The organism is Morganella sp. B601 (assembly GCF_051172335.1).
GTDB lineage: Bacteria > Pseudomonadota > Gammaproteobacteria > Enterobacterales > Enterobacteriaceae > Morganella > Morganella morganii.
On the sequence record NZ_JBPIZE010000002.1, the window covers coordinates 229,322 to 286,992 of the forward strand.

Here is a 57,671-nt window from a genome sequence, read left to right on the forward strand (position 1 = left end):
AACAGGCCGAGCGGCACCAGTTTGGCGAACGTTGCCAGCTTATTGATACCGGCAGCGGTTTGTACTCCGCGCAGTACCAGACAATGCACAAACCACAGCAGAACGGATTCACCAATCAGGGCCTGCCAGGTATTTCCGTCGCCGAAAACAATATTGTCCGGGGTATCCGTAAAAAAACTGAATGCTGCAAACACAATCACCAGATAGGAGACGTTGGCGATCACCGCACATAACCAGTATCCCCAGGCGGAGCAGAAACCAATCAGTTCGCCGAAACCGTCTTTGGCATAGGTAAAGATGCCGCCGTCGAGATCCGGACGCAGCCGGGAAAGCAGCAGCAGGGCGAAAGCCAGAAAGAGGATACCGACACCGGTAATTGACCAGCCGATAATAAGTGCAGCCGGACTGGCAACCTCGGCCATATTCTGCGGAAGACTAAATACACCGGCACCAACCATAGAACTGAGCACTAATGCGGTGAGCGCGGTTAAACTGAGTTTCTTATCCAAAAGACCTTCCCGGTAAATCTGATACGGTAAGCAGGGTATTCATGCAGTCAATCTGACTGAATACGCAAAAATTGGCGCTGATTGTACGGATACCCGGCGGGATATGCAATGTTTAATCATGCATTAATTGCATTATATTATGCATATTTACTGTTTATCAGAACGACAGCAGAAGAATGTAGTGAAAGTGTTAATACCCCGGACAAAAGCCATAAAAAAAGCGTATCAGAGATACGCTTTTTCCGGTGAACTGTCAGGCGGTGATTATTTAAATAAATCGGCGCTGATAGTCACGTTACCGCCGCTGGACTGCCACTGACGGGTGATATGATAATACTTCGCCCCTTTGGCTGCCGCACGTTTGGCGACCTGATAAGAGACTTCCGGTGACGTGGTGTAGTAACCGGTAAAGGTTACGCTGTCAAACGGAGCCATAACAGCGGCTGACGCCTTGTTCAGTTCCTGAACCTGGGTGCCGTCCGGCAGTGTCACGGTATAACGGCCGCTGCGGGAGGACTGGGTTTCAAAGAAACGACCGACATTGTTACCGGCCGTATCAGTGGAAGAGGCCACACCAGGGATTTCGACCTGTTTGGCGGCTTCACCACCGGCAGCCAGTGCGGCACGACCGGCATCAGAATCCGCAGGGATCAGCGCTTCTTCTGTCTGCAGTACACGTTTTGGTGCATCCGCTTTATAGACATATGCAGTGACCAGCTGGTTACCGCCATCGTTGGTGAAAATATTACGGACGATAAAGAAAGAGGCCGCATCTTTTTTCACTGCTTCTTTGGCGATAGCATCGTTCAGATCAGGACTGTTGGCAAAAAAGCCGCTGACAGTGACGGTATCAAACGGCTGAAGGCCGATAGCATCTTTCTCAGGTAATTCATTAACGCCACGGAACTGGCGGTAGCCTTTTTCCTCGGCCGGTGGTGCATCGCGGTGGTAAACATCCGCAACAACACGCATATTGCCGTTATTGTTCAGATCATCGAGGCTCTGGATATAGAAAGCATCGGCACCCATTTTGTCTGCTTTACGCGAAACGGCAGCTGCGGCTTCATAAATAGCATTAAAACGCCCTGTAACTGCAATCCGCTCGAAAGGCTGGTACTGAGCGGCCTGTTCCGGTGTTAATTCCTGTGCCGCCTGAGCGGGGAGCAGACTGGTAAATGAAAAAAACATCGCAGATGCGATGACCGTTGTTTTCAGCTTCATACAAAATCCTTCCGCCTTGCGCAATTAATATTCATAACGTGCTGAACCTGTAAATTTTATATCCTGGCCGCACAATTATGACATGTATTTGTGCTTGTTGTCGCTTTAATTTATCGTGCAATCTAACGACTGTTAATCATACAGCTATTTTTACCATAAATTTATGCAATCATAGTCATTTATCGGCAAAAAAAATTTCCGCCCGGATAAATACCGTTTTAATTTCATTCGGCAAACAAATTAGATGGATCGATATCACATTTTTCAGTAGCTTATTAGGACATATCGGATAAAAGGGTGCTTTTGATCTGGATTTGTGCAGTTGGTTGTTTTTTTACGCACATGTCCGACCAATCATCCGTAAAACACTTGAGCTTATATAAGGGAACATTATGCGTATTGGTGTACCAAAAGAGCGACAGTCCAGTGAAACCCGGGTCGCCGCCACGCCGGCAACAGTAATACAACTGAAAAAACTCGGATTTGATGTGGCTGTTGAAACAGGAGCCGGTCATCTTGCCAGTTTTGATGACAACGCTTACCGTGAAGCCGGTGCTGATATTGTCAGCACACAGGAAGCCTGGCAGTCTGACCTTATTTTTAAAGTGAATGCCCCTCAGGATGATGAAATTCCGCTGATGAAGGCGGGCAGCTCACTGGTCAGCTTTATCTGGCCTGCCCAGAACCCGCAGCTGCTGGAAAAACTGTCAGCACAGGGTGTTAACGTCTTCGCGATGGATTCTGTACCGCGTATCTCACGCGCCCAGTCGCTGGATGCACTGAGTTCGATGGCCAATATCGCCGGTTACCGTGCGATTGTGGAAGCCGCCAACGCCTTCGGCCGTTTCTTCACCGGGCAGATCACCGCTGCCGGTAAAGTACCGCCTGCCAAAGTGCTGGTTATCGGTGCCGGTGTTGCCGGTCTGGCCGCTATCGGTGCGGCAGGCAGCCTGGGGGCCATTGTCCGTGCCTTTGATACCCGTCCTGAGGTAAAAGATCAGGTTAAAAGTATGGGTGCCGAATTCCTCGAACTTGATTTCGAAGAAACTGCGGGCAGCGGTGACGGTTACGCGAAAGTCATGTCGGAAGCCTTTATTAAAGCTGAGATGGCGCTGTTCGCGGATCAGGCGAAAGAAGTGGATATTATTGTCACCACCGCACTGATTCCGGGTAAACCGGCACCGAAACTCATCACCAGAGAAATGGTTGAGTCGATGAAATCAGGCAGCGTGATTGTTGACCTGGCGGCTCAGAACGGCGGTAACTGTGAACTGACCGTTCCGGGGGAAATCCATACCACGGAAAACGGCGTGAAAATCATCGGTTACACCGACCTGGCGGCGCGTCTTGCCACGCAGTCATCCCAGCTTTACGGCACCAACCTGGTGAACCTGATGAAGCTGATGTGCAAAGAGAAAGACGGACAGATCAACATTGATTTTGATGATGTGGTGATCCGCGGTCTGACGGTAGTGAAAGCCGGTGAAATCACCTGGCCTGCGCCGCCGATTCAGGTATCTGCACAGCCGCAGGCAAAACCGGCCGCTGTGAAAGCAGAGAAAAAACCGGAAAAACCGATGTCACCGTGGCTGAAATACGGCCTGATGGCACTGGCATTTATCCTGTTCTCCTGGCTGGCCAACGTGGCTCCGCCGGAGTTTTTATCCCACTTTACCGTGTTCGCACTCTCCTGTGTGGTCGGCTATTACGTGGTCTGGAATGTCAGTCATGCGCTGCATACCCCGCTGATGGCGGTGACCAACGCAATTTCGGGGATTATCGTTGTCGGCGCACTGCTGCAAATCGGCAGCGGCGGCTGGGTGACATTCTTCTCCTTTATTGCGGTACTGATTGCCAGTATCAATATTTTCGGCGGATTCACCGTCACACAGCGTATGCTTAAAATGTTTCGTAAGGGGTAATGAATATGTCGGGCGGAGTCGTTACAGCGGCATATATTGTTGCCGCAATCTTATTTATTTTCAGTCTGGCCGGGTTATCCCGCCATGAAACCTCACAACGGGGTAACCTGCTGGGTATTACCGGTATGGCTATCGCGCTGGTTGCCACCATCTTCGGGCCTTATTCCGCCAATATCGGCTGGATTATTGTTGCTATGGTGATTGGTGCGGTAATCGGTATTCGTCTGGCACGTAAAGTCGAAATGACCGAAATGCCGGAGCTGGTTGCTGTTCTGCACAGCTTTGTGGGCCTGGCGGCGGTACTGGTCGGTTTCAACAGCTATATGGATCACAACCAGGCACTGACCTCGGCAGTGATGAACAATATTCACCTGACAGAAGTGTTCCTCGGCATCTTCATCGGTGCGGTGACCTTCACCGGTTCTATTGTTGCTTACGGCAAATTATGCGGGAAATTATCCTCCAAACCGCTGATGCTGCCTAACCGCCACAAACTGAACCTGGCAGCACTGGTGGTATCCTTCCTGCTGTTATGGACCTTTGTCAAAACTGACAGCACCGGCTTACAGGTCTTCACCCTGATCCTGATGACCGTGATTGCACTGGCCTTCGGCTGGCATCTCGTCGCTTCTATCGGCGGGGCGGACATGCCGGTAGTGGTTTCCATGCTGAACTCCTATTCCGGATGGGCGGCGGCGGCGGCGGGCTTTATGCTCAGCAACGACCTGCTGATTGTCACTGGTGCGCTGGTCGGTTCTTCCGGTGCGATCCTGTCTTACATTATGTGTAAGGCGATGAACCGCTCCTTTATCAGTGTGATTGCCGGCGGTTTCGGTACTGACGGTACGGCATCATCCGGCGATGAAGAGCAGGGCGAACACCGTGAAATCAGTGCGGAAGATGTGGCGGAAATGCTCAAAGGGGCAAGTTCCGTTATTATCACCCCGGGCTACGGTATGGCGGTTGCCCAGGCTCAGTATCCGGTTCACGATATCACTCAGAAACTGCGTGATAAGGGCATTGAAGTCCGTTTTGGTATCCATCCTGTTGCCGGTCGTCTGCCGGGACACATGAACGTCCTGCTGGCTGAAGCAAAAGTGCCTTACGATATCGTGCTGGAAATGGATGAAATCAATGATGATTTCAAAGACACCGACGTGGTGCTGGTGATCGGCGCGAACGACACCGTTAACCCTGCGGCACTGGAAGATCCGAACAGCCCGATTGCCGGGATGCCGGTTCTGGAAGTGTGGAAAGCGCAGAACGTGATTGTCTTCAAACGTTCGATGAATACCGGTTATGCCGGGGTTCAGAACCCGCTGTTCTTCAAAGAAAACACCCAGATGCTGTTTGGCGATGCCAAAGCGAGCTGTGACGCTATTCTGCGCGCACTGTAATCCGGGTAAAAAAGCATAAAATGCACAAGGCGGGTAAATGCGTTACCCGCCTTTTTTTCACTCAGAGGGCTCAGATTAATGAAAAAAATGATGGCCGTTTCACTCTTTCTCTTTTCTGCCTCCGCATTAGCCATTCCGAATATCTGGACATCCGGTTTCGGCCAGGGGTTTATCGAGTACGGGATCAGTAATGACACCGGCGTGACCGTTGTCGTTGCCTGTAACGTCGGGGCGGACCCGGAGGATTATGAAAATTCAATCGATCACAGTATTGATATTTCGGCCGGTGATCATGAAGTGGAAGGGCAGATTGAATTTCTGATTGACGACGAAGCATATTTTGTACCGGACAGCACCAAGAACCGCGCCGGTGCTGCGGCCTGGACCAATCTGACTGAAGCGCTCAGTAAAGCTGCTGAATTTAAGGTTTATTCCGATAATAAAGTAGTCGGTGAATTTAAACCGAATAAGAAGAACGTGAAGAAAGTGCTCGGTGACGGGATGTGTGCGCCATTGTTCTGATTATCGCAGAACGCGCAGAAAATTCCCGCAGAAGCCGTGGCCTCTGCGGGAGACAGGATTAATCATCATCACTGGTATCGATCGGACAAACAAAGCCGTCCGGTTTCACCGCCAGCAAATCACACTTCAGATGGTCGATAACATGTTCTGCGGTATTACCGAGGAACGCGGCAGAAATACCGGTCCGGCCGATAATACCCAGCACCACCACCCCGGCATTCAGTTCACCGCACACTTCCGGGATCACTTTCTCCGGTAATCCCTCATAAACGTGGGTGTACTCCTCACCGATGGAGAATTGCTGGCGCAGCTCTTTCATGGCGATGAGATGCTGGCCGCGCAGCGCGTTATTATAAGTATTCGGGTCAAAATCCGGTAATTCGATAGCGATATTGATAGGCGCTACCGGATAAGCACTGACCAGATGGATTGCCGGGTCTTTCACAATCCGTTTTGCGAGATCCTGTGTCAGCGACACCAGCTTGAGATTCAGCGCATCATGGTAGGATTCTTCATTGGACAGGTTCACACCGACCACCACAGAACCCTGTTCCGGCCAGACTTTATCCTTAACCATCCAGACCGGACACGGACATTTGCGCAGGAGCTGCCAGTCCAGCGGGGTGAAAATCAGAGACTCAAACTTATCATTCTGATGCGCCATTTTCAGCAGCAGATCATGACCACCGCTGACAACTTCCCTGATAATCGCCTCATAAGGCCGGTTATGCCATACCACTTTTACTTCGATATCGATGCCGGCTTCCAGATAATAACGCGCCTGCTGTTTGATCCATGCGCAACGCTGGGCAATCACGCCTTTACGCATGGCATCCCGTTCTTCGGGGGACAACAGGGTGGTCATATCGTATGACAGATCATAGATAGGTAAGAAAGCTTTGATGCGTCCGCCATTGCGTTGCACGATATATACCGCACGCCGTAATGCCGGCTGATCATCCTGATTGGGGTCTATTGCAACTAAGAGGTTCTGATATTCAGACATTCATCTCTCCTCGCGGGGCTGGGCTGGATACGTATCTATAAAGATAAACCAAACGGAAGCAGGAATGTAGGAAATATTCGCATCAGACCGAAATAAACCGGTCTGATGCGTTTTACGGCAGCCAAAAATGTTGCCGGGGAAGGAATTACTAATCCTGTGGCAGTGCAGGTACTTTACCGGCCAGTGCCGCCAGCTGTTCCATATCTTCGATGGTGATATATTTACCTTTTACCGCCAGCATTCCGCTTTTCTGGAAACGGCCCAGCAGACGGCTGATGGTTTCGACCGTCAGACCCAGATAGTTACCGATGTCGCCACGGGTCATGGTCAGGCGGAATTCGCGCGGGGAGAAACCGCGCTGGGCAAAACGGCGGGACAGGTTATAAATAAAGGCCGCGAGGCGCTCTTCCGCATTCTTTTTGGAGAGCAGCAGGATCATTTCCTGGTCGCCTTTGATTTCGCCGCTCATCAGGCGCATCATTTGCTGGCGCAGGTTAGGCATTTTGCCGGACAGGTCATCCAGGGTTTCATACGGAATCTCACAGACCATAGACGTTTCCAGCGCCTGGGCGAAACTCGGATGCTCGGTATTGATAATGGCATCAAAGCCGACGAGGTCACCGGCAAGATGGAAACCTGTGATCTGCTCATCACCTTCTTCGGTGATGGTGTAGCTCTTGATGGTCCCGGAGCGGATTGCATACAGTGATTTCAGCTCATCTCCGGCTTTAAAGAGTGCCTGGCCTTTCTGGATAGGCTTTTTGCGCTCGATGATATTATCGAGCTGATCCAGCTCATGCTCATTGAGCGTGAACGGGATGCAAAGCTGGCTGATGCTGCAATCCTGGCAGTGGATCGCGCAGCCACCTGATTGAATTCTACGTACTACACGTTTTTCCGGGATCATAGGCTTGCTCTTGAAATAATATTGATTTGAATCAATTTTATCACAGACTACCAAAAGTGGTAAGTGGTCTGAGTTTAAATATCGTCATACCGGGCTGAAAACAGGGGCATAATATTGACATATTATGCTTTTTTCGTGATGTCATAATGTGAATTATTTGATTAAACTCTCAATAATCCGGTTTAAAATAACAGAGGGAGGGAATGCAGGTCAATTTCCTGCTCATCAGTATGTTAATAAATGGATTAAATATGAATAATGCGTTCTTTTCACGTTATAAAGTGGTGTGATACATTAAAAAACATCACAAATAAATAACGAAAAGAAACACGGTCCGGCACAGATAAAAATATAAAAAAGCAGGAGCCGGACATAATACACCGTCATAAACCCGCAGTGCTATCTTTGATATGCTGCATTATGCTGAAACCGTAATTTGCCTGACTCGTCATAAAACGACAGGTATTACAAAACCGGGACTGTTTAAGGAAAAGTAATGATGTCATATGCATTACCTGAATCGATGATGGCAATTGATATAACCCGGCACGGTGGCCCGGATGTATTACAGGCGATTGAGATGCCGTTGCCGAAGGTACAGGGAGAATACCTGCTGGTTAAAGTCGCCGCCGCCGGTGTCAACCGGCCTGACGTCTTCCAGCGTCAGGGCAGTTACCCGCCGCCGCCGGATGCTTCCCCGATTCCGGGACTGGAAATCGCGGGTGACGTTGTGGCTGTCGGGGAAGACTGCAAACGCCGTCAGGTCGGTGATAAAGTGTGTGCGCTGGTTGCGGGCGGAGGATATGCGGAATATTGCCTGGTTCATGACAGTATCGCGCTGCCGCTGGAAAACCTGAGTTACACGGAAGCGGCGGCCATTCCGGAAAATTTTTTCACCGTGTGGGCGAACGTCTTTCAGACCGGCAAACTGCAGAGTGAAGAGAGTGTGCTTATCCACGGCGGCACCTCCGGTATCGGCAGTGTGGCGATCATGCTGGCGAAAGCCTTTGGTGCCACGGTTTACACCACCGTCGGCAGCAGTGAAAAAGCAGAACTTGCCCGGCAACTGGGAGCCGATCACGTCATTAATTACCGTGAAGAGGATTTTGCACAGGTCATTCCGGAACTGACCGGCGGTCAGGGTGTAAATATGGTTGTTGACCTTATCGGTGGTGATTATGTCAGCAAAAACTATGAGGTTGCGGCTAAAGGCGGGCGGATTATCCAGATCGGCCTGATGCGAGGTAACCCGCAGAACCTGAATCTGATGCCGCTGATGGTAAAACGCCTGCTGCATACCGGCTCGACACTGCGCGCGCGGACACCGGAAGAGAAGGCTGTGATTGCCCGGGATCTTGCCCATAAAGTCTGGCCGCTGCTGCGGTCAGGAAAGGTCAAGCCACTGGTCAATTATACCTTTAACCTCTCGGATGCGGCACAGGCCCACCAGCTGATGGAGTCCGGCGATTTAACCGGAAAAATTGTTCTGATTAATCCTGACTTCTGATTTTCTTCCTTTATACCTGCACTGTCAGTGTGTTTCGCACCATTTGCTGATAGTGCAGGTCACTTCCTGCTATGCCATGCTGTGATAGTGATAATCATTCCCGTTAAAAGATAAAAAGTGCTATTTTAGATATATCTAATTTGATCTTTTTATTCCGGGAGACTATAGTAGTTCCTGAAGGCAAAACAGATATATCTAAACTCTGATTTTGCTGATTATCATTATTTATCACAAAAGGAATTTATTATGTTTCTTCATGCTTTACGCCACCGCGCCTGTGATTCACAGGAAGGGCGTCAGCGCCGCGGGGGTCATGGCGGCCGTCACGGGGAACACCACGGACAAGACGGGCACCGTTGCCACGGCGAACATCACGGTCACGACGAACACCGCAGCCATTGCTGTCATGGTGATCATCACGGACATGACGGACAACACGAACATGGTTGCCACGGCGATCATCATGAGCACCACGAAGGCCACGGTTGTCACGAAGGGCGCGAACATGGTCGTCACCGCGGTCGCGGAAAAGGGCTTCGCCGTCTGCTTGATCATGGTGATCTGCGTATTATGATGCTGGCCAATCTTAACCAGAAACCGAGTCACGGTTATGAGTTAATCAAATCTATCGGTCAGCTGACTTCCGGCCTCTATACACCGAGTCCGGGCGTGATTTACCCGACACTGACCCTGCTTGAAGATCAGCAGCTGATTGTCGCGGAAAACACCGGTAACGGCCGTAAAAGCTACAGCCTGACACCGGAAGGCAAAATGCATCTGGAAGAGAACACCAATGTTCTGGAACAGATTGCACAGCGCCTGCAGGAGACCAAATCTTTCCGCCGTGGTTCTCTGTTATCGGATGAAATCGAGCAGGCTCTGGGGAATTTACGGGCACTGCTGCGCCATAAACTGGTCACCAGTGAACTGGATGAAACCAAGCTCGGGCAGATTGCCGATATTCTTAATGATGCAGTACGGAAAATAGAAGCGGTTAACGACGCTCTGAGTAAAGAAGGGGAATAACATGGCGGAAAACACCACCTCCGGAAAAATCCCGCCGGAAAAGCCGGTTCAGGATGAAAAACAGGAAGCGGTGAACACCGGCAGACCCGCAGATAAGTCGTGTCCCAGCTTACCGTTTTCCTATTTACGCCGCGCCTTGCGCAATAAGGTCGGCAAACACGAATAACCGGGGCGCAGAGAATGCGCCCGGGTTGTGCAAAAAAATCAGCGTGATTTCAGCGCGTGAATTAATTTATCCATGCCTGCGGCGAGTTTATCACGCGGGCATCCGGCATTGAGACGCAAAAATCCGCGTCCTTCCTCTCCGTAGGTATATCCCGGCATGATCGCCACTTTTTCCTGTGTTATCAGAGCATGTTGCAGGGCATTATCATCAACATTCAGCGGGTTCAGATCTATCCACGCCAGATAGGTAGATTCCGGCACCTGCCAGTTCAGCTGCGGAAATTCAGCATCCAGCCGCTGCTTTATATAATCCAGATTAGCAAAGAGATAATCACGCAGCTCATCCAGCCACGGCGCACCTTCGCGGTAGGCGGCGATATGGGCGATAACCGCCAGTACCGCAGGTGAAGAGAGCCCGTCACAGGCTTTCAGCTGATGAAAATAGGCTTCGCGGGAGGCAGTATCTGAAATCAGCCCGTAAGCGCCGGTCAGTGCCGGGATATTGAAGGATTTGGACGCTGAGGTGAATAACGCCCACTCCCCGCGTCCGGTTTCAGACCACGGCGTGTGCTGATGTGGCGCCCGGCACAGATCCATATGAATTTCATCACTGATCACCCGCACATTATGCCGTTCGCACAATTCTGCCATGGTGGTCAGTTCTTCACGGGTCCAGACTTTCCCGGTCGGGTTATGCGGGCTGCACAGCAGCAGAATCCGCGTCTTCGGTTTCGCAAGCAGGGATCCCAGCGCATCCATATCGCACCACCAGCCCTCTGCCGTTCTTTGCAGCGGGCAGGGAACGACGGTGCGCTGATTACCGGTGATCGTCTTATAAAATGCATCATACGCCGGGGTATGCACCACCACACCGTCACCGGGCTGTGACCACAGACGGATCATCTGGCTGACCATATAAATCACCGACGGCCCGTACACCAGCGCCTGAGTATTAATCTGCGCCTGGAAACGGGATGAAAACCAGTGTGCAACAGCGCTGAGAAAATCATTGTGCTGCCAGCGGCTGTAGCCGAATACGCCGTGTGCTGTGCGTTCTGAAATGGCTTTCAGGATCACCGGTGCGGTGACGAAGTCCATATCTGAGATAGTAAAAGGCAGTAAGTCCGCCTGACCAAAGCGATCCTGCACAAAATCCCATTGCGTGCAGTAAGTGCCGTGGCGGTCAACCGGGACAGAAAAGAGAGAGGACATAGTTTCTCCGGAAAGAAAAACCGCACTGCCAGGCAGTGCGGTGTTGGTTATCAGGCGTTTTGCGGTTCCGGCTGAGCGGAATCAGGCGCAGATTTCATCAGCTTTTCCAGTTCATCTTTGACAGACTGAACCTGCGGGCCGATAACCACCTGTAAGTTATGCTCATTCAGATGGACAACTCCGATCGCCCGTAATGCCTTGAGCTGCGTGTCATCCACTTTGCTCATATCCTGCACGGACATCCGCAGACGGGTGATACAATTATCCAGTGAGATAATGTTCTCTTTACCGCCCAGCGCTGCCAGAATGGCCGGAACATCATAGCCGGATTTTCCTGCGGAACTGCCGGTTGCCGGTGCGCTTTCTTTGGTGTCCGTATCGCGGCCCGGGGTTTTGATATTGAAGCGGGTAATGGCGAAACGGAAAATCGCATAGTAAGAAGCGAACCAGATAAAGGCTACCACCGGCACCATATACCACTTGGTCTGGATACCGTGGAGGATCCCGAAGACCACAAAGTCAATCAGGTTACCGTCGGTGTTACCGATAGTGACACCGGTAATCGCCATTACGGTAAAGCCCAGTCCGGTCAGAATTGCGTGGATCAGATACAGGAACGGCGCGACAAACAGGAACAGGAATTCCAGCGGCTCAGTTGTGCCGCCGATAACACAGGCAACCACCCCGGAAATCAGTAATCCCTTAATTTTATGACGATTTTCGGGGTGAGCACAGTGATACATCGCTAATGCCGCACCCGGCAGGCCGCCGAGGAACGCCGGCATTTTACCCTGAGACAGGAACTGTGTGGCGCTGGCCGTAAAGCCCTGGGTTTCCGGGCAGGAGAGCTGCGCCTGGAAAATGGTCAGTGCGCCGTTAACGGTATTACCGCACACTTCCATGGTGCCGCCCGCTTCAGTAAAGCGGATCAGCGCCACCAGTATGTGATGCAGACCAAACGGCAGTAACAGCCGTTCACCGGAGCCGAAAATCATCGGACCGAATGCGCCTGCGCTCTGAATCAGCTTGCCCAATCCGTTGATCCCCATAGCAAACCACGGCCAGATCAGCGGAACCAGCAGGCCGCACAGGCCGAGTACCAGGGTGGTGATAATCGGCACAAAACGGGTACCACCGAAGAACGCCAGGGCATCCGGCAGACGGATGGTATTGAAGCGTTCATGCAGCATATACACAATAATACCGACAATAACCGCACCGAGGATCCCGCTGTCGATTGACTGAATACCCAGCACATCACGGATGTTATGGGCTTTCAGAATAGCAGGGTCGGTAGTCGGTAAAATATCAGCGGCAGTGAGGTAGAAGTTAGTGGCGAGGTTAAATACCGCAAAGCCGACAAACCCGGCAAATGCAGCCACGCCCTTGTTTTCACGCGCCAGCCCCAGCGGAATGGCGATAGCAAACATCACCGGCAGGAAACTGAAGGCAAATGAGCCGATTTTGCTCATCCAGGTGAACAGTAACTGGAAGACGGTGTGATCCAGAAACGGCAGCAGTGTCAGTACATCCCGGCTGCTGAGGGAACTGCCGATGCCGAGGATGATCCCGCAGAACGAGAGCAGCGCGACAGGCAGCATAAAGGTTTTGCCAAGTCCCTGGAAAAACTCCCAGAGCGTGACTTTTTGTTTTGGTTGGCTACTCATACGGTATCCTGTAAATGTCAGTGTGGTGTTGTGAAGGTAAAATAAGATAAAACGTTTTACCAAATTATAATAGTTGTCCGATCACAAAAAATAAACATGACCTGACAACCATATTTCGGAAATAGATAAAACGTTTTATCGAATTTTGTGTAAAATCCCGTGCAGTATCCTGAGCATAAGGAAGTATCCGGCGTTATGAATCTCAGAAAAGTCACGATAGTCGATGTGGCGCAGCAGGCAGGTGTCTCCGTAACCACGGTGTCACTGGTGCTCAGCGGAAAAGGGCGGATCTCGCGGAAAACCGCGGATAAAGTCAACGCGGCGATTGAAGAACTGGGGTATGTCCGCAATCAGCAGGCTGCCACATTGCGGGACAATATCTCTAATGTAATCGGCCTGATTGTCAAAGATATTACTGAACCGTTTTATGCGGAAGTCGCCGCCGGTGTCAGTGAATATGCGGAAACACAGGGCAAACAGGTCTTTCTGACTCAGTGCGGCAATTCTTCTGCCGGATTTGCCCGCTCGCTGGACAGTCTGATCCGTTACGGCGTGGACGGAGTGATTGTCGGCGGTGGTAAATTTCTCACCAATGACGTGGTTGAGCGGATAAATCATTACCAGATCCCGATGGTGTGTGCGGCCCGGGCCAGTGAGTTCTCCGGTATTGATGTTGTCCGCCCGGACAATGCCTCTGCCGCCAGAATGGCAACGGAATACCTGATCAAAAACGGTCACCGCCAGATTGCCTATTTCGGCGGTGAAAGTGACTCTCTCACCCGCGCTGAGCGGGTCGGCGGTTATTGCTCGACACTGGTGCAGTACGGGTTGCCGTTCCGTACCGAATGGATAGTGGAAACAGATAACAAACAGCAAAATATCATCCGCCGGGTATCTGAATTTATGTATCAGTATCCCAAAGTCAGTGCGATTGTCTGCCACAACACCGGTACGGCGCTGGGCGCGTATTTTGCTGCACTAAGCACCGGTAATACGGTCAGACAGGGGGATAACGAAAGTTATTTCACTCAGGAAATCGCCCTGGTGGGGTTTGATGATATCGGCAGTGAAGCACTGTATGACATCCCGGTGGCCTTTATCACCCAGCCGTCGCGGGATGTGGGACGCAGCGCTGCGACACGTCTGCTGCGGCGTATTGGCGGTGATAACTCTCCGCCTGCAAGCGTGACACTGTCACCCGGATTTTCACAGCTTAACGGATAATGTTCATGCAAAAGATACTCTCCGGACTGCTGTTCCTGACGCTGCCTGCGTTTTCCGTGCCGGCGGAAGATTTGGATCTGCTGCTGGTTCAGGATCGCAGTCAATTATTTGCGGACGCGGGGAACCATACCGGTGTTGCCCGTAAAACCAGAGACGTACTCGCCCGTCCGGCGGTGCCCGGTGAAATCGTAGTAACCCTTATCCGGGGTGAAGGGGAAGAAACCCGTTCAAAACCGGCAGAAGCCGGGGATTGGGTGGTACAGAACATCTGTGACGCTACCGGCAATGAAGAAATTCTGGTGAAAAAAACGACGTTTACCCGCCGTTACGGCAGTGCACTGACACCACCTGACAGCGGGAACCGGCAGCGTTTCCGGCCGCAGGGAGAGCCGATGGATTATCTGGTGATAACGCAGGAAAAACCGTTTGTGATTATTGCGCCGTGGGGTGAAAAACAGCGGGTTATGAAAGGGGATGTGCTGCTCCGCTCACGACAGGATCCGCAGGACAGTTACCGTATTCAGAAAGCAGCATTTGACTGCACTTATCAGGTGATTACACCTGCCGGGGGCTAACATATAACCCGGGCAAAACGTAGTGCGTTTTATGCGCTGCGGCAGATAAAATGTAAAAACGCGATCAGCGATACAAAACCGGCGTTGCTGCTCGCGTAACCCGTTGTTCCTGTTATGATGCGGGAATACGTTTCTTGCCGGATTTCCGCTGATGTTCGCAATTCTGATGACATTATGGCCGCTGTTTGCGCTGATTTTGCTCGGCTGCATTCTGAAGCGGCGGCCGGTTTTTGATGCCGGGTTCTGGAACGGCGCGGAAAAGCTGAACTACTATATCTTATTTCCGGCGCTGCTTATCAACAGCCTCGCCGTTGCTCCGCTGGATAACCCGCAACTGCCGAAACTGGCAATCGCACTGGTAATTATGCTCGGGCTGGCCACTGCGGCATTTGCGGTGGTAAAGCGTCTGCGCGGAATACCAACGGCGGAATTCGGCGTACTGCTGCAGGGCGCGATCCGCTTTAATACTTATCTCGGGCTATCCATCGTCAATGATTTTTACGGCCCGTCCGGTGTGGCGGTAGCGGCGGTGATCCTCGCGGTGCTGGTTCCGCTGTGTAATATCATTTCGGTGGTTGCATTATCCGAATTTCAGCAGTTATCGCTGCGCCGCCTGTTGTTGCCCATTCTGACAAACCCGCTGATTATCTCCTGTATTATCGGGATGCTCCTGAATGTCACCGGTACTGGGCTGCCGTATAACACCGGTCAGTTTGCCAGACTGCTGGCCGGTGCCAGTCTGCCGCTGGGACTGCTCTGTGTCGGGGCGGCATTGCAGGTGGCGACCATCCGCTATTCCGCACTGAAAATCAGCCTTAACAGCCTTGTCCGCCTGTGTGTTATGCCATTGCTGGCGATTGCGGTAGCGACCGTGATGGGATTAACCCAACTGGAATATCAGCTGTTTGTGATCTTTTTTGCTATTCCGACCGCACCGACCGCCTATATTTTGTCGCGTCAGCTCGGCGGTGACAGCCAACTGATGGCCGGGATTATCACGTTTCAGACCATGGTGGCGGTGCTGACTCTGCCGGTGGTTCTGACCATGATCACCTGAATGACCTGAGAAAAAATAATGACGTCTGTTATCAAACTCTTTTTTTGCTGATTCAGGGCAAATGCCCTGGAGACCCCCGCAACCTCCGGTTACTGTGGCTCATCCCGTTATAAAAGCCGTATGCAGGAGTTGCCATGGTTACCAGTATTTATAAAGATCTCTCTTTAGCACCACAGGGGGAGCAAAAAATCGCCTGGGTTCGCGCCCATATGCCACTGCTGCGTGCACTGGAACAGCGTTTCACACAAGAGCAGCCGTTTGCAGGAAAACGTATTGCGCTCTCTATTCACCTGGAAGCCAAAACTGCCTATCTGGCACGGGTTCTGGCCGCAGGCGGGGCGGAAGTGTCCGTCACCGGCAGCAATCCGATGTCCACCAAAGACGATATTGTGGCGGCCCTGGTTGTCAGCGGTATTCATACGTTTGCCATCCACGACGCGGATGCGGAAGCTTACCGCAACTTTGTAAAACAGACTCTGGCCTGTGAACCGCACATTGTTATTGATGACGGCGGTGACCTGGTACATGAGCTGCACAGCCTGTATCCGGAATATGCAAAGCACACGATCGGTGCCTGCGAAGAGACCACCACCGGTGTTCTGCGTGCAGTTGCCCGTGAAAAAAACGGTGCACTGAATTTCCCGGTGCTGTCGATTAACGGTGCACAATCCAAACACCTGTTTGATAACCGCTACGGTACCGGACAATCCACTTTTGACGGCATTATGCGCACCACCAACCTGGTTATTGCCGGGAAAACCGTGGTCGTCGCCGGTTACGGCTGGTGCGGAAAAGGCTGTGCCATGCGGGCGAAAGGACTGGGCGCGGAAGTGATTGTCACGGAAGTGGATCCGATAAAAGCCCTGGAAGCGAAAATGGACGGCTTTGCGGTCATGACCATGTCTGCCGCAGCACTACTGGGTGATATCTTTATCACCGCCACCGGTTGCTGTGATGTACTGACATCGGCCCATTTCAGTCTGATGAAAGAGGGTGCCATCATCAGTAACACCGGGCACTTTGAGGATGAAATCAATCTGACGGATCTTCAGCAGTTAAGTGACAGTGTCACAATTGTCCGCGAGAATATCGAAGGTTATACCCTGAAAAATGGCCGCACACTCTATCTGCTGGGCCGTGGTGCACTGGTTAATATTGCCTGTGCGGACGGGCATCCGGCAGAAATTATGGACATGAGTTTTGCCCTCCAGGCACTCAGCGCCGAGTATCTGCTCAGCCATGATCCGGAAGCGAAAGTCTATGATGTCAGCGATGAAATCGACCGTGAAGTGGCGGCACTGAAATTACAGGATATGGGCGTTTCACTTGATAATCTGACCACCAGACAGCAGCAGTATCTGAACGGCTACGAGCTGAAGTAATCTGACAGACGGGCTGCCGGTAATCCGCAGCCCGTCAAAACCGGCGTTTACCGGTTCAAACCTGTTGTTAACCATGCTAACGTTTACCCACTGATTATCCCGTCCTGACAGATACGGCACATGCAAAATACAACCCCGTTTCGTGAGTTATGGCTGAAATTCAGCGAAGAAGAGCTGCTGCCGGAGGCAGACAGCCTGCTCCGTGATGCACCGGATGTTGTCAGAAACAGTGTCACCACACTGCATATTTATAACGGACAAAATCTGATTTGCCAGGGCGACCCGGCTCAGGCGGTCTATATCATTCTGGATGGCGAGTTTATTGTTAATAAGCAGGCGGAGAATGGTAAACAGGTCGGGCTGACATTCTGCTACCGTGGTGAATTCCTCGGGGAGATGGAGGCGATTTGCCGGCAGGCATACCGTTATGATGTGATTGCGCTGTCAGACTGCTGTGTACTGCGGATGCCGGCGGCAACATTTTTGTCCTGGTTGTCACAGGATCACCGCCTGTCTCTGCTGCTTAACCGCCAGCTGGCAAAACGCTGTCTTATCAACGGTGAACAGCGGCTGATGAATGCAGTTGATTCCATCGAAAACAATCTGCTCTATATGCTGACACAAATCAGCGGCCATCAGATCCATCTTCCCCGTGACATGCTGGCCAGCATTCTCGGCACATCGCGGCGTCATACTGACAAAGTTCTGCTGCGCCTGAAAACACAGGGAAAAATTACCCTCAGTGAAGGTGTGATCGGGCTGGTAAAACCGGACTGAACTGCGATCCGCGCCATTGTGCGCCGGTAAGTATAAGCATAGTATTACTGCACACTATCGGAGGAGCATATGTACCGTTTTCAGAATGATTATAATGAAGTTGCGCATCCGGCTGTTTTAAAAGCCATTACTGATACAGCAGGCCACCGCCATGACGGTTACGGCACGGATACTTTATGCGGTGATGCCGCAGCGCTGATTAAACAGCGGATTGGTCAGCCGCAGGCTGATATCCACTTCTTTAACGGCGGCACGATTACCAACCTGACGGCGATTTCCCATTTTCTGCGTCCGCATCAGGCAGTGATCTCCGTCAGCACCGGCCATATTGCCACCCATGAAACCGGGGCAATTGAAGCGACCGGACACAAAGTCATCACTGTATTTTCCCCTGACGGCAAACTGACACCCGTTCATCTTAAACCGGTCATTGCCGAACATAATGATGAGCACTGGGTACAACCGAAACTGGTCTATATCACCAATTCCACGGAGATCGGCACGGTTTACCGCAAAGCAGAATTGCAGGCACTGCGTCGTTTCTGTGATGAGCACGGGTTATGGCTCTATCTTGACGGCGCCCGCCTGGCATCCGGATTAATGTCCGCACAAAGTGATCTGACGATTGAAGATATCGCGGCACTGACAGACGCTTTCTATATCGGCGGTACCAAAATCGGTGCGATCGCGGCGGAAGCTCTGGTGATCAATAACCCGGCGCTGAAAGATGATTTCCGGTTCAGTATCAAACAGAAGGGTGCGCTTCAGGCAAAAGGCTGGCTGCTGGGTGCCCAGTTCCTGGCGCTGTTTACAGACGACCTCTATTTCTCATTAGGCAAACACCTCAACAGCATGGCCGGACAACTCGCGGCATTCTTTACGGAGCAGGGTTTTACCTTCCTGGCACCGCCGGAATCCAACCAGGTCTTTGTTATTCTGCCTTCCGCACTGGCAGAAAAGCTGAAAAAACAGTTTGTTTTCCATGAAACGCTGCTGCAGGAACCGGGAAAATCCTGTCTGCGTCTGTGCACCTCGTGGGCAACCACACAGCATGATATCGATGACTTTAAAAAGACATTTTTGTCACTGATCTGAGTGCCCGGATAATTTCCGTATTGATAAAACCACGCGGTGAAAACACAACGTGGTTTTTTTATACTTCATATTATGGCAATTATTTACTTCATCATTATTCCTGCTTATTTTCGTGATACTGATTCAGAAAAATAACACTGACTAAAAAAAGTGTTTTTTAATCGTTATTTTTATTCTAGGGTTTAACAGCAATCTGAGTACACAGTACATCCATTCATATAATCTGTTATTAATAAGGAAGTGAAATAATGAAGAAATTAGATAAAAGTAAATTGCTGAAAATAAAATCACCATTATCAGGATGGTCATTCAGTAAATAATATATACACTAACTAATTGATAAGCCATGTCCGTCAGCCGGGACATGGCTTATCCATCTGACGGACGCTGTTATATGATAAATCTGACTTTCCCTGACTATAAACATCAGCAGGCTTATCAGTATTTTTCTGATGAAGTCTATGAATCACTTAATTACTTATTATCCTATTATCGTTTGCCCGGAATAAGCTCAGAAGTTCCGTTGTCATGGCAAAATTGCGCTATTCATTATATCGCCGGTAAATATGCGGAAGATGATGAACATGCGGAGGCGGTAACTTACCTCAATCAGTTGATGCGAAAAAAAACGCCGTTACCACTGACTATCTCGCCACTGACATCTGTCGGTCATTTATTGGCAGAAACGATGATCCTGAAAATTATCCGTGACGATAAACAACTTGGTTTCGGCTATTGTGATGATCCGGTACTGGCAGCAGCGGAAACGAAGAAAATAACACAGGCATTATCTGTTATTCGTCGCTGTGCGCCGGAAACCGGCAATGAAATTGACCGGTTTATCCATCAGATATACCTGACTCAGGAAACCGCAGACGGCTCCCGCTTTATGCGTTCCGGTACCAATTTCTATATGTGGGGAATGATGTTTGTCTATGTTCACTCGTCACATTCGGTTGCTTATTATATTGATATTCTGGCGCATGAATGCGGCCATACGGCACTGAATATCCTCAATGCGGGGGATCCGCTGGTACTTAACCCTGCTGATGAGGTCTTTGCCGCGCCACTGCGTGATGATGACCGGCCGATGATTGGTATTTTTCATGCCTTGTTTGTATTATCCCGGATATGTTATGTATTTTCTGAAATTATCCGTAACAGTGACGGTATCCCGGATCCGGAATATTATGACCGGCTGAGCAGTAATCTGGAGAAGCTTCGTAATACTGCCGATATTGTCAGGAACAATGCCATACTGACGGATACCGGAAAGCATATTTTTATGGCTATCTGTCAGCGCTGGAATCTCAGCTGATGCAGATTTACCGGGTGGTTTTTGAACGGAAAAGCAGGGCGATTAATATCTGCTTTTTCTTTAATGCGCTGGGCTCCGGGTTACTGATGCCGCTGGCATTACTTTACTTTGCCGGGAAAACACTCAGTGAAAAAGAAATTCTGTATCTCGGCACGATAAAATTCTGGTCATTTTCACTGGCCTATTTTTTTATTATTCCGCTGATAAGCCGGTTTGACAGTAAAAAAACCATTGTTTTTTCACTATTACTTAAATTACTGTCACTGTCGTTTTTGTTTATCGGACAAACATTTTATCTGTGTCTTGTGGTGATGCTGGCAAACGGTATTGCCACCTCCGTATTTTCAGTAGCAGCAAAATACTATATTAAAGCCACCTCGGAAAATATCAGCGAAAGCTTTTCAGTAAGGATGACGCTGAATAATACCGGTGCTGCGGTTGCACCAGTACTCATTACACTGTGTGTCTTTTTTTCACTGCCTTTTACGTACGCATTACTGATTCTGACTACGATTTTTATGATTGGCATTCTCTTTTCAGTAAAGCTGCATTCTTGTCCCGGTGAAACGAAAAACCACTTTTATTACCTTCATTTTTCTGATCTTACCGGCAGAGATACCATTCTTGTCTCCGTGGTCAGCATTATTTTTGCCATGCTGTATTACAGTTTTGAGGTCATTGTACCGCTGGAACTTATCCGGTCCGGCTCTGAGTATCTGATAGGGCCGGTTTTGCTGTTTAATACGTTGGTTATTATCGCCGGGCAAATCCCGGTATACCGCTACTTCACGGAGATGTGGGGTATTATTACCGCACTTATGGCGGCAACCGGTTTATGCATTTTTCTGTTTATTCCGTGGTTCTCCGGTATTGCAGAACTTCCCGGTCTGTTACTGATAGTGCTGGGTGTCACACTGCTGGAAATGTTTTACGGTGCGGGTATCGATACCCTGATCACACTGGCGGATTCGCCCCGGAAAATTGCAGTACTCGATGGTATCTCCGGTATTTCACTGGCAATTGGTGCGGCAATGACAGCGGCGGTTTACAGCGATTCGATACTGTTTTTGCCGCTGGTTATTGCGCTGTATCTGGTTGTCGCCGGTATACTGGCATCGCGAAAGGGAGTGGGTTACCAGTGAATTCTCAGCGGAGCACCTATTTCTGCACGAAAAGTATTTTCAGAGATAGTTTCTGATGTAAAAGGACCGAAGCCAATGGTTCTGACTTCTTCTTCCCGATAAGGATAACGGATACTTTCAGGAGAATCAGCAGGAATAATGTGTATACATTCACCTTGCAGATAATGGAGTACATGTACTAATTCATGATACAAAACAATAGCCAGCCCGGCAGATACCGGGCACAACATGGTTTTTTCTTACCGGGCAAACCGTTTTGAACCGGCAACACAGGCAATCACACCACAGGTTGACGCAACCATTACGGAGCTGACGGTTTCATTCAGTAACCACGCGGAAAGCACCAGCCCAAAAAACGGTTGTAACAGCTGTAACTGGCTGACACCGGTAATACCGCCTTCTGCCAGGCCGCGGTACCAGAAGAAAAAACCAATCAGCATGCTGAATAACGAAACGTAAATCAGCCCGCCCCAGGCCTGTGCCGGTATACCGCTGAATGTCACCGGCAGGAAAACAATGCTGAGAATCAGCATCAGTGGCAGAGAAAGTACCAATGCCCAGCAGATCACCTGCCAGCAGCCGAGTGGACGGGAAAGGCGGGCACCTTCCGCGTAACCCAATCCGCACAGCAACACGGCCGCTACCATATACAAGTCACCTGTCAGAGTACTTTCACCGCCCTGAAATAAGGCAAACCCCATCACAAACAAGCTGCCGAGGACAGAAAAAAGCCAGAACGCCGGGAGCGGACGCTCATTGCTGCGCAGCACACCAAACAGTGCTGTCGCCAGCGGTAACAATCCCAGGTACACAATCGAGTGTGCCGAACTGACATACTGAAGAGCAAGGGCTGTCAGCAGCGGAAACCCGACGACGACACCTGCCGCCACAACGATCAGCGACAACAGATACTTCGCTGCAGGCAAACGCTGGCGCAGAACGGCCAGAATGAGCAGAGCGGCAATGCCGGCAATCGCCGCGCGGGCGGTTGTCAGAAAATCCGGCGCGAATCCGGTGATACCAGCCTTGGTGGCGGGCAGGGAGCCGCTGAAAATCAGCACGCCGATAAACCCGTTGAGCCAGCCGCGTGTTGAACGGGAAACCGTTGTCATTGCATTATCCATCCTGTACTCCGTTAATTACCTCTTGTTATCACAGAGAGTAATGCGGATAATCATGACAATCAAAAAATTGTCATGGATACATTTGTATGGCAACACCGCGTTATAAACAATACGTCGATACCCTTGCTGCCCGTATCCGAAACGGTGAACTGGCGGCCGGAACACAACTGCCGACTCACCGTGCTTTTGCGGCTCAGGAAGGGGTATCGTTAGTGACAGCGTCACGTATTTATCAGGAGCTGATCAATCAGGGACTGGTCAGCGGTGAAACCGGACGGGGAACATTTGTCAGAGATATCAGCTTATTACCGGTTACCGGTATTGAATGTGATGTCACTCCGGCAATGTATGACCTTAACTTTATCTATCCGGAAGTCACGGAACAGACCGCATTACTGCGTCACACGCTGCGCCGGTTATCCATGAGCGGCGATCTGGAAAGTCTGCTGCATTATCTGCCTCACGCCGGGCGGCATCAGGAGAGGGTTGTTGTTGCTGATCACCTGAAGTTGCGCGGTTTTTCTGCCGTTGACCCGGATACTGTTGTCATGGTCAGCGGAGCCCAGCACGGTCTGGCCTCCATTGTTCTGAGCATGTTCAGCCCCGGTGATGTGATTGCGGCGGATGCACTGACTTATCCCGGCTTTAAAGCACTGGCACAAACCTGTCATATCGAATTAGTTCCGGTGCCGGTTACCCCGGAGGGCCCGGATTTGGCAGCGCTGGCACAATTATGCCGCCAGCGGAAAATCCGCGGCTATTTCACCATGCCGACACTGCATAATCCGCTCGGCTGGGTGATGGATCTGACATCCCGCAGGAAGCTGATAAGTCTGGCCCGGGAAAACCGTTTTTTTCTGATAGAAGACGGCTCCTATGCTTTTCTGCAGAAACCGGCGCCGGCTCCGCTGGCAGAACTGGCGCCGGATATCACATTTTATGTCACCGGATTTTCCAAAAATATCGCTACCGGCCTGCGGGTTGGATTAATTGTTGCACCTCCGGAATATATTGCTGAGCTGGAAAAAATCATCCGCATCACTACCTGGAATACACCGGCACTGATGACCGGTATTGTCCGTGAGTGGCTGGAGCAGGGAGAAGCCGAAAAACTGGAGCAGAAAAAGCGCCGCGATGCCAAAGCCCGGCAAAAAATAGTCAGCCGGATTTTTGCTGATTTACCCCATATCGCACATCCGGCCGGTTATTTTTTGTGGATCCCGTTACCGGAAAATGTACGCCGCGATGCGGTTATCAGTCGTTTGAGAGCCGCCAACATTGCCGTCAGTCCTGCAGAGTCTTATGCCGTAACCCGCGATATCCCGCAGGCTATCCGTGTGGCAGTCAGTACGCTGCCGTATGACGACCTGGAATCCGCACTGATGGCGGTCAGAGACACCATTACCTATCTGATGGATTTATGATGTATCAGGTTACAGCCCGGTCAACCGGGAGAATTATATCTGGCAGATTGTCAGACCGGATATTTATAAACAGTGAAAAGGGATGCTGCTTTATCGTATATACGCTGTTAAATCAGGATGTTGTTTAATTAAATAATACTATTATATATATTGTTTCTCCCTCAGAGAAAACGATTTACTTTGTGATTTTACGGGAATATACTCCATGTGTTTATTTCTTGCGGAGAACACGTAATTGGACAGTCATAGATTATTTATCAAAATACATTGATCCTGCCGGTAATTCTGTTTTTCTCTGACTGCCGGCAGTAATACTGCGGCAGTACCTCTCTCTGTAAATGGTACTTCCTTATTTAATTTCGCTTATCTTTCACGGGATAGGCCCGAAAGGACGGATTTATCATGAATCTCTATATGCTGGCGTTATTCCCTCCTAACTGATTACTTTTTCGGTTAATTCAATTTAAATTGCTGTGCTCGCGCATCATATCCGGCTATTCCGTTTATTCAGAACGGAAAGGCATGGCTTTTTATTAAAAACTCACAGTACGTATTCATTTATGAATAAGCGTACAGGCTATCTTTTGATGATAAGGAATATATGGACACACCACCCGGGCCCGGAAATATACCATTTCCCGGACTGTCCGTTATCATGACAGTTATTTAAGTTAACTGTTAAACCAGACGGTCCGGTGAAAATAAATGACTCAGTTTATCTGAGGAAATAAAAGGAATCGTACCATGACTGTCAACGTTAACCGCACCGTCACTCCGGCTGTGCGCGATAATAATACTTTCCCTGCGGCGGTATATGCCGCAAAAACACCAGATGAAACATTAGCAGAATTACATTCTGATATGCTGGGGCTGGATGAAATTGATGCCCTTGACCGCCTGATAGAACATCAGGAAAACGTGGTGGCACATGACAAAGCACCTCCCGCATTTATTCAGTTTATTTCCGCATTTCATAATCCATTTATTTATGTGTTGCTGGCGCTGGCCGTTATCAGTTTTATGACGGATTACCTGATCCCCCTGCAGCAGGGCGAGGAAACAGATCTCACCGGTGTACTGATCATCGGAACAATGGTTTTTCTGAGTGTGGTACTACGTTTCTGGCAGGAGTACAGAACTAACAAAGCCGCAGAAGCCCTGAAATCACTGGTAAAAACTACCGCCACGGTACTCCGGCGTAAAAAAGGGCGATCTGCCCGGGCCGAGCTGCCGGTAAAATGTCTGGTTCCGGGGGATATCGTGGTTCTGAGCGCCGGGGATATGATACCGGCGGACTTGCGGCTGCTCCGTTCCCGTGATCTTTTTATCAGCCAGGCCATTCTGACCGGGGAATCGGTTCCGGTGGAAAAATATGATACTCAGGGAGATATCCATGAGAAAGATGCCGCAACGATAGCGGAAAACGGACAATCACTCACGGAATCGGGCAACATCTGCCTGATGGGCACCAATGTGGCCAGCGGCACGGCGCTGGGTGTTGTGGTGGCAACCGGGGACAAAACCTATTTTGGCTCACTGGCGAAATCCATTGTCGGAACACGCTCACAGACGTCATTCGATCGCGGGGTGAATAGTGTCAGTATCCTGCTGATCCGCTTTATGTTAGTGATGGTGCCGGTTGTTCTGCTGATTAACGGATTTACCAAAGGCGACTGGTTTGATGCCACACTCTTTGCACTTGCCGTCGCAGTCGGGTTAACCCCGGAAATGCTGCCGATGATTGTCAGTTCGAACCTGGCGAAAGGCGCAATTGCAATGTCGCGGCGGAAAGTTATCGTTAAGCGGCTGAATGCAATACAGAACTTTGGCGCAATGGATATCCTGTGCACGGATAAAACAGGAACGCTGACACAGGATAATATTATCCTCGAGCATCATCTTGATACGGAGGGTAATACCGATGAAGCCATACTGGGACTGGCGTGGCTGAACAGTTTTCACCAGAGTGGCACACGTAACCTGATGGATCAGGCGATCATTCGTTTCGGGCGCGGCAAAGCTGAAACAGAATCTCTGCACAGTTATCAGAAAATTGACGAACTGCCGTTTGATTTTGTCCGCAGACGTCTGTCTGTGTCAGTAAGAAAACCGGATGGTACCGCCTTGCTTATCTGTAAAGGTGCGGCGGAAGAGATGCTGGCGTGCTGTTCTCTGATCCGGACCGGCAATCATATTTCTCCGGCGGATGATGAGAAAAAACAGGCCATTATGGCACTGGTTAATCATTATAATGAGACCGGATTCAGAGTACTGCTGCTCGCAGAGCGGGTTCTTGACAGCAAAGAGCAGGGATTGCCGCTCTCCGCAGACAGTGAACAAAATATGATTTTATGCGGAATTCTGACCTTCCTGGATCCGCCGAAAGACAGTGCGGCAAAAGCCCTTAACGCACTGAAGCATAACGGGGTAACGGTAAAAGTACTGACCGGGGATAATGCCGTTGTCACGGCAAAAATCTGTCGTGAAGTCGGGCTGGATGCCTCGATGAGTATCAGTGGTGATCAGCTGGCGCTCCTCAGTGATGAAGAGCTGAAACAGGTCGCACAAACACACACTATTTTCTGCAAACTGACGCCGCTGCAAAAATCAGCCCTGGTCAGGATTTTACAATCAGCCGGCCATACTGTTGGTTTCCTCGGGGACGGCATTAATGACGCACCGGCACTGCGGGATGCGGACGTCGGAATTTCTGTGGACAGCGGAACGGATATCGCCAAAGAATCCGCAGATATTATCCTGCTGGAAAAAGATCTGATGGTTCTGGAGGAGGGTGTCATTAAAGGGCGCGAGACATTCGGTAATATCATTAAATACCTGAATATGACCGCCAGCTCTAACTTTGGTAATGTATTTTCTGTTCTTATCGCCAGTGCCTTTATTCCGTTCCTGCCGATGCTGGCTATTCAGTTACTGATTCAGAACCTGCTTTATGATATGTCTCAGCTGGCGCTGCCGTGGGATAAAATGGATAAAGAATTCCTGCGCAAACCCCGTAAATGGGATGCAGGCAATATCCGGCGCTTTATGATCTGGATTGGCCCGACGTCGTCTGTATTTGATATCACAACCTTTGCATTATTATGGTTTGTTTTCGGGGCAAACAGTCCGGACAGCCAGGTTTTATTCCATTCCGGCTGGTTTGTTGAGGGATTATTATCACAAACGCTGGTTGTGCATATGCTGAGAACACAACGGATCCCGTTTATTCAGAGCACAGCAACACTGCCGGTATTATTGGTTACCGGGATTGTTATGGCCATCGGTATCTGGCTGCCGTTTTCACCAATAGGAAGTTATATCGGGCTTGAGCCGTTACCGTGGGAATATTTCCCGTGGCTTGCTGCTACGCTGGTCAGCTATTGCGGTCTGGCACAAATCATGAAGGGCATTTATATCCGCCGTTTCGGAATGTGGCTGTAAGTTAAGATGTGTTGTACCTGTTATTCAGCTGATTTTTTCTGAATAACAGGTACAATCAGAGCATCAAAATAAAAGGAATACTATGCACTTAGAATTTAAACGGCTAACTCAGATAGAACCGGCCGATATCACGGCACTGAATAATCACCCGAAAGTGTTACAGCAAATGCCGCTGGGCAGCCCGGATTTTGATGATGAAAAAAGCCGCAGTTGGGCAGAAGAAAAAGACGCTCAGTGGGAAATAAACGGATATGGCCCTTGGGCATTTGTGATCGACGATATATTTGCAGGCTGGGGAGGGCTTCAGAAAGAAGGTGATGATGCTGACCTGGCGCTGGTACTTCATCCTGATTTCTGGGGAACGGGAAAAATCATCTGTGATGAAATTATCCGCCACGCATTTGATGAAATGCACTTAACCAGTATCACCATTTTATTACCGTTATCCCGGAAAGTTTCCCGGTTTATAACACGTTACGGATTTCAGCCGGATGGTTCTGTTAACTATGATGGTGTGGATTTCCGGCGATTCCGGTTATTTTCAGATCATACAGATGGATATGATTAAATAGCGATAGATTTCATTTGTAATTTATAATCTGATATACAAAGTATCCCGCTGCCAGCGGGATGATAAACGGAATGATGAGTATCAGATACAATCCGCCAAGCCCCCGGGGGCTGCTACCATTAATAACATCCTCAAATGTTGATTCTGAAAAATAATGACGAAGGACATCATCACTGCATTTTTTAGCAAACGGAAATAAAGGTAAGCAAATGCAGGCATAGATTATCCATAAGAAATGAATGGTTGCATTATCATTTAATGAATAAATAAACATACCAAAAACAAAAAGGCCAAGGCAGGATTTACCCCAAAAATCCCAACTTCTGATAAAAAGACGAATAGGGTGTTTTCTTTTTTTATTTGCTATATGGCGCTGTCTTATTTTTTCTTTTGTATAGTTTCTTCCACTCTTACTCATTGAACTATCTCATAAAAAAGGAAATATTTTGGGATGGACATCCGGCCAATTTATCATGGCTGAGCGTAGTGAACGAGAGGTTTTTGAAACGCTGAGATAAAACACCCGTCGCCGGGTGTTTTATCTTGTCAGGCAGATATGACTTATTCTTCGAAATACCAATATCCCTGATTGATAAATTCGGTTAATTCCGCAACAAAAACCGGGTTCTCCAGTGCTTCACCGAGCTCATTCACGCCGACTTCGGTTAACCGGCACAATGTATCCGCACCTTTTATTTCGGTGGTCATCCAGCCTTCGGTATTAACGAAGAAATGTTCCCCGATACGCAGAACACGCAGTCCGCTCAGTCGTATCAGTTTTTCACCGGCATTCAGAGTACTCAGCACTTCTTCCGGCTCATACGGTGGTTCCGAAGGCGCAATATCCAGCTCATGACGCGGGGTAGTTGCAAAACGGCCTAGCCACTGTTCGAAATCACCGGGCTTGTTGATCATTTCAATCATCATTTCACGCAGGCGTTCAACCTCATAAGATTCCATTGAGCCTGAGTTTTCACGTACTGTCAGGTCAGGGTCGCCATAATTGACGCCACCCAGATCCTGTTCCAGTGCATAGTCAGCAAAGCTGCTCAGCAGATCACGTCCGGTCGGTCCGCGAAAACCGACAGAATAGTTCATGGTATCTTCGAAGGTGAAACCATCGTGAGGGAATCCCGGCGGAATATACAGAATATCGCCCGGCGCCATTTCCACATCAATAATCGGCTCAAACGGATCGACATGCAGTAATGCCGGGTGAGCGCAGAACTGACGCATGGGAAGGGCGTCACCCACACGCCAGCGGCGGCGGCCCATGCCCTGGATAATGAAAACATCATAGTTATCAATATGCGGCCCGACACCACCGCCGGGCACTGAGTAGGAAATCATCAGGTCATCAAGACGCCACTCAGGCAGCACGCGGAACGGTTTCACCAATTCTGCAGCCGGCATATGCCAATGGTTGACAGCCTGTACCAGCAGTGACCATCCTTTTTCGCCTAATTGGCTGTAGTCCTCAAACGGGCCGTGACTTGCTTCCCATTTGTTATCAATGAAGCTGACCAGTCGGCTGTCAACTTCCGGCTCCATAGCCAGACCGGCCAGCTCATCCGGTGTGATAGGGTCGGCAAAATCAGGAAATGCATTTTTCAGTACAACGGGTTTTTTCTGCCAGTATTTTTCTAAAAATTCAGGCCAGTTAAGATTCAGTTTGTTAACCATGTGACCACATCTATATGAGGAAATAAGCGAATAATTATAGAAGCAATGTGCCGTCATATTTTTGTTTGGGGTCAATAAAAAAAGGAACGTGGACGGATAAAGAAACCCCGCGGTGATCAGTTGTTGGATGAGCGGAGACAAAAAGCCGTTATCAGGAATAAAGGAACCAACATGATTATCCAGCCGGAGAGCCAGATTTCGTTATTTCACTCACTGGTTCGCATAATGTATATTATGTTAAATGATGTATGGAAGGTGCTGGTGCTGATTAGATACAATAATATCAATATGTATTATATCGTTCATTAGCGCTCTCTGCTCTCCTGTCCGGTAACATGACTGATGTACAATATCCGTCAGTTCGCGGATATTGTACAAATTAGTTATTGTTCCATTATTTACCGGCCGGTGTGTTTCCCACTTTAACGAACGGTTGAAGCCGCTTCTTCAATGGTTAACCTTCCCTGTGTCTTATAAATATCATTACCGGGACTCTTTATACAAGGTACAATGGAAAACGGTGCCCTTACCGGTACAGTTAAACAATTCGATACTGCCGGAAAATTAGTCAGTGAAGGTAAGGTGACTAACGGAAGAATGCAGATCCTGAAGTAATACGGAATGAGTCTGCCGGGAGGGATAATTGTCATACTCCGGCGTTTGCGGTATTCTTCCCGGCTCAGGCAAAATAACAGGATATTCATTCATGACAGCCCACAAATCCAACGATCCGCTGCATGGCGTTACTCTCGAAATGCAGGTTAATGCACTGGTTGCAAAATATGGCTGGGCAAAGCTGGGTAAGTTAATCAATATTAACTGCTTTAAGAATGACCCCAGCGTAAAATCAAGTCTGAAATTTCTCCGCCGCACTCCCTGGGCCCGTACCGAGGTTGAGAACTTATATCTCGATTCGCTGGATGATGCTGCTGAAAAAACAGACAGCATCTGGCCGGAAGGCCCATGGTAAATAACCAATAATACCGGCTTCCGTTAATTCTGCGGAAACCGGTGTTTCAGTTAAATCAGCTTTTACAGGATTGTCCCGGTTTTTTGATTATTTCACCATAATCATTCAGTGCTGCCGGTTTTTGGCTCTGAATATTATTTAATACCGGTAATGTCGGATCCATCTGCCAGGCATTCCAGCCGCCGTCATAAATCCGGCTGTTTTCCCAGCCCGCCAGTTGGGTCATAAACCAGGAAACGCTTGCCCGCCACCCGGTACCGCAATAAAATGCGACCTGATCGGTCGGTTCAATACCCTGCGTTTTCCATAAAGCAAAAATCTCTTCCGGATTACGCAATGTGCCATCCGGGTCATAGTAATCGGACATATCATTCGAATTTTTACCGCCGAATCCCCATATTGCCCCGGCCGGTTCACCCTTACGCGGAATATAGTCATAACCGGAGATTTTGCCGGTATATTCATCCCATGTCCGGTTGCTGATAAGTTTAAGGCCGGATTTCTGACCCTGTATGGCTTCCGCCGGCATGGCAATAGTGACCTGCGGATTAACCGGAATTTCCGCACCGAAATCCGCAACCGGTACCGGAATATTCAGTGTGGTTTCCGTTGGTAATTCCGCATCCGCCCAGACATTTAAACCACCGTTCAGGAAACGGACATCTTCAACACCCGCCCATTTCAGTGCCCATAATACCCGCAATGCTGCCATCTGATTTTCAGAATAGACGACAACCGGGGTATCTTTGCGGATCCCGTTTTTCAGCAGATTATTTTTGATAACGTCAGGTTCGGATAAATTCCAGACCGGCGCATTTTCTATCCAGTCGGTATTAAAATGGAAAGCACCTTTAATATGCGTTGCATAGGATTTTGATTGCTCCGCATCCCCCCACGACACTTCAAATATCACCGGTTTTTGATCACTGGTATAACTTTCCGGTTTTTCACCGTTCAGTGCGGCCTGAACCCAGGCGGGAGAAACGCTCAGAAAATAATTCGGGTATTTATCCATCGGCAGATCAGAATTGCTGTACTGGATAAAGGATTTAAATGCTCTGACCTGAAAACCTTTGGCAGCAAATTCGGCGGTAATACGTTCCAGTGAATCCGGGTCACTGTCGTAAAATACCAGGGTTTTTTCTTTGGAAATCCCCTTTTCTTCGACAAACGTATCAAATTTATTCTCATCGATAAAATCCAGCCAGCCGGTAGTAAACTGCATCGCACCTTTAATATGGCCGCCGCGGGCCGCGCCTTTATCTTTAAAACCGAAATATAAACTGTCCGGCCGAGTATCGATAATAATGTATTCCGGATTGTTCAGGTTCTCCGACAATTCTTCAATGCCGATCTCTTTTACCACCGTCTGGTCACAACCTGATAGTAATAACGGTATCAGAAGAAAGAGTGATTTTGTTTTCATATGTGATCCTATAAACGACATTGCCCTGAACGGAAAAAATAACTGGTGATCCAAACACCAGCCATAATCATGAATGTGGAAATCCATCCCTGCCAGGAGAAATAAGCGGTTGCCACAAGGGAATTCGTGACGGTACAGCCGCCTGCCAGTGTTGCCCCTGCTCCCATCACAATCCCGCCGATCAGGCGTTTAACGACGGTAATACCATCAGGCGGAAGTCTTAATCTGAATTCTTTGCGGATAACCGCACTTATCATTGAACCGGCGAAAATACCGATAACAAATAAGGTTCCCCAGTTAAAATAACGCTGCTGTCCGGTGATCAGATACTGAATAACATTGCCGGAAGGAACAGCAACGCCATAGCCAAAATTACGTCCGGCCTCAGCACTGAAAACCCAGGCAATAATCCCGAGAATACCGATCAGCATACCGGTAATATTCAGCGGCAGATAATTAAATCGTCCCTGTGAAGGTGGTGTATAACGGGGATGATAATGCTGATAAATCAGTAATCCGGCGGTGAGAATAATTAAAAACGCGACCAGAAACCAAGGGGAAATATCCAGTGTTTTATAAATCGTATCCGGCTGTGCGGGATGCTGTAATAAGGGTTCAAACCAATGTTTCAGGCTGCCTTTCTGAGCGGTGGCCATGGTGACAACAAAGGCAAATAAGGCAATCCAGGTGCCGGTTAATCCTTCACCGGAACGGAACCACGCACCACTGCCGCAACAACCGGCCAGTACCATGCCCGCACCAAATAAAAATCCACCGGCCAGTGTTGCGGTGATTGGCAGATTTCCTTCCGGTATATGTAATAATCCGGCAGATTCCAAAGCAAAGAAGCCAACGGACTGAATAGTGACTGCGATCAGCAGCGCGGTGAGAAACCGGGTATTTCGCTGGTAAAGAATGTTTCTGAATCCGGAAACAAAACAGAACTGACCTGACTGGAGCAACCCGCCGAACAGGATGCCGATAAATAAACCACTGACCATAAAGAAACCCCGGGGAATAAACAACTGCGTGTATCTGTGAATTTTACCCGCCCCATTATTCGCCGTTATGGCGCAAAATCAAGTTAAGGATAGTTAACCTCTTATCAGATATATCTGCTGTCCCGGCGGTGAACACTCTCTTACCCTGTTCAGACACTAGACGGTAAGGAACACAACGCACTGATAACCGGGACCGTAAATCTTCTGGCGCAACAGAGAATTAAACCGCCAATCCGGAAAAGCGGCAACGCTACCGGTGCCGCCGGCTTTTTAACAACGCAGCATATTTTCAACATCTGCTCACCTTTTTTATAATTCACCCGTGTGATTATAACGGTTTATTTTCAATTACCTTGACCGCTTTCCCGTTTCTGACTTTTAGTCATATTTTTTAGTGACTTAGCCTTCCCTGTTTTCTTAAGATGAAAACGGGTCGCATTAACACTTGATGTTATTTGTTTCAGAAAAGTTGTTTCAGGGAAATTCACCGGTAACAGCCGGTGTTTTGGTCAGGCATTATATAAAAATGAGTTTTTAACAATGAAAATAAACAGCAGGAAACTGGTACTGGTTTCACTGATCCTGTCATATTCACAATTCTCCGCCGGGGCGGAAAATACCGCAAAACAGGATCCGGACAGTGACACATTAATTGTCACCGCTTCAGGGCGTGAGGAACAGCAGCGAAAATCCACCGTCACCACCCAGGTTATCGACAGCGACCAGATTGAACGCTCACGGGCGGAAAGTCTGACCGAATTACTGGCACAGAACAGTGTCGGCTTTTTCAGTGAATGGAGTCCCGGGCAGACATCCATTAATATCCGCGGTGCTGCAACGGATGGTCAGGGAAAAGATTTTGCCGGACAGGTGCTGGTATTAGTTAACGGCCGCCGGGCAGGAACCGCGAACTTATCCAAATTATCACCGAAAGATGTCAGCCGGATTGAAGTTATCCGCGGCCCCTCTTCGGTTATTTACGGCTCCCAGGCGATGGGCGGTGTGATTAATATTTTCCTGAAAAACGGATTAACCGACGAAGGCGGGAAAATCTCAGCAGAAACCGGATCCTGGGGACTGGCACAGACTTACGGCGGCTATGGTTTTCAGAATGATGACGGCGATATTTACGGCTATGTCGGGTTTGAAGCCGGACGCCGTGATGATTACCATTCCGGGAAAGGCGGCCACAAACAGGAAAATACCAACTGGGAACGCTTTGGTTTAAGCGGTAATTTAGGCTGGCAGATCAACGAAAGTAACCTGCTCGATGTGTCACTGCGGACTGACGGTATTTATGACGGCGGTTTCCGTGGATCAACCGGGAATATTTACGCCAAAGATACCCGTTATAACCGTTCCGCGGATGTGGTCTGGAAAAACGGCACTGACGACAGTATTTTCAGAATGAACAGCCACGCCTATTTTGTGCAGGATGTGGATAATTTCCGCTGGGCATCACCGTTAACCGCAAAAACCCGCAGTGATCATAACCGCCGTCAGCTGGATATTTACGGCGTGAAATTCCAGCCGGTGATTAAACTCCATGAGCAGAACGATCTGTTATTAGGGGTGGATTACGAATACAGCCGTCTGCGTTCAGAACGGGATCAGGTCAGTGTCAGCGGCAACCCGCTGAAACAATCCGCGCCGTATGATAATAACCAGACTGAAAACCAGTATGCCGTTTATTTCGATGACCGGCAGAGTTTATTTGACGACAGCTGGATAATCCGCGGCGGTATGCGTTATACCTACGGGAAAACCAATTTCGATAAAACACCGAACCTGGATAATCAGTTCACCGGCAGTGCCTCATATAATCAGTTAACCTGGAGTCTCGGTACCAACTATCAGGTCAATGACTGGCTGAATCTGAAGTCCTCTGTCGCCACCGGTTACCGTGCACCGACCGCCACACAGCTGGGCGCGGATTATATTACGCTGTCCGGTACGCAATATCTGGGCAACAGTTCCCTGAAAGCGGAAAGTAACCGTCAGTTTGAAGTGGGCGCGACACTCGGTGATTCCCTGAATTCCGTCGATATTGCCCTCTTTCAGAATACGATTCAGAACAGAATACAGACCAACGTTCTGGCACCGAATGTCTATCAGTACGCCAACAGCGACGATGATATTGTGGTACGCGGGCTGGAAGTTAACAGCCGTGCCACCGTTAACCGTGTATTTGACTGGCAGACAGACTGGGATTGGGTGATGCGTTTAAACGGCAGCTGGAATTTCGATATGGAAGATAAAGGCGCCAAAATAACCGCAACCAATAACAGTAATAAAGTTCAGCGCATGTATCAGTATCAGGCGGCGTTTATTAACGAGCTCTATTTTACCAATGCCCGTTATCCGTGGAGTCTTCAGTTACAGGGAATTCTGCGCGGGCCGATGTGGTATAAAACAGAGGAAGGAATTATCCCGGATGTCCGCCCTTATTCTTCTTATGTGATGCGCAAAGCGCCGTTTATGGTCTGGAATCTTCAGGCGGATGTGGATATCAGCCAGTCACTGACGCTGTACGGACGGATAGACAATATTCTGGATAAAAACGAGCATCCGGTATTTTTTGCCCTGGATGAAGACCCGTATATTATGCTGCCGTCAAAATCCAACGGTAGTCTGGGAACCTCAATGCCGGGCCGGTCATTTATTGCCGGTGTGACATACCGTTTTTAACCGGCAATAATGAAAGTCCTGACTCTTATTATCACACTGAGCATGGCCCTGTGCCATGCTCTGCCTGCTTTCAGTATGATGGCGCAATTATCTGCGCCGGTCACACTGAACGAAAAACCGCAGCGTATTGTGACTATCTTTTCATCAAATACCGAAATTGTGGCTATCCTCGGACTGGCTGACAATATCGCCGGTATTGATGCCTATACCTATTTTCCCGATGAAATCAAAAATAAACCGTTAATCGGCGGCCGCCTCGGGTTTTCTCTTGAGCGGATCATTGAACTGAAACCGGATCTGGTGATTATGACCCCTGCCCGCCAGGCCACGCATCAGTTATTAACACCGCTGCGCAAATTCGGCATTCCTGTGCTGGTACTGGAGGGAAACAGTATTGAGGAAATTATCCGTAATATCCGTCTGGTGGCTCAGGTCACCAAAACAACGGAAAAAGGCGAACAGGTGGCGGCGGAGATGGAACAGCGGTTGCACAATGTTCAGCAAAAGCCCGCCGGTTACCGCGCACCAAGGGTCATTATGATCACCGGTCAGGTTAGTAACGGGTTATTACTGGTTGCCAGGCCGCAGGCGTATAAAAAAACACCGGGATACACCGCCGATTCCATTTTAAAAGCGGGCGGAACCCTGGCGCTGGAGGAATATAAACAGGCCGGACCGGCGCTGAAACAGGTATCCCCGGAAGCGGTTATCGCCGCCGACCCGGATATTATTTTGTACACCATTTCCGGAGACAAAATCCGGGATTTACTGACACTTCCCGGCTGGTCACAAATGAAAGCTGTTAAAAATAATGATATTTATCCGGTCAAAAGTGCATATGTGCTTATTCCCGGCCCGCGGATTATTGATGGCATTGAATATATGTCTGACATCTTTGAGCAATGGAGCCTGAGACAGTGAAAATAGTCAGTCTGTTACTCATTCTCTTCGCTGCATTTATTTTCTCCGCCTGTGCGGGACATACATGGGAGAGTCCGCTGAAGGTGGTAAGCGCCCTGTTTTACAGTGATGATTTAACATCCCGCCTATTAACCGAATGGCGTTTACCGCGTGTAATTACCGCCGGATTTACCGGGGCATTACTGGGATTAAGCGGTGCCATTTTTCAGGGGGTATTCCGCAATCCGCTGGCAGAGCCGTGGTTATTAGGATCCTCCGGCGGGGCCGCGATCGGCGGAACAGTGGCATTATTAGTGCCGCTCGGCTTACCGCTGGCGGTATCGCTGCCCTTATTTGCCTTCAGCGGGGCACTGGCGGCGATATTTATTGTGTTATCCGTCTCCCGGATTGCGGGGTCACTGGATACCGCCACGCTGTTATTAACCGGGGTGGCCGTCAGCGCGGTATTAAATGCCGCCCGTTCGTTTATGATGATGGCATTATCCGATGAAAGTACCAGCCTCCAGGTGGTATTAAGCTGGATTCTGGGCGGAATACAAACTCCGTCCGGAGAAGGTCTGATCATCAGCCTGATATTAACCCTGGCCGCCATTTTATTATCCGTTTATCTGTTATCTGACGGGCTGGATTTAATGGGACTGGACAGAACAATGGCTATGAGTTTCGGTTTATCTGTTGAACGGTTTACCGTGCTGGCCTTAATTGCCGGGTCTGCCATTGTCGCGATTGCCGTTTCACTCGGCGGCGTTGTTGGTTTTATCGGGCTGATTGCTCCGCATATTGCCCGCTGGCAGGTCGGTGCCCGTCATAAATATGTACTGCCCGCCTCAGCTGTTATTGGTGCCGCACTGGTAATGTTCTCCGATGCATTATCGCGCAGCCTGCTGCCGCCGGGGGAAATACCGCTCGGGCTGATCACCGCCTTTATCGGCGGCCCTTTCTTTATTTATCTGCTGGCGAAACGGGTGAGAAAATCATGATCACAGTGAATAAACTGAACGTCCGTAAACAGGATAAAACAATACTGACAGTTGATTCCCTGCATTTACCCGCCAGAGGCAGCATTGCCCTTATCGGCCCGAACGGCTCCGGTAAATCCACCCTGATAAAGGCCTTATCCGGGCTTGACCGGGAGGTATTCAGCGCCGTTACCCTGGACGGGAAAAATATCAGCCGTTATAAAGGCGCTGCGCGGATGCAGAAAATCGGTCTTATTCCGCAGAGTTTTAATCCCTGCTGGGATCAGCGCACAGAGGAATTAATTTCGCTGGCCGCAGAGCGGGCATCTGACCCGAAAGCCGCAAAAGAAGCCGCCTGCCGCAAATATGAATTACAGCCGTTACTGGATAAACACTGGCATATATTATCAGGCGGGGAAAAAAGCCGGGTACTGACCGCAATGGCACTGATGTGTGATCCGCCGGTGATATTTGCTGATGAACCCGGTGCGGCACTGGATATAAAACACCGGATGCAGCTGATTGAGGATTTAACGGCACAGGGAAAAGAAAAACTGGTGGTGGTGTGTCTGCACGAGCTGGATATGGTATTCCGCTATTTTGAATCAGTTATTGTGCTATCACAGGGACAACTGCGCTATTTCGGTTCATCTGCCGCACTGCTGGAATCCTCTTTATTAAATGAGGTCTTTGATGTGGAATTCCGCAAAATAGAAATGGATGGTTACAGCACGGTGTATGCACATACGATTATCCGCCCGTAAAAATAATCCGGCGGCTGTTTTCTGCCGCCGGATTAACGTTTTTATGACATAAACGGATAATCGGTATACCCTTCGGCACCACCGCCGTAGAAGGATTCCGGACGCTGCGGGTTCAGCGGTACTTTTTTCGCCAGACGCGCGGCCAGATCCGGGTTGGCGATATAATCGCGGCCAAATGCCACCGCATCAATCAGCCCTTTTTCAATCAGATCTTCCGCTTTTTCCGGGGTATAGGCCCCGGCACCGATAATCACACCACGGAACAGAGAACGAACCTTACGACGGAAATCTTCGCTGTACGGCTTGCCGCCTGCCCAGTCCGGCTCGGACATATGCAGATAGGCAATATTGCGTTTATTCAGTTCCTCAATCAGATACAGCGCATCCGCCTCTTCATCCGGGCCGTTGCTCATATTCTGGAATGAACCGATTGGCGATACACGGATCCCAATGTGTTCCGGTCCCCACTCTGCACAAACGGCATCCACCACTTCCAGCACCAGACGAGCACGGTTTTCGCGGCTGCCGCCGTACTGATCGGTGCGGTGGTTGGCATCCGGTGATAAGAACTGGTGCAGCAGATAGCCGTGAGCGGAGTGCAGTTCTGCCATATCAAATCCGGCCTCCCGTGCATTAGCTACCGCCTGACGGAAATCATTCACAATCCCCGGGATTTCACTGGTTTCCAGCGCACGCGGCATGGAGGTATCAACACGGATAGCGTGACCGTTTTCATCACGCAGTGAGGTGCGGGTACCGGCACTGATCGCAGACGGTGCTACCGGTGCCTGTTGGCCCGGCTGAATGCTGTTATGGGAAATCCGCCCTGTATGCCACAACTGGACAGCAATGTGGCCGCCTGCCTCATGCACACCGGCCGTGATTTTTTTCCAGGCTGCAATCTGTTCCGGACTGTGCAGCCCCGGCGCACCGGCATAACCTTTAGCCTGTGCCGAAATTTGAGTGGCTTCCGAGATAATCAGCCCTGCACCGGCACGCTGGCGGTAATATTCACCCATCAGCGGGGTCGGGATATCGCCGGGTTCGATACTGCGCAGCCGGGTCAGCGGCGCCATAAATACGCGGTTCGGTGCGGTAAAGGCGCCCACTTTCAGCGGGGTGAACAGTTTTTTCTGTGACAATGGTTGTTGTGACATAGTAACTCCGGATTAGACCAGTCGACTAGTTTTCAGATAAATAAAAACGCCTGCGAAAAAAAATTACTCAGGCGCGGTAATCAGTGTTTCAACATGCGCCAGTGCACTTTCCAGCGGCGCGGTACTGCGGGAAATTTTTGCCTGCAAATTTGCCCCCAGCCATAATGAATAAAATACCTGTGCGGCGTGCTGTGCATCGCCCTGAAACGTCAGTGAATTTTCTTTCCTTCCGTTTTCCAGGGTTTGCGCCAGCAGCGCGATCACTTTACTGACGCCCTTATCCATCGCGGCATTCATATCTTCCGATAAATCACACACTTCGGCGGATAATTTGACCGTCAGACAGCCCTGAATACGGCTGTGCTGACAGGCATTTTTCAGAATATCGCCGTAATACGCGAGAAAGCGATCACGGTAATTCCCCGGGCCGTGCTCAAAATGACCGGTCAGGCGTTCCAGGTAATCTTCGTAGTAGCGTTCCAGCAGAGCTACGCCGAATAATTCCTTGGAACGGAAATAGTGATAAAACGAGCCCTTCGGCACCCCGGCCGTTTTCAGCAGTTCACTCAGCCCCATGCCGGTAAAGCCGCGCTGAAGACACAGGCGTTCGCCGGTAGCCAGAAGATGTTCGCGGGTATCATGTTCAGTGTGTTTGTTCATGACGATACTCTAATAGACCGACCGGTCTGTTGCAAGTTTATTTAAAACAAATTTCGCCCCAGCGTGCCAGACCGGCGGTTACCGAGCCGAAATCGTTTCCTCTGACCACCGGTATTCCCGGTAATTGTGCCTCAATCGCACGGCATAACACCGGCGAACGGCCTGACCCGCCGGTGATAAAGATAGTATCCGGTGTTGCGCCGCCCTGTTGCACTGCATCATTCACCAGGGAAATCATTTTATCTTTCGGGGAGGAAATCGATTCTTCCATTTCTGCCGCGCTGATGTCTGTTTCCAGCGTTTCACTGAGCAGGCGGATCGCCGCACGGTACTCCGGTGAGGCTGAAAGCGCGATTTTTGCCTCTTCCGCCCGGCGGACAATGCTGTAACCCAGGCTCTGGTTATACACTTCCAGCAGACGCAGCAGTTTTTCCGGCTCTGCCGCATCCCGCTTCAGTTGCTGTAACAGTGTGAGATTCTGGCGGGAGTAGAACTCTTTCTGTGCTTCCACATTATTAATGGCGATCGGGTTCCAGAATTGCATCAGCGGCATTTCGATACCGGAAGCCGCGCGGCTGTTCATCCCGAACAGCGGCATCAGCTGTTTAAAGGCCAGATAGATATCAAGATCGTTTCCGCCGACCCGCTGCCCGCTGTGTGCCAGCAGACTACCGGTGCGATCAGCCTGTCCCCGGTAACCCGGTCCCATGCGGATAAGCGAGCAGTCGGTGGTACCGCCGCCGATATCCACCACCAGCACCGTCTGATCCGTATTCAGAACCGATTCATATTCCAGCCCGGCGGCCACCGGTTCAAACTGAAAGGTAATTTGCTGAAAACCGGCACGTTTTGCCGCCCGCAGAAGAATGGCCTCCGCCTGCTGATTGGCGGTTTCGCCGCCCAGTCCGTGGAAGTTAACCGGTCTGCCTATCACCGTTTCGGTGATGATTTCCTGTGTTGAACGCTCTGCCTGAGATTTGATATTCGCCATCATGGCACAGACCAGATCCTCAAAGAAGCTGATTTGCACATCATGCAGCCCGGAGGCGCCGAGAAAGGATTTCGGGGATTTGACGTAATACACGTCACGCGGATCATTAAGATAGAGTTCCAGCGCGGCCTGGCCGAACAGAATATCCTCCGGCACCAGCTCAATACTTTCTTCGCGGTTAAAAGCGATAGAGCGGCGCAATAACTGTTCGCCGGTATTATCTGACGGCAGAATATCGCGGTGACGGAATAAGTGTTCGGAAACGGATTCACGCGTCGGTGCACACAGGGTGGACGGAATATAGACATTATCACCCTCCAGCGGTAATAACACCGGAGTGCCCTCTTTCATCACTGCCACTGAGCAGTTGGATGTTCCGTAATCAAAACCAATAAACATAATGCCTCCGCTGTTTGCCATGCCGGAAAAAAGCCGGAAACTTTACCGCAGACAACGGGGAAATACCAATAAAAAACGCGGAAACAACAGGCGGGAAAAGTGATCCGGGAGTGATCCCCCGGATCAGGTCAGTTATTCAACATCATCCAGCATGGCCGGTGACGGAATAAAGAACAGTGTGCCGGTCACAGCAGTACTGAATTTCAGTAATTCATCGGTGGCACCGGTTTCTTTTCCGGCGAACATGTTTTCCAGCATTCTGCGGGTGGTGGAGAAATAACGGGCGTAGCCGATAAAATAGGTACCGTGCTCATTTTTGGCCGGGTTGGAGAACGGCATATTGGCGCGGACAATTTTCAGGTCATTGCCCTCTTCGTCCTGAATATTGGTCACCACATTGTGGGAGCCCGGGATTTTCTGCTCATCGGTCAGTTCGACATCATTGAATTTATGACGACCGATGACTTTTTCCTGATCTTCGGTGCTCAGGTTCTGCCAGGCATCCATATCGTGAATATATTTCTGCACAAAAGCATAACTGCCGCCGGCAAATTCCGGATCTTCGTCGCCGATAACCGCATATTCTTTGCGCTCATCCTCAAATTCCGGGTTTTCTGTCCCGTCGACAAAGCCGATAATCGCGCGGCCGTCCATATAACGGAAGCCGTGAACTTCATCCTCACAGGTCACTGCACCGCTCAGAGCTCGGCTGATAATGGAACCCAGCTCGTAACAGGCGGACACATTCAGGGCGCGGATATGAAAGAAGATATCACCGGGGGTGGATACGGCGGTAAAGCGCGGTCCCTTAATTGCTTCAAAGGTATTCAGTTCACGGGGTTTGCCCGCATCCGGAAACAGTTTTTGCCACGCATCCGCCCCGAAGCCCATCACACAACTGACCTCCAGTTTCGGAAAGCGGTTACGGATGCTGCGCAGAATACCGGACAGATCATTACACAGCGTAACAACCGTCTCCCTCGTTTGCGGGGTATCTGTCAGATTAAAAACGAGGAAATAGGAATTCTCACCGGGCGTGTCAGTCACATTTTGGTATTTCATACTTTCTCCATACATTTCTTATTCTGAATAGTATCTGTCGTTATGGTACACCAATTGACAGGCTACGGACGGTGACCGGGCAAAAATATTCTGAACGGACATGTAATACCCGTATTTTATGTGACAGTGTCACCAGTAAGGGTTTGCAGATATCAGCGCTTACGGCGGAACAGCTGTAACAGCCCTTTTACGGTCACATCCAGCTGGCTGCCTTCCTCATAGTTTGCGGGTACCACATAGTTTGCCCGCTCTTCCGCAATCAGCTTGCCGACCTTGTTCTGTGTTTCCGGATTGCCCCATTTCTTCTGATCAAACACCGCCAGCGAGAAACCGCCCTGATAACGCACCATCTTCATGGCCGGGATATCGGTATCACCATCACCGAAATAGATCATATGGCGGAACTGCACAGCGCGTTCTTCCTGCTCGATAAAATGATTAACAGCCACATTATCCCATGAGTTATGTATTCCCTTGTTTATCCGGAATAAAAACTGTGTTTTGGTGGTGTAATTGATAGCCTGAGCAGGCCACTGTGCTGTTTTTCCGTCAGCGGAATAGTGATATTTACAGGCAAAAATATCGCGGAATTCATGGCCGATAGCCGTGCCGCGGATCATACCGTCCAGTCCGCTGGACAGAATATAGTGTTCCGGGTCCAGCCCCTGCTCATGAGCCCAGGTATTGATCCGGCTGAACCACTCTGTCACACCGGGAAACAACGGAATCGTCGCACCGTGTTTCTTCAGGTTTTCAATGCTCAGTTCCTCTGACTTTTTATTCGCAGCCTTGGCGGCCAGTAATCCCATATAGGAGAGGATTTCGTCGCCGTCATCTGCTTTGGCAAACCGCTTCACTTCCCGCCAGAATGCTTTCATGTCACTGATACCCAGTGCAGGCATCAGTCCGTGCTCCGGACAGTCACCTTCTGCCAGGGTGCCGTCAAAATCATAAATCAGCGCACATTTGAGTTTTTCTGTCATTTCACCTCTTCCCCTGAAGCGCGCACGGTTTCACGGACTTTTTCCGCAAAACGCTGTGCATCCTGAATAATTTCATTTTCATTGACGGTCAGTAACTGCCGGTCTTCCATCAGGATCACACCGTCGACAATGGTATGGCGGACATTGGCACCGTTTGCGCCATAAACCAGGGCGGCATACGGGCTGTACACCGGCACCATATTCGGCGCTTTGGTATCCACCACAATGATATCTGCCAGTTTCCCGGTTTCCAGTGAGCCGATTTTATCATCCATATGCAGTGCACGGGCCGATCCCATGGTCGCCATTTCAACCACGGTCAGCGGCGGCATGGCCGCGCGGTTTTTGGTTTCCAGCTTATGGATTTTACCGACCAGGTTGAGCTCATTCATGGTGGTTAATGTATTGGAGGACATCGGCCCGTCGGTACCGAGACCGGTGCGGATCCCTTTTTCCAGCATTTGCGTGACCGGTGCCACGCCTTTGGCGGATTTAGTGTTGGCGCTGATATTGTGTGCCACCCCGACATCATATTTTTTCAGCAGATTCAGGTCATTTTCATCGGCCATAATCACATGCGCCGCCAGCAGGCGGTTATTCAGCACGCCGATATCCGCCATATACTGCACCGGGCTTTTCCCGCCGGTGCGTTTGGCGATCTCTTCTTTTTCACGATCTGTTTCCGCCAGATGGATCATCACCGGTACATTCAGTTCTTCAGACAGTGCCGCGATTTTCTGTAAGTTTTCAGTGGTATTGGTATACGGGGCATGCGGGGCAAATGCCGGTGTGATGCGCGGATGATCTTTGTATTTATTGATAAAGCGCACCGCATACGCTATCCCTTCTTCCGGCGTCTGTGCATCCGCAACCGGGAAATTAATGATGGTCTCACCCAGCACGGCGCGTAAACCTGCTTTATCTACGGTCTTCGCAACCTCATCTTCGAAATAATACATATCGGCATAGGTGGTCACGCCGCCTTTAATCATTTCGATATTGGCCAGATTAGCGCCGGTGCGCACCATATCGCGGGAAACCAGTTTATTTTCCAGCGGGAAAATATAGCGGTGCAGGCGATCCGGCACATCATCCCCGAGAGAGCGGAAAACCGTCATCGAGCCGTGAGTGTGGGTGTTTATCAGCCCCGGCATGACAATATCGCCTTTTACATCCAGCACTTTTTTTGCCTGATATTTCGCTGTCAGCTCAGGGCCGCCGACGGCGACAATTTTTCCGTCACTGACCACCACGGTACCGTGCTCAAATACGGTATTTTCCGGGTTCATGGTCAGCACGGTGCCGTCCGTTATCATCAGATCTGCCGGGTCGGCAGCATAAGCGGAGCAGGCAGCAGCAAGCAGTGTGGTGGCAAACGCGCGGGACAATGACATAGTAACCTCATGACTGAACGGAAAAACCTACTATATCACCGCCATTAATCCACTTCCAACCAGCGGATTTCATTGAAATGCGGACGGATAATCACTAGTATTGCAGGGTTTATAACTCCTTCCATGGATAACCCCTGTTTATGCTGAATAACTATGTTCTGCGCAGTGTCCGCTACATGCTGGATCTGAGTGACGCAAAAATGGCCGAAATCACCGGACTTGCCGGATTAACTGTCACCAAAGCGCAGATGAGCGACTGGCTGAAAAAAGAAGATGAAGCGGATTATCAGCTTTGTGATGATAATGTAACCGGTCATTTTCTCAACGGACTGATTATTTTCCGTCGCGGCAAAGATGAAAGCCGTCCGGTACCGGCGGTGGATGCCCGTCTGACCAACAATATTATCCTGAAAAAATTGCGCGTTGCGTTTGAACTGAAGGATACGGATATGGCGGATATTTTTCAGCGTGCCGACTTCCGTGTGTCAAAACCGGAAATCAGCGCCCTGTTCCGTAATCCGGATCACAAGAATTACCGCGACTGCGGTGACCAACTGCTGCGCTATTTCCTGAAAGGTCTGACATCCCGCATCCGCGGCTGACAGATAATGATGCCGGGTGTTATCACCCGGCAGAGTGTTATGCTGGTTTGTTATTCTGTTTCCGCTTGCGGTATTGCAGCCAGCCGAATAAAACCCCGGCGGCAGCGCCGCTCAGATGGGATTCCACCGAGACGAATTGCTGTCCCGGAAACAGTCCGCTGATCATGCCGCCGTAATAAATCAGCACCACAATACCAATAATAATATCCAGTGGTTTGCGGCGGAAAATCCCCTGATAAATCAGTAATGCCCACAAGCCGAATATCCAGCCGCTCGCCCCGACATGCACTGCCGTCCGCCCGAATAACCAGACCAGCAATCCACCCACGATAATAATAAACAGGGACGCCTTAATATAATGTTTCACTGACGGGATCATCAGTAACACACTGAGAATTAACAGCGGCGGCAGATTACTGAATAAATGCCCCCAACTGCTGTGAATAAAAGGTGCAAGGAAAATACCGAACAGCCCGTTAACCGTACGCGGCTCAATACCCAGCGCAGTTAATCCCCCGCCGGTCAGTGTGGTCAGTAACTGTACCGCCATTAAAAACAGCACAAAATACAGCCCGTTTCTCAGATAGATTTTTATACCGCTCTGCGCAGGCTGTTCTGTGTTATCGATAGTGTTTTTTGTCATTTCCCGGTCCGTTGGGTGATGGAGTCCGCCCCACTATAGCGAAATTTTGTGTCCCTTCCATCCTGATTTTTCAAATGCAAATGAAAATAATTACCATCATTATTGACTGGGGGTCGGTCGATGTATATGCTTCAGCTGTTCCGATCAACTGAGAAAATCCTCATGCGCCGATTACTGAGTTCTTACCCTGTTGTTATTAAATCTGTTATTACATCTGCTTTCTCTGTCTCATTTCTGTCTGTTCCGGTTGTTTATGCCGAAGCGGAAGATGTCGTCTATGTCACGGCGGCGGATGATGAACATTATGAACCGCGCGGTTATGGTGCTCTCCGTCAGTCTGCGGCAACAAAAGGCTCTGCCTCACTGGCTGAAACGCCGCAGTTTGTATCAGTGATCCGCCGTGATCAGCTTGATACCCTGCCGGCTGAATCCCTCAGCAAAGCGCTGCGCTACAGCGCCGGGGTGGCCAGTGAAAAATTCGGGGGCTTCGGCAATAGCATTGATTTTTCGAAAATGCGCGGCTTTGATGCGGATTATTATCTCGACGGCCTGCGGGTCGCGGGTAACAGCGGGATCTGGGGCGCACAGGTGGATTCCTGGCTGCTCGAAAGTATCGAAGCCGTTCACGGCCCCTCATCTGCGTTGTATGGTCAGGGCGGTGCCGGTGGCGTTATCAATATGCAGTCCCGGCTGCCGCAGACGGAGGAGTCTCATCAAATTCAGTTTCAGGGCGGCAATTATGATAACAATGCGCTGCGGTTTGATAGCACCGGTGCACTGAATGAGGATGAAACCTGGCTTTACCGGATGATCGGTTCAGCGGCCTCTTCCGGTTCACAGATTGAAAATACAAAACAGTCCCGTTATCTGATCGCCCCTTCAGTCACCTGGCGTCCTCTGGACAATCTCCGGTGGACAGTAGCCGGTGTATATCAGCATGACCCCTATACCGGTTATTACAACACACTTCCCGCTGCCGCTCTCGGTCTGTTACCGAACCCTTACGGTGAACTGGACAGACATCATAACTACAGTAATCCGGATCATGAAAAATCGGGCCGCACACAACAATCTATCACGTCACTGGTTAACTGGCAGGTTTCAGATTCGCTGACGCTGAAACACGTTATGCCGATGTGAAATCCCGTGTCCGCCGTGATTTTACCCGCGGATTTGTGCAGGATAACCGCCTGCTGACAGCGGTGTATCAGGATTCCCCGTCCCGGGCCAGAACCCTGGCAGCAGATAACCAACTGATTTACAAAACCCTCACCGGCCCGGTATCCCATGAAATTCTGACCGGCTTTGATCTTCAGACCGGTAAGCTGGATAAGGACTGGTCAGGCTCGCAAACAGTGACATTTGATCCGTACGGTTCTCACTACCGCCCGCAGTTTACGCCGCACATGACATCATCCACCTCCACCGGTCAGACTTACCGGCGCTATGGTGTTTATATGCAGGATCATCTGCGCTGGCAGCAATGGAGCCTGATTTTAAGCGGCCGTTATGATGATTCCTCGCTGAAAACCACCAACAACCTCAGCGGAACAACACAAAACACTGATACCTCAGCTTACAGCCACCGTGCGGGGCTGACCTACACCTTCAGCAGTGGTTTTTCTCCCTGGATAAGTATCTCCGACAGTTTTGATCCGGTATTGGGAACAGACGCGGACGGCAAGGCATTTGTGCCGACAGAATCTGACCAGACAGAAGCCGGGGTAAAATACCTGAGTGATAACGGCGATATTATGGCGAGCCTCGCAGTCTATGAGCTGACCCAGAAAAATGTCACCACTCATAACCCGAAAAACCCGGATTACTATAACCAGACCGGCAAAGTCCGTTCCCGCGGGCTGGAGTTTGAGAGCCGCATGGCCGTGACACCGTCACTTAATCTTATGCTGGGTTATGCTTTTCCCGATAATGTAATCACGGAATCGGATGACAAATCCGTACTGAATAAACGCCCTGTTCAGGTGCCGCGCCACAGTGGTTCACTCTGGGCGGATTACCGCTTTCAGGGCCGTTATCTTGACGGCGCACTGATCGGCGCCGGTGTCCGCTATCTCGGTGCGACTCAGGGGGATAACACCAACAGCTTTACGGTACCTGCCGTCTGGCTGGGGGATGTCAGCCTGCGTTATCAGATGGACGCGCTGACACCGGAACTGAGCGGAATGGAACTGGGTGTCACCATCAGCAATATCGCCAATACATCTTATGTGGCGGGCTGTACCAGCTCCACTTATTGCAGCATTGGTAATGACCGCACCGTTGTCGCCACCCTTAACTATTTCTTCTGAGGGCGGTGACACTATGGATCATCTGAAACGGCGTCTTCTGAAACACAGCCTGCTGTTTTCCGCACTGGCCGCACTGCCGGGCGGATTATCCGCCGCACCGGAACAGCAGTTCATTACCGATATACGCGGCCGACAGATTGACTGCCGGCTCACACCGCAGCGAATCTATGTGGCGGATGCATCTCTGATGTTTCTGTATGCCTCACTGACCGGAAAACAGCTGACAGAAAAACTGGCAGCCATTCCGGCGGCTTTCCGCCATGCGGATGAACTGAGCTATCAGCAATACAGCCGGGCGTTTCCGTCACTGGCTGCCCTGCCGAACCTTGTACCACTGGCCGGGGCACAGGCAAACACAGAAACCATTATTGAACTGCATCCTGACATTATTTTTGTCACTACCGGTACATTTTCCGCCATGGAAACCGGCGGGATCACCGCATTACTGGAACGCGCCGGGATACAGATTGTTGTACTGGATATGAGTATCAGCCCGCTGAAAAACACGCCGCGCAGTATCGCCGTTATGGGCGCTGTTCTTGGTGTGCCGGACAGAGCCGCTGAGATGATCGCCTTTATTCATTCACATCTTGCTCTCGTGACATCGCGGCTGGCTGCCGCACCTTACCGCCCGGTTCCGGTTCTGCTGGAACGTGCCGCCGGATTCAGTGCGGAATGCTGTTATGCCTATGGCAACGGCAATTTCGCGGAATTTCTGACCTGTGCGGGTGGTAAAAATATCGGCGCTGATTATATTGACGGCACCTACGGAACGCTCAATCAGGAAACCATCATCCATACCCGGCCGGAGAAAGTGATTGTCACCGGCGGGCAATGGCAGAGCTATAACCCCGGCGGTGACTGGGTGGGGCTCGGCCCGGGGGCTGATCTTACGGTAGCGGAAAGACAGCTGGCTGTCCTGATGAAACGCCCTGCCTTTAAAACCCTCGCCGCCGTACAACAGCGGGAGTGTTATGCCATCTGGCACGCCTTCTATGACAGCCCTTTCGGCTTTATCGCAGTCCTGAAATTCGCTGCCTGGCTGCATCCGGCACTGTTTGCGGATATTGATGCTGATGCGGTATTCCGTTCATTTTATCAGCAGTTTCTGCCGGTACCGTGGCAGCCGGGTTACTGGGTATCACTGCGCCCAGAATCATAACGATAAGGATAATATTGATGACAACGATTTTTTCACCCGATGCACTGCGGATCAAAACAGAGGAAAAGAGTCAGGGACGGCGGACCGTGATTTATTCCGCCAAAGGTCAGCCGAATTTTATGTATCAGATTTGCCGTGATGATCTTCCTGCTCTGCATCCGGCATTTTGTGTGAACGGGCAGATAATTGATGCTTTTTTCTATGCCTGCTACCCGGGCAGCCTGCATGACGGAGAGCTTATCAGTCAGCCGGGAAAAGCACCGGCCTGTCATCTGAATCTGCCGGAATTCCGGCAGTTGGCACAACAAACCGGGCCCGGATTTCATCTCAGCAGTAATGCAGAATGGACCGCGCTGATGCACTGTATTGATCAGCAGAATAATATTCCTGACGGTAATACCGATTATGGCCGCAGCCTGCGTCATCCGGAGCAAAGCGCGGTGCGGATTGACGGCAAACCCGCCGGTGATCTCAGCGGGGAAGCCAATACGCTGACCGGATCACCCCACCCGGACTGGTATCATAATCAGCAACTGACCGGGATCAGTGACCTGTGCGGGAATCTGTGGGAATGGCAGACCGGTGTCCGGCTGATGGCAGGTGAAATTCAGCTGATCCGCGATAATGATATCAGTGCGTTACCGGCAGATGCACCGCTGTTATGGCAGGCAGTGGATATGCAGAGCGGACAATATTGTGCACCCGGTATGCCCGGGACGGCAAAATATGACTCACCGTCCGCCTGTCTGACCGGCAACGGCGGCACACCATTGCTGTCAGAAAATATTACACATTATAACGGCGACCCGGCTGACAACAGCTATCCGCCGGGACTGCTCGACGGCCCGTTCTTCAGTATGAAAACAGCCGCTAATCTGCCCGTGCCGCATCTGTTACAACAGAACAGACTCGCGCCGTACGGGGAAAAACCACAGACTGACCAGATCTATCTGCGCAATTACGGGGAGCGGGCACTGATGCGCGGCGGTGCCTGGTATTCTCAGGAATTTGCCGGGGTCAGTGCTTTTTGTCTGAGTCACACCGCGCTGCACCGCAGTGCCACTGTCGGCGGACGCACAGCGTGGATAGTGCCGCGCAGCTGATTAAAACCAGGTAACAGTTATCTGAAAAAAACGCCGGATTTGTTCAGCGGCGGTTGAGTAACTCCGCAGCACCCTGATAAATCAGACGGGTCGCGAGTGCGCCGAGTAACACGCCTACCACTTTACCGACCACACGATGAATGCGGGAATAGGTGCGGCGTACGGAGGTCAGGGAAAATGTGCGGCAGAGAATAATCCGCCAGATAAGTGATACCGTGATAATACCGAACCACAGGGTGATTTTTGCCCACAACGGCGTTTGCGGTGTCAGTGTGACCGAGAAAATACTGATAAAAAACAGGATAGTCTGCGGATTGGAAAGATCAGAAATCAGCCCGCGCCGGAAATAACGCAGTGCATGCTGAGCCGGTAATGTGCTGTCGGTATTGAGATTCAGCTGTGTCCGGTTACGGAAAACCGTTACTGCATACCACAACAGATAAGCGCCGCCCGCCACTTTAATCAGCGAGAAAAAAGCCCCGAACTCATGCATCAGCGTGACCAGCCCGAATAATCCCAGCCCTGAGTAAATCGCATTACCCAGCACCACGCCGTAACCGCAGGTCAGCCCCGCTTTTTGTCCGGAACTCAGTGTGGTCTGCACAACAATAAACAGATTTGCTCCGGGATTGAAAAAAGTCAGGACAAACAAAAAAAGCGTGACGGCAATGCTGTGCAGCGGATCCATGACGGGGTTCTCCTCGGCAAAGCTTAATTCAGCTTAACGAAAAATCGCGGCTTAACGCGGGTTTAAGGAAAATTAGACTATTTAGTTTATTTTAGCGGGCAATGCTTCCGGACGGAAATTGTACCACGATGAAAAACCGTATTTTGATAGTGACCACACTCTTTTTATTTTCTGTATCACCTGCCGGCCTGGCAGATGATGTGCGGGTCAGTGTGACGCATCCGCAAATAATCCGCTCTGCACCGGTCATTACCTTGCCGGGAAAATTTGTGGCCAGAAATGAAATTGCTATCGGCTCGCCGCTGCAGCAACAGACGGTAACGGCGGTGTTTGCTGAGGAAGGTCAGAAGGTGGAGAAAAATCAGTTGCTGGCAACCCTGGAATCCCCTTTGCAAAGTGCCGCTGTCCGGCAGTTGCAGGCAGAAACGGAAAAAGCAGCAGCATATATCCGGCAGCAAAGTGTACTGGCGGCGCAATCTCAGCGTGATCTGACCCGGATGACAAAACTCGCACACAGCGGCGTAATTTCCGCCAGTGAATTTGAAAAAGCCAAATCAGACACTCAGGCCCGGCGGGCACTGGTTGATGCCGGGCAGGCAGAACTGCGTCAGTTACAGGCGCAACTGGCACGGGAAAAAAGTCAGGAAGATAAATCAAAAATCTATGCTCCGGCCGCCGGGATTATCAGTGAGCGCCACGCGGTACAGGGCATGCTGTCTGATAACAGCCTGCTGTTTAAGCTGATCGAAAACGGTGAGATCGAATTTGAGGCCACTGCGGGGGCTGATGAACTGGCGCAAATGCAGGAAACTTCGGCAGTCACGATGAAAACGGCGAATAACCGGCAACTGAACGGCACTGTCCGGTTTATTTCACCGGTACTTTCCTCTCAGACACAGTCCGGCCGTGTGCGGATCACGGTTACGGACGGCACTGATTTACGACAGGGACAGACCGGCGTACTGACATACACCGCCGCGCCCCGTGAGTATCAAAGCCTGCCTTACAGTGCGGTACGCACCGGCGCAAAAGGTGAACGCACGGTGTTTATCGTGAAAAATAACAAAGTGATGCAGCAGCCGGTGCAGACCGGCGCTATTGATAACGGGCAGATTGCGATCCTCAGCCCGCTTCCGCCGGATGCGGATGTGGTGGTCAATGCGCAGGCATTTTTAACTGATAATGACACCGTCACACCGGTGAAGGCCGCACAATGAAATTACAATTTTCCTCCCGAGCTATCACCCGTCCGGTTCCGGTCATTGTTATTTTTCTGGCGCTGACCATTGCCGGGTTATTTTCTTTTGCGCAATTGCCGGTAACAGCCAATCCGGTGATTAACTTTCCGATTGTGACAGTGACGGTCACTCAGGATGGCTCCTCGCCGTCAGAGCTGGAAAATGCGGTGACCAAACAGGTCGAGCGGGCGGTTTCCGGTATTCCCGGCATCCGTCATATTTCGTCTTCCGTAACAGAAGGTATTTCCTCAACTACGGTAGAATTTAACCTCGATGTTGATCCGTATATTGCCACTAATGATGTCCGCGAGCAGATCTCACAAATCCGGGGAGAACTGCCGCAAAGCATTGATGAACCGCTGATTAACCGGATAGACGTCGAAGGCGGAGCCATACTGCGCTATGCCGTATCATCCGATACCGTTCCGGCAGCCGATCTCTCCTGGTTTATTGATGACACCATCAGTAAGCAGCTGATTATGTTACCCGGGGTTCAGAAAGTCAGCCGTCAGGGCGGCGCTGACCGGGTGATCCGCATTGAACCCGACGCAGACAAGCTTTCTGCCCTGAATCTGTCGGTGGTTACCGTAAATGAATGGCTGCGTGGTGTGCATCAGAACGCGGCAGGCGGCTCATCGCAGTATAATTCGCTTGCTCATACCATCCGTGTACTGGGTGAAAAAACAGCCGCTGATGACATTAAAAACATTCAGTTACCTGCTGAAAATGAGCAATGGATAAAACTGGGTGATATTGCGGAGATCTATAACGGACAAAAAACCACCCGCAGTATTTCTCAGCTCAATGGCCGTGATGTGGCCGGGTTTGCCGTATTCCGCGCCAAAGGTACCAGTGATACCGCCGTGGCGGAACAGGTAAATGCCGCCCTGACGGAGATCGCTGCCAAACATCCGGAACTGACGATTGAACTAATCTCATCCACCGTTACTTATACCGAATCAAGTTATCAGCTGACCATTAAAACCCTGCTGGAAGGGGCATTCCTGACCATCGTGATTGTCTTTTTCTTCCTGAAAAGCTGGCGCGCAACCCTGGTTGCGGCAGTGGCGCTGCCGTTATCGATATTACCGGCATTTTTTGTGCTGGCACTGTTTGATTACAGTCTCAACAGTATCACTCTGCTTGCGCTGACACTGGTTATCGGGATCCTGGTTGATGACGCGATTGTGGAAATCGAGAATATCCAGAAATACATTGAGCGCGGTGAGCGCCCGTATCTTGCTGCACTCAAAGCCTCTGATGCTATCGGTTTCGCGATTGTTGCGATCACACTGACCATTGTAGCGGTTTTCCTGCCGGTCAGTTTCATCGGCGGATTTGTCGGCAAATATTTCGTGCCGTTCGGAGTGACGGTATCTGCGGCTGTGTTGTCGTCTCTGCTGGTTGCACGGCTGGTTACGCCGCTGATGGCCGCGTATATCCTGTTGCCGTCAAAGAAACCGCATCCGGAATCAGCCGTACCGCGCTGGATAGAAAAATATACCGGGTTGTTATCTGCAACACTGAAACACCGGAAAACCGCACTGGCGCTGGCATTAGTATTTCTGGTGGGTTCAGTGGCTTCCGTGACCCGGCTGCAGGTCGGTTTTATGCCGGAAGGCGATATCAGTGTGACACAGATTGAAGTGGAACTGCCGCCCGGCACGCCGGTTGAGCAGACACAGCAACGCCTGCGGACACTGACAAAATCCCTGAAAGACCGGCCGGAGATAAAATCCGTTTATACCATTGCGGGTGTGGCGGATGATGCGGACGGTATCGCGCAGCACAAGGAGGAAATCATTCTGACACTGGTTGATCCCGGTGACCGTGAACTGTCACAGAAGGAATTTGAGCACGCAATTGCCCCGCTGTTCAGTGAACTGCCGGATGCCCGCTATAACTTCAGCAACAGTAACGGCGGCAAAGAGTTTTCATTGGTTTTCACCGGCACTGACCCGGCTGAGCTGGAAAGTGCCATGCAAAATCTGCGTAACGGCATTGCCCGCCTGCCGGGGTTCAGTAATGTGCAGGTGATAAAACCGCTGCTGCGCAAAGAGCTGATTGTCACACCGCGTCCTGACGGCCCGGGGCGGACCGGCGTGAGTGTCAGTGAAATCGCCGACACGCTGCGGGTCGCCACCATGGGGGAATCCGGCTCCCGCAGCGCCAAATTCAATCTGCCGGACAGACAACTGGCATTACAGGTGGTACTGCCTGAATACCAGCGGAATGATATCCGTGTGCTGAATGATTTATCCGTACGAAGCACGGCTCAGGGAAATGTACCGCTGAAAGCGGTGGCAACCATTGATTTCAGTGATGGACCGGCACAAATCGACCGGATAAATCGTGCCAGGAAAATGTCGGTGGAAGCTAATCTGACCGGCTTATCACTCGGTGAGGCACTGGATGCGGTGATGGCGCTGCCGGAGTATCAGAACCTGTCGGTGACAGTGTCACAACTGGAATACGGCGATATGGAATATATGAATGATATGTTTATGCGTTTCAGCAGCACTATGCTGTTCAGTATCCTGCTGGTGCTGGCGATTCTGATTGTGCTGTTTAAAGATTTTCTCCAGCCGGTCACCATTCTCGCCGCCCTGCCGTTTTCTGTCGGCGGCGCAATCATCGCCCTTGTGCTGTATGGGGCAATGATCGATCTGCCGGTGATTATCGGTATTCTGATGCTGATGGGCATTGTGACAAAAAACTCCATTCTGCTGGTGGAATTTATCCTGGAAAAAGAGCGCGCCGGGCTCAGCCGTGAACAGGCGGTAAAAGACGCAGGACGCGAGCGGATCCGCCCGATAATTATGACCACATTTGCCATGATTGCCGGTATGATCCCGCTGGTACTGACTTCCGGCGCGGATGCCGGGTTCCGTGCGCCGATGGCGATTGCGGTTATCGGCGGTCTGATAAGCTCCACTATTCTCAGTTTGCTGTTTGTACCGGTGATTTATACCTTTATGGATGATCTGAAAAAAGCATTGTTACCACGTCTGGCAAAACTGACCTCCGTCACCAAAGCCGACCGGGATGTGAAGGAGTGGTAGAGCTGTGTTACGGCCGGTGACGACAGATGCAGAGATCCGCTATCACTGGTTGTCACCGGGTAAACTGGATATGGCGGTTACTCACCATGTGGCCATTGAAGAATACCGGTATCTTTTTACCGAAAAACCAGACGGTACGGTGCTGGATATTGAAGCGGAGACGGGGTGTTGAGTTAACTCATTAATCGTTATAAATCATATAGTTACTTTCCTCATTTCTATCTTTCATGCAGGCTTATTCAGAAATGTTGTACCAAAATACAGCATTGACATATAAGCCCCGGCTTATTATCTTAATGATAAGCCATAACTTATGGATGGTGAGTTGTGCGGACAGTATTATTAACGGATTATTTTAATGAGTGGTTATCAGGACAAGATACCCGGATGCAAGAAAAAGTACTCGCATCTCTCGGTAATCTTGAAATTTATGGTCCTGTTCTGACAAGACCTTATGTTGATACAGTTAAAAATTCTCAGTATCCGAATATGAAGGAATTGAGAATCTGGCATGCAGGTCGTGCGATACGTGCATTTTTTGCCTTTGATTCTGAAAGGCAGGCCATTGTTTTATGTGCCGGGGATAAAGGGAAGAATAAACGATTTTATCAGACGATGATTCGTATTGCGGATGAACAATTTTCCTCATATCTTGCAGCAGCGAAGGAATAACCCGATGAAAACATTACAGGAAGTGATAGCCGCTCAACCACCGGAGAGCCGTGAGCGGATAAAACGACTGACTGATGAGTTGGTTCTTGAAACCGGGCTGCAACTTCTCAGAGAAGAACTTCATATCTCTCAGAAAATGCTGGCAACTAATCTTGGTATATCACAACCGGCTGTTACTCAGATTGAGCAGCGCGGTAATGATATCAAACTGGCAACACTGAAACGCTATATTGAGGCAATGGGCGGAACACTCCGTCTGACGATCGAACTGCCGACCGGTGATAACCGGGTTTTTCGCGTCTGACTTCCGGTTCTTTGACAAATAAGGCCTTCATCCGAAGGCCTTTTCTGTATCACTTATCCGACAATAAAAAACGCAAACCGGCTGAGAATTTCACCGCTGAAAATCAGCAGCGAACCCAGCAGGATCAGCGGCATACCATTGCTCAGGATGGCACTGCGCATCCGCAGCAGGCTCAGCCCGGTGAACAGGATACCGCTGACAGACAGCGCACCGGCGATAATCCGCAGTGTGTATGTACTGCCGTACGCCACCAGCGGTGAGTGCGGGTATGTGATGCTGTCACTGTTTTGTGCAGCTGCGTATAACCATTCGGTAAAGAATGGCTGTGCCGTCATTCTGACCGCCACCGCAACAAAAATCAGTACCAGAGCTGCACCGGTGATCCTGACAGCGGTTGTTCCGTCGATCAGAGATTTTACCCGTACAGCCGTCAGCCCCAGCGCCAGTGCCCCGCCGGCAGCAAAAACAGCACAGAAAAACAGGATATAGGTATTGATATGCATCCATGTCATCATCGCGGTGTTGTAATACAGTGATGCCATACAGTAGATATCAATTAATCCCAGCAAACCAATCAATGCCGTGATTGTTCTGTTCATCCGCCCGGTTATCAGCACATATAACGTGTACAGGCACAAT

Annotated in this window: 53 protein-coding genes (2 of these 53 running past the window's edge); 32 read left to right on the plus strand and 21 right to left on the minus strand. The window is 50.3% G+C overall.

From position 1 onward, the window contains the following. On the minus strand, positions 1-509 hold the 5' end (the start) of the coding sequence (locus tag ACSBQN_RS05770) for an amino acid permease (RefSeq protein WP_004237538.1). Its footprint begins 883 nt before the window's first position; only the first 509 of its 1,392 coding nucleotides appear in the window; the start codon lies at positions 507-509; its stop codon lies beyond the left edge, outside the window. Positions 510-773: 264 nt separating this feature from the next. Beyond that, a complete protein-coding gene (ydgH, locus tag ACSBQN_RS05775; RefSeq protein ID WP_004237539.1) occupies positions 774-1,730 on the minus strand; it encodes a DUF1471 family protein YdgH in 957 nt (318 codons plus the stop codon). A 392-nt stretch (positions 1,731-2,122) separates the two neighbouring features. Here ydgH and pntA point away from each other — a divergent pair, with 392 nt between their 5' ends. From pntA to ACSBQN_RS05790, 3 genes are all read left to right on the plus strand, one after another. Then, positions 2,123-3,652: a Re/Si-specific NAD(P)(+) transhydrogenase subunit alpha gene (pntA, locus tag ACSBQN_RS05780; protein WP_004237540.1), complete on the plus strand. Its 1,530-nt coding sequence runs from the start codon at positions 2,123-2,125 to the stop codon at positions 3,650-3,652. Positions 3,653-3,657: 5 nt separating this feature from the next. Beyond that, the gene (gene pntB, locus ACSBQN_RS05785; RefSeq protein ID WP_004239384.1) at positions 3,658-5,049 is read left to right on the plus strand and encodes a Re/Si-specific NAD(P)(+) transhydrogenase subunit beta; all 1,392 of its coding nucleotides are present in this window, start codon (positions 3,658-3,660) and stop codon (positions 5,047-5,049) included. A 78-nt stretch (positions 5,050-5,127) separates the two neighbouring features. Further along, positions 5,128-5,571 carry a hypothetical protein gene (locus tag ACSBQN_RS05790; protein WP_024473023.1) on the plus strand — a complete coding sequence of 148 codons (444 nt, stop codon included), beginning with the start codon at positions 5,128-5,130 and terminating at the stop codon, positions 5,569-5,571. Positions 5,572-5,629: 58 nt separating this feature from the next. On the opposite strand, the gene uspE is transcribed toward ACSBQN_RS05790, so the two are convergent. Further along, positions 5,630-6,577, minus strand: a complete 948-nt coding sequence (gene uspE, locus ACSBQN_RS05795; protein ID WP_004237543.1) for a universal stress protein UspE — start codon at positions 6,575-6,577, stop codon at positions 5,630-5,632. 148 nt (positions 6,578-6,725) lie between these two features. Beyond that, positions 6,726-7,484 (minus strand): FNR family transcription factor, encoded by a 759-nt coding sequence (locus ACSBQN_RS05800; RefSeq protein ID WP_004237544.1) that lies wholly within the window; start codon positions 7,482-7,484, stop codon positions 6,726-6,728. Between the two features lie 496 nt (positions 7,485-7,980). Here ACSBQN_RS05800 and ACSBQN_RS05805 point away from each other — a divergent pair, with 496 nt between their 5' ends. The 3 genes from ACSBQN_RS05805 (at position 7,981) to ACSBQN_RS05815 (ending at position 10,183) form a co-directional block, all read left to right on the plus strand. After that, positions 7,981-8,991: an NAD(P)H-quinone oxidoreductase gene (locus tag ACSBQN_RS05805; protein ID WP_024473024.1), complete on the plus strand. Its 1,011-nt coding sequence runs from the start codon at positions 7,981-7,983 to the stop codon at positions 8,989-8,991. 246 nt (positions 8,992-9,237) lie between these two features. Further along, positions 9,238-10,017 carry a PadR family transcriptional regulator gene (locus ACSBQN_RS05810; protein ID WP_052116624.1) on the plus strand — a complete coding sequence of 260 codons (780 nt, stop codon included), beginning with the start codon at positions 9,238-9,240 and terminating at the stop codon, positions 10,015-10,017. Position 10,018: 1 nt separating this feature from the next. Beyond that, positions 10,019-10,183 (plus strand): hypothetical protein, encoded by a 165-nt coding sequence (locus ACSBQN_RS05815; RefSeq protein WP_004237547.1) that lies wholly within the window; start codon positions 10,019-10,021, stop codon positions 10,181-10,183. 38 nt (positions 10,184-10,221) lie between these two features. Here ACSBQN_RS05815 and ACSBQN_RS05820 read toward each other — a convergent pair whose 3' ends face one another. Together ACSBQN_RS05820 and malX are read right to left on the minus strand one after the other, a co-directional pair. Further along, positions 10,222-11,394, minus strand: coding sequence for a MalY/PatB family protein (locus tag ACSBQN_RS05820; protein ID WP_354632788.1), 1,173 nt, complete (start codon positions 11,392-11,394; stop codon positions 10,222-10,224). Positions 11,395-11,444: 50 nt separating this feature from the next. Continuing rightward, positions 11,445-13,061, minus strand: coding sequence for a maltose/glucose-specific PTS transporter subunit IIBC (gene malX / locus ACSBQN_RS05825; protein WP_434991633.1), 1,617 nt, complete (start codon positions 13,059-13,061; stop codon positions 11,445-11,447). Positions 13,062-13,256: 195 nt separating this feature from the next. Here malX and malI point away from each other — a divergent pair, with 195 nt between their 5' ends. The 8 genes from malI to ACSBQN_RS05865 all read left to right on the plus strand — a co-directional run bounded on the left by malI (position 13,257) and on the right by ACSBQN_RS05865 (position 21,631). Further along, on the plus strand, positions 13,257-14,285 hold the full coding sequence (malI, locus tag ACSBQN_RS05830; protein ID WP_024473027.1) for a Mal regulon transcriptional regulator MalI: 1,029 nt from the start codon (positions 13,257-13,259) through the stop codon (positions 14,283-14,285). Positions 14,286-14,290: 5 nt separating this feature from the next. Further along, entirely contained in the window at positions 14,291-14,860 is a 570-nt protein-coding gene (locus tag ACSBQN_RS05835) for a hypothetical protein (RefSeq protein ID WP_214177145.1), read from the plus strand. 151 nt (positions 14,861-15,011) lie between these two features. Next, entirely contained in the window at positions 15,012-15,917 is a 906-nt protein-coding gene (locus ACSBQN_RS05840) for an AEC family transporter (RefSeq protein WP_024473029.1), read from the plus strand. Positions 15,918-16,051: 134 nt separating this feature from the next. Further along, positions 16,052-17,299: an adenosylhomocysteinase gene (locus ACSBQN_RS05845; protein WP_354632785.1), complete on the plus strand. Its 1,248-nt coding sequence runs from the start codon at positions 16,052-16,054 to the stop codon at positions 17,297-17,299. A 120-nt stretch (positions 17,300-17,419) separates the two neighbouring features. Further along, a complete protein-coding gene (locus ACSBQN_RS05850) occupies positions 17,420-18,076 on the plus strand; it encodes a Crp/Fnr family transcriptional regulator (protein ID WP_024473031.1) in 657 nt (218 codons plus the stop codon). Positions 18,077-18,145: 69 nt separating this feature from the next. Continuing rightward, positions 18,146-19,171, plus strand: coding sequence for a threonine aldolase family protein (locus ACSBQN_RS05855; protein ID WP_152696317.1), 1,026 nt, complete (start codon positions 18,146-18,148; stop codon positions 19,169-19,171). 394 nt (positions 19,172-19,565) lie between these two features. Further along, a complete protein-coding gene (locus ACSBQN_RS05860) occupies positions 19,566-20,489 on the plus strand; it encodes an aKG-HExxH-type peptide beta-hydroxylase (RefSeq protein ID WP_228001068.1) in 924 nt (307 codons plus the stop codon). Next, positions 20,489-21,631 carry an MFS transporter gene (locus tag ACSBQN_RS05865; RefSeq protein WP_152696313.1) on the plus strand — a complete coding sequence of 381 codons (1,143 nt, stop codon included), beginning with the start codon at positions 20,489-20,491 and terminating at the stop codon, positions 21,629-21,631. Before ACSBQN_RS05860 ends, ACSBQN_RS05865 begins: the two co-directional genes overlap by 1 nt. Here ACSBQN_RS05865 and ACSBQN_RS05870 read toward each other — a convergent pair. Together ACSBQN_RS05870 and ACSBQN_RS05875 are read right to left on the minus strand one after the other, a co-directional pair. Continuing rightward, positions 21,622-21,861 (minus strand): M91 family zinc metallopeptidase, encoded by a 240-nt coding sequence (locus ACSBQN_RS05870; RefSeq protein ID WP_220730891.1) that lies wholly within the window; start codon positions 21,859-21,861, stop codon positions 21,622-21,624. The genes ACSBQN_RS05865 and ACSBQN_RS05870 overlap by 10 nt on opposite strands. 9 nt (positions 21,862-21,870) lie before the next feature. Next, complete coding sequence (locus ACSBQN_RS05875; RefSeq protein WP_036407966.1) at positions 21,871-22,755, minus strand: DMT family transporter; 885 nt, start codon at positions 22,753-22,755, stop codon at positions 21,871-21,873. 86 nt (positions 22,756-22,841) lie between these two features. On the opposite strand from ACSBQN_RS05875, the gene ACSBQN_RS05880 reads away from it, so the two are divergent. From ACSBQN_RS05880 to ACSBQN_RS05890, 3 genes are all read left to right on the plus strand, one after another. Further along, on the plus strand, positions 22,842-24,179 hold the full coding sequence (locus tag ACSBQN_RS05880) for a PLP-dependent aminotransferase family protein (protein ID WP_354632782.1): 1,338 nt from the start codon (positions 22,842-22,844) through the stop codon (positions 24,177-24,179). 744 nt (positions 24,180-24,923) lie between these two features. Beyond that, entirely contained in the window at positions 24,924-27,620 is a 2,697-nt protein-coding gene (gene mgtA, locus ACSBQN_RS05885) for a magnesium-translocating P-type ATPase (protein ID WP_318668075.1), read from the plus strand. A gap of 82 nt (positions 27,621-27,702) precedes the next feature. Continuing rightward, complete coding sequence (locus ACSBQN_RS05890; RefSeq protein WP_036414769.1) at positions 27,703-28,188, plus strand: GNAT family N-acetyltransferase; 486 nt, start codon at positions 27,703-27,705, stop codon at positions 28,186-28,188. Positions 28,189-28,201: 13 nt separating this feature from the next. Here ACSBQN_RS05890 and ACSBQN_RS05895 read toward each other — a convergent pair whose 3' ends face one another. After that, the gene (locus ACSBQN_RS05895) at positions 28,202-28,609 is read right to left on the minus strand and encodes a hypothetical protein (RefSeq protein WP_225973377.1); all 408 of its coding nucleotides are present in this window, start codon (positions 28,607-28,609) and stop codon (positions 28,202-28,204) included. Positions 28,610-28,752: 143 nt separating this feature from the next. Next, complete coding sequence (locus ACSBQN_RS05900; RefSeq protein ID WP_354632780.1) at positions 28,753-29,874, minus strand: cupin domain-containing protein; 1,122 nt, start codon at positions 29,872-29,874, stop codon at positions 28,753-28,755. A gap of 706 nt (positions 29,875-30,580) precedes the next feature. Between ACSBQN_RS05900 and ACSBQN_RS05905 the strand changes: the two genes are divergently transcribed. Beyond that, the gene (locus ACSBQN_RS05905; RefSeq protein WP_024473041.1) at positions 30,581-30,844 is read left to right on the plus strand and encodes a VF530 family DNA-binding protein; all 264 of its coding nucleotides are present in this window, start codon (positions 30,581-30,583) and stop codon (positions 30,842-30,844) included. 55 nt (positions 30,845-30,899) lie between these two features. Here ACSBQN_RS05905 and ACSBQN_RS05910 read toward each other — a convergent pair whose 3' ends face one another. Beyond that, the gene (locus ACSBQN_RS05910; protein WP_024473042.1) at positions 30,900-32,270 is read right to left on the minus strand and encodes a rhodanese-like domain-containing protein; all 1,371 of its coding nucleotides are present in this window, start codon (positions 32,268-32,270) and stop codon (positions 30,900-30,902) included. Between the two features lie 8 nt (positions 32,271-32,278). After that, positions 32,279-33,271: a YeeE/YedE family protein gene (locus ACSBQN_RS05915; protein ID WP_024473043.1), complete on the minus strand. Its 993-nt coding sequence runs from the start codon at positions 33,269-33,271 to the stop codon at positions 32,279-32,281. A 540-nt stretch (positions 33,272-33,811) separates the two neighbouring features. On the opposite strand from ACSBQN_RS05915, the gene ACSBQN_RS05920 reads away from it, so the two are divergent. From ACSBQN_RS05920 to ACSBQN_RS05935, 4 genes are read left to right on the plus strand one after another with little or no spacing between them, the layout of a single operon-like run. Then, positions 33,812-35,959, plus strand: coding sequence for a TonB-dependent receptor plug domain-containing protein (locus ACSBQN_RS05920; RefSeq protein ID WP_024473044.1), 2,148 nt, complete (start codon positions 33,812-33,814; stop codon positions 35,957-35,959). Between the two features lie 9 nt (positions 35,960-35,968). Continuing rightward, a complete protein-coding gene (locus ACSBQN_RS05925; RefSeq protein ID WP_024473045.1) occupies positions 35,969-36,880 on the plus strand; it encodes an ABC transporter substrate-binding protein in 912 nt (303 codons plus the stop codon). After that, entirely contained in the window at positions 36,877-37,860 is a 984-nt protein-coding gene (locus ACSBQN_RS05930) for a FecCD family ABC transporter permease (protein WP_004239350.1), read from the plus strand. Before ACSBQN_RS05925 ends, ACSBQN_RS05930 begins: the two co-directional genes overlap by 4 nt. Beyond that, positions 37,857-38,603, plus strand: a complete 747-nt coding sequence (locus ACSBQN_RS05935; RefSeq protein ID WP_024473046.1) for an ABC transporter ATP-binding protein — start codon at positions 37,857-37,859, stop codon at positions 38,601-38,603. The genes ACSBQN_RS05930 and ACSBQN_RS05935 overlap by 4 nt, the downstream gene beginning before the upstream one ends. 41 nt (positions 38,604-38,644) lie before the next feature. Here ACSBQN_RS05935 and ACSBQN_RS05940 read toward each other — a convergent pair whose 3' ends face one another. From ACSBQN_RS05940 to ACSBQN_RS05965, 6 genes are all read right to left on the minus strand, one after another. Next, positions 38,645-39,745: an alkene reductase gene (locus ACSBQN_RS05940; protein WP_024473047.1), complete on the minus strand. Its 1,101-nt coding sequence runs from the start codon at positions 39,743-39,745 to the stop codon at positions 38,645-38,647. A 78-nt stretch (positions 39,746-39,823) separates the two neighbouring features. Continuing rightward, entirely contained in the window at positions 39,824-40,420 is a 597-nt protein-coding gene (locus ACSBQN_RS05945) for a TetR/AcrR family transcriptional regulator (RefSeq protein WP_024473048.1), read from the minus strand. 37 nt (positions 40,421-40,457) lie between these two features. Then, positions 40,458-41,810: a molecular chaperone gene (gene yegD, locus ACSBQN_RS05950; RefSeq protein WP_024473049.1), complete on the minus strand. Its 1,353-nt coding sequence runs from the start codon at positions 41,808-41,810 to the stop codon at positions 40,458-40,460. A 132-nt stretch (positions 41,811-41,942) separates the two neighbouring features. Continuing rightward, entirely contained in the window at positions 41,943-42,872 is a 930-nt protein-coding gene (locus ACSBQN_RS05955; RefSeq protein ID WP_434991634.1) for a Dyp-type peroxidase, read from the minus strand. Positions 42,873-43,024: 152 nt separating this feature from the next. Continuing rightward, positions 43,025-43,855: a haloacid dehalogenase-like hydrolase gene (locus ACSBQN_RS05960; RefSeq protein ID WP_119312788.1), complete on the minus strand. Its 831-nt coding sequence runs from the start codon at positions 43,853-43,855 to the stop codon at positions 43,025-43,027. Continuing rightward, a complete protein-coding gene (locus ACSBQN_RS05965) occupies positions 43,852-45,249 on the minus strand; it encodes an amidohydrolase (RefSeq protein WP_024473052.1) in 1,398 nt (465 codons plus the stop codon). The genes ACSBQN_RS05960 and ACSBQN_RS05965 overlap by 4 nt, the downstream gene beginning before the upstream one ends. 140 nt (positions 45,250-45,389) lie before the next feature. Here ACSBQN_RS05965 and ACSBQN_RS05970 point away from each other — a divergent pair, with 140 nt between their 5' ends. Beyond that, positions 45,390-45,851 (plus strand): DUF1456 family protein, encoded by a 462-nt coding sequence (locus tag ACSBQN_RS05970; protein WP_004237586.1) that lies wholly within the window; start codon positions 45,390-45,392, stop codon positions 45,849-45,851. A gap of 37 nt (positions 45,852-45,888) precedes the next feature. Here the strand turns inward: ACSBQN_RS05970 and ACSBQN_RS05975 are convergent, their stop codons facing one another. Then, complete coding sequence (locus tag ACSBQN_RS05975; protein WP_024473054.1) at positions 45,889-46,494, minus strand: rhomboid family intramembrane serine protease; 606 nt, start codon at positions 46,492-46,494, stop codon at positions 45,889-45,891. A 162-nt stretch (positions 46,495-46,656) separates the two neighbouring features. Between ACSBQN_RS05975 and ACSBQN_RS05980 the strand changes: the two genes are divergently transcribed. The 4 genes from ACSBQN_RS05980 to ACSBQN_RS05995 are packed head-to-tail and all read left to right on the plus strand — an operon-like array spanning position 46,657 to position 51,068. Then, positions 46,657-47,634, plus strand: coding sequence for a TonB-dependent siderophore receptor (locus ACSBQN_RS05980; protein ID WP_434991635.1), 978 nt, complete (start codon positions 46,657-46,659; stop codon positions 47,632-47,634). Next, positions 47,631-48,803: a TonB-dependent siderophore receptor gene (locus ACSBQN_RS05985; RefSeq protein WP_434991636.1), complete on the plus strand. Its 1,173-nt coding sequence runs from the start codon at positions 47,631-47,633 to the stop codon at positions 48,801-48,803. Before ACSBQN_RS05980 ends, ACSBQN_RS05985 begins: the two co-directional genes overlap by 4 nt. 13 nt (positions 48,804-48,816) lie before the next feature. Next, positions 48,817-49,965, plus strand: a complete 1,149-nt coding sequence (locus ACSBQN_RS05990; protein WP_201893173.1) for an ABC transporter substrate-binding protein — start codon at positions 48,817-48,819, stop codon at positions 49,963-49,965. 17 nt (positions 49,966-49,982) lie between these two features. Continuing rightward, complete coding sequence (locus ACSBQN_RS05995) at positions 49,983-51,068, plus strand: hypothetical protein (RefSeq protein WP_354632774.1); 1,086 nt, start codon at positions 49,983-49,985, stop codon at positions 51,066-51,068. 43 nt (positions 51,069-51,111) lie between these two features. Here the strand turns inward: ACSBQN_RS05995 and ACSBQN_RS06000 are convergent, their stop codons facing one another. Then, positions 51,112-51,756: a homoserine/threonine efflux transporter gene (locus ACSBQN_RS06000; RefSeq protein WP_214177153.1), complete on the minus strand. Its 645-nt coding sequence runs from the start codon at positions 51,754-51,756 to the stop codon at positions 51,112-51,114. Between the two features lie 128 nt (positions 51,757-51,884). Between ACSBQN_RS06000 and ACSBQN_RS06005 the strand changes: the two genes are divergently transcribed. From ACSBQN_RS06005 to ACSBQN_RS06025, 5 genes are all read left to right on the plus strand, one after another. After that, complete coding sequence (locus ACSBQN_RS06005; protein ID WP_214177154.1) at positions 51,885-52,973, plus strand: efflux RND transporter periplasmic adaptor subunit; 1,089 nt, start codon at positions 51,885-51,887, stop codon at positions 52,971-52,973. Continuing rightward, positions 52,970-56,056, plus strand: coding sequence for an efflux RND transporter permease subunit (locus ACSBQN_RS06010; RefSeq protein ID WP_354632771.1), 3,087 nt, complete (start codon positions 52,970-52,972; stop codon positions 56,054-56,056). The genes ACSBQN_RS06005 and ACSBQN_RS06010 overlap by 4 nt, the downstream gene beginning before the upstream one ends. A gap of 4 nt (positions 56,057-56,060) precedes the next feature. Next, a complete protein-coding gene (locus tag ACSBQN_RS06015; RefSeq protein WP_289647535.1) occupies positions 56,061-56,228 on the plus strand; it encodes a hypothetical protein in 168 nt (55 codons plus the stop codon). 155 nt (positions 56,229-56,383) lie between these two features. Beyond that, positions 56,384-56,728: a type II toxin-antitoxin system RelE/ParE family toxin gene (locus ACSBQN_RS06020; protein WP_024473062.1), complete on the plus strand. Its 345-nt coding sequence runs from the start codon at positions 56,384-56,386 to the stop codon at positions 56,726-56,728. 4 nt (positions 56,729-56,732) lie between these two features. Then, positions 56,733-57,032, plus strand: a complete 300-nt coding sequence (locus ACSBQN_RS06025; protein ID WP_024473063.1) for a helix-turn-helix domain-containing protein — start codon at positions 56,733-56,735, stop codon at positions 57,030-57,032. 53 nt (positions 57,033-57,085) lie between these two features. Here the strand turns inward: ACSBQN_RS06025 and ACSBQN_RS06030 are convergent, their stop codons facing one another. Further along, a protein-coding gene (locus ACSBQN_RS06030) for a dimethyl sulfoxide reductase anchor subunit family protein (protein ID WP_024473064.1) crosses the window boundary here: on the minus strand, positions 57,086-57,671 show its 3' portion. It continues 287 nt past the right edge of the window; the window shows 586 of its 873 coding nt (coding positions 288-873); its start codon lies beyond the right edge, outside the window; its stop codon occupies positions 57,086-57,088.

What these genes read in the sequence shown, in the direction of transcription:
- ACSBQN_RS05790 (WP_024473023.1), top strand. Translation starts at nt 5,128, where the DNA reads ATGAAAAAAATGATGGCCGTTTCACTCTTTCTCTTTTCTGCCTCCGCA.
- ACSBQN_RS05945 (WP_024473048.1), bottom strand. Translation starts at nt 40,420, where the DNA reads ATGAACAAACACACTGAACATGATACCCGCGAACATCTTCTGGCTACC.
- pntB (WP_004239384.1), top strand. Translation starts at nt 3,658, where the DNA reads ATGTCGGGCGGAGTCGTTACAGCGGCATATATTGTTGCCGCAATCTTA.
- ACSBQN_RS05880 (WP_354632782.1), top strand. Translation starts at nt 22,842, where the DNA reads ATGGCAACACCGCGTTATAAACAATACGTCGATACCCTTGCTGCCCGT.
- malI (WP_024473027.1), top strand. Translation starts at nt 13,257, where the DNA reads ATGAATCTCAGAAAAGTCACGATAGTCGATGTGGCGCAGCAGGCAGGT.
- ACSBQN_RS05890 (WP_036414769.1), top strand. Translation starts at nt 27,703, where the DNA reads ATGCACTTAGAATTTAAACGGCTAACTCAGATAGAACCGGCCGATATC.
- ACSBQN_RS05975 (WP_024473054.1), bottom strand. Translation starts at nt 46,494, where the DNA reads ATGACAAAAAACACTATCGATAACACAGAACAGCCTGCGCAGAGCGGT.
- ACSBQN_RS05800 (WP_004237544.1), bottom strand. Translation starts at nt 7,484, where the DNA reads ATGATCCCGGAAAAACGTGTAGTACGTAGAATTCAATCAGGTGGCTGC.
- ACSBQN_RS05895 (WP_225973377.1), bottom strand. Translation starts at nt 28,609, where the DNA reads ATGAGTAAGAGTGGAAGAAACTATACAAAAGAAAAAATAAGACAGCGC.
- ACSBQN_RS05900 (WP_354632780.1), bottom strand. Translation starts at nt 29,874, where the DNA reads ATGGTTAACAAACTGAATCTTAACTGGCCTGAATTTTTAGAAAAATAC.
- ACSBQN_RS05860 (WP_228001068.1), top strand. Translation starts at nt 19,566, where the DNA reads ATGATAAATCTGACTTTCCCTGACTATAAACATCAGCAGGCTTATCAG.
- ACSBQN_RS05925 (WP_024473045.1), top strand. Translation starts at nt 35,969, where the DNA reads ATGAAAGTCCTGACTCTTATTATCACACTGAGCATGGCCCTGTGCCAT.
- ACSBQN_RS05915 (WP_024473043.1), bottom strand. Translation starts at nt 33,271, where the DNA reads ATGGTCAGTGGTTTATTTATCGGCATCCTGTTCGGCGGGTTGCTCCAG.
- ACSBQN_RS05935 (WP_024473046.1), top strand. Translation starts at nt 37,857, where the DNA reads ATGATCACAGTGAATAAACTGAACGTCCGTAAACAGGATAAAACAATA.
- ACSBQN_RS05835 (WP_214177145.1), top strand. Translation starts at nt 14,291, where the DNA reads ATGCAAAAGATACTCTCCGGACTGCTGTTCCTGACGCTGCCTGCGTTT.
- ACSBQN_RS05910 (WP_024473042.1), bottom strand. Translation starts at nt 32,270, where the DNA reads ATGAAAACAAAATCACTCTTTCTTCTGATACCGTTATTACTATCAGGT.
- ACSBQN_RS05960 (WP_119312788.1), bottom strand. Translation starts at nt 43,855, where the DNA reads ATGACAGAAAAACTCAAATGTGCGCTGATTTATGATTTTGACGGCACC.
- ACSBQN_RS05875 (WP_036407966.1), bottom strand. Translation starts at nt 22,755, where the DNA reads ATGGATAATGCAATGACAACGGTTTCCCGTTCAACACGCGGCTGGCTC.
- ACSBQN_RS06010 (WP_354632771.1), top strand. Translation starts at nt 52,970, where the DNA reads ATGAAATTACAATTTTCCTCCCGAGCTATCACCCGTCCGGTTCCGGTC.
- ACSBQN_RS05855 (WP_152696317.1), top strand. Translation starts at nt 18,146, where the DNA reads ATGTACCGTTTTCAGAATGATTATAATGAAGTTGCGCATCCGGCTGTT.
- ACSBQN_RS05865 (WP_152696313.1), top strand. Translation starts at nt 20,489, where the DNA reads ATGCAGATTTACCGGGTGGTTTTTGAACGGAAAAGCAGGGCGATTAAT.
- malX (WP_434991633.1), bottom strand. Translation starts at nt 13,061, where the DNA reads ATGAGTAGCCAACCAAAACAAAAAGTCACGCTCTGGGAGTTTTTCCAG.
- ACSBQN_RS05995 (WP_354632774.1), top strand. Translation starts at nt 49,983, where the DNA reads ATGACAACGATTTTTTCACCCGATGCACTGCGGATCAAAACAGAGGAA.
- ACSBQN_RS06025 (WP_024473063.1), top strand. Translation starts at nt 56,733, where the DNA reads ATGAAAACATTACAGGAAGTGATAGCCGCTCAACCACCGGAGAGCCGT.
- ACSBQN_RS05980 (WP_434991635.1), top strand. Translation starts at nt 46,657, where the DNA reads ATGCGCCGATTACTGAGTTCTTACCCTGTTGTTATTAAATCTGTTATT.
- mgtA (WP_318668075.1), top strand. Translation starts at nt 24,924, where the DNA reads ATGACTGTCAACGTTAACCGCACCGTCACTCCGGCTGTGCGCGATAAT.
- ACSBQN_RS05850 (WP_024473031.1), top strand. Translation starts at nt 17,420, where the DNA reads ATGCAAAATACAACCCCGTTTCGTGAGTTATGGCTGAAATTCAGCGAA.
- ACSBQN_RS05970 (WP_004237586.1), top strand. Translation starts at nt 45,390, where the DNA reads ATGCTGAATAACTATGTTCTGCGCAGTGTCCGCTACATGCTGGATCTG.
- ACSBQN_RS05905 (WP_024473041.1), top strand. Translation starts at nt 30,581, where the DNA reads ATGACAGCCCACAAATCCAACGATCCGCTGCATGGCGTTACTCTCGAA.
- yegD (WP_024473049.1), bottom strand. Translation starts at nt 41,810, where the DNA reads ATGTTTATTGGTTTTGATTACGGAACATCCAACTGCTCAGTGGCAGTG.
- ACSBQN_RS05845 (WP_354632785.1), top strand. Translation starts at nt 16,052, where the DNA reads ATGGTTACCAGTATTTATAAAGATCTCTCTTTAGCACCACAGGGGGAG.
- ACSBQN_RS05955 (WP_434991634.1), bottom strand. Translation starts at nt 42,872, where the DNA reads ATGAAATACCAAAATGTGACTGACACGCCCGGTGAGAATTCCTATTTC.
- ACSBQN_RS05990 (WP_201893173.1), top strand. Translation starts at nt 48,817, where the DNA reads ATGGATCATCTGAAACGGCGTCTTCTGAAACACAGCCTGCTGTTTTCC.
- ACSBQN_RS06000 (WP_214177153.1), bottom strand. Translation starts at nt 51,756, where the DNA reads ATGGATCCGCTGCACAGCATTGCCGTCACGCTTTTTTTGTTTGTCCTG.
- ACSBQN_RS05805 (WP_024473024.1), top strand. Translation starts at nt 7,981, where the DNA reads ATGATGTCATATGCATTACCTGAATCGATGATGGCAATTGATATAACC.
- uspE (WP_004237543.1), bottom strand. Translation starts at nt 6,577, where the DNA reads ATGTCTGAATATCAGAACCTCTTAGTTGCAATAGACCCCAATCAGGAT.
- ACSBQN_RS05870 (WP_220730891.1), bottom strand. Translation starts at nt 21,861, where the DNA reads ATGTTGTGCCCGGTATCTGCCGGGCTGGCTATTGTTTTGTATCATGAA.
- ACSBQN_RS05820 (WP_354632788.1), bottom strand. Translation starts at nt 11,394, where the DNA reads ATGTCCTCTCTCTTTTCTGTCCCGGTTGACCGCCACGGCACTTACTGC.
- ACSBQN_RS05810 (WP_052116624.1), top strand. Translation starts at nt 9,238, where the DNA reads ATGTTTCTTCATGCTTTACGCCACCGCGCCTGTGATTCACAGGAAGGG.
- ACSBQN_RS06005 (WP_214177154.1), top strand. Translation starts at nt 51,885, where the DNA reads ATGAAAAACCGTATTTTGATAGTGACCACACTCTTTTTATTTTCTGTA.
- ACSBQN_RS05965 (WP_024473052.1), bottom strand. Translation starts at nt 45,249, where the DNA reads ATGTCATTGTCCCGCGCGTTTGCCACCACACTGCTTGCTGCTGCCTGC.
- ACSBQN_RS05840 (WP_024473029.1), top strand. Translation starts at nt 15,012, where the DNA reads ATGTTCGCAATTCTGATGACATTATGGCCGCTGTTTGCGCTGATTTTG.
- ACSBQN_RS05920 (WP_024473044.1), top strand. Translation starts at nt 33,812, where the DNA reads ATGAAAATAAACAGCAGGAAACTGGTACTGGTTTCACTGATCCTGTCA.
- pntA (WP_004237540.1), top strand. Translation starts at nt 2,123, where the DNA reads ATGCGTATTGGTGTACCAAAAGAGCGACAGTCCAGTGAAACCCGGGTC.
- ACSBQN_RS05815 (WP_004237547.1), top strand. Translation starts at nt 10,019, where the DNA reads ATGGCGGAAAACACCACCTCCGGAAAAATCCCGCCGGAAAAGCCGGTT.
- ydgH (WP_004237539.1), bottom strand. Translation starts at nt 1,730, where the DNA reads ATGAAGCTGAAAACAACGGTCATCGCATCTGCGATGTTTTTTTCATTT.